The organism is Verrucomicrobiota bacterium (assembly GCA_038744685.1).
In the GTDB taxonomy this organism is placed as follows: Bacteria; Verrucomicrobiota; Verrucomicrobiia; order Opitutales; family Puniceicoccaceae; genus Puniceicoccus.
In genome coordinates this window covers 1-55,828 of record JBCDMB010000023.1, presented here as the reverse complement: position 1 = coordinate 55,828, position 55,828 = coordinate 1, and the positions used below count along the sequence as shown (strand labels likewise).

The following is a 55,828-nucleotide window of genomic DNA, read 5'->3' as shown; positions in this document are numbered from 1 at the left end:
TATATTACTCTCTCCAGCTAGCATCAGCTCTACGGCATTTGCCTTGAACTCTTTGCTGTAGCTGCGACGACTTTCGATTTCCATGGTTTTATCTCCTTATTTAAGATAGACACATGGCAACTTTTTTGGGGGAGGTTCAGCGATACCGATTTCGATTTCGATTTCGATTTCGATTCTTTCGCACGAGGTGCGGTTTAATATGGTGGGGTTAGCTGCCACTCTCGTATCGAAACCAACCCTAGTCCTAAAACAAATTGACCTGTCACTCAACGCATTACAAAAGAACAGGCATGAAGTTCTCTAAGTGCGTTACTAATATTTCCACAATCACTGAGCTCAAACGGATTGCAAGTGCATATGTAATCGATTACCGCGCCCTTTCGGAGGAAGAAATCAAGGAAGCTCTAGTAAAGACTGCACCGCAGTATTACTTTGAGGAAAACGTTCGGAACGCGCTCAATCACTTGACGATGGGAAGCAACCGGGACCTCCGAATAATTGCACCCTTTTTTATCAAACACGTTCTTATGCAACGGGATGACCGTATGTCTCCGAGGAGGAACACTGAAGAAGAGATCATAAAATGGGAACAAGAGATTGTAGATCGATCAAACGAGGATCTACTTAAAAAGAGCAGCGAGAGATCAAAGGACCTAGAATTCATGCAATTTGTGGTCAAGGTCGCGTGGGAACACAACGACGATCTGTCTGTTGATGAAAAGAACCTTGTTGAAAAAATACGTGAGCGCCTTCGAATTACAGAGACTGAATTCCGGATCATAGAGGCTAAACTCGGCAAATTCCCGAAAAGTCTTAACGAACTTCACACTCGGCAGGACATCGAAGACGTTCGCCGTGAACTTCAAGCCCGAGGACTTGTCTTTTCGATCCGAGACCACGATGGCATCGACTACGATCTGATTCCTTCAGAGGTCGCAGATACTATTGCAAAAGTAATGAAGATTGAGATCCGTGACTACGGCTTCTCACAGCTACTCCGTTATAAAGCGGTTCGCTCAAAGTCTTACATCCAAGAGTCATTGGACAAAGTCGGGGTTAAAACTGAGAAAAACTGCACGATGGAGGATCTATTCGAGGTTTCCGTTGAGCAAATGAGCCCTCGAATTCTTCTAGGTGGAACTAGCCCAAGAGATGGACTACCGACTGACGTTTTAAGAAAATGGTGCTCAGACCTCGATCTGAATGTTTCTGGAAGCAAATCAGATCTAATCGAACGAATAATAGAGTTTTATGACAGTCTCCATGAACGTAGTGATCAACTTGTCGATGAAAGGGAACACCTCCACAAATATTTCATAGAATTGGCCACCCGCGACTCCGCGACACTACGAGCTCAGCAGTTGATTGAGAAAGATATCGAAATTGAACGGAAGTTTGAGTCGGTCACAGACTATGTCTTCGAGAAAAAGCTTGGACATAAGCCGCTCAATCTTATCGGAACGAACCACGCCGACGGCGCACTTTCCTATAAAGACAAGGTGATCTACTGGGACAATAAATCAAAGGAAACACCGGTAAACTTAAAGGATCACATCAGACAATTCGACGGTTACATCCAGCAAGCTGAAAAGCCTGTCGCAGGCTTCGTTGTAATCGGACCTGATTTTACACCTGAATCAAGTCTCCTCGCCATGCAGTATCAGGTGGAGAAGGGAACGATTATATCAATGATTACAGCCCAGGAATTTAAAGACCTCGGAGAAGTTTGGAGCATGAAAAAAGAAACCGATGCATTTCCACTTGGCTACCTATTACAGCCGGGGAGATTTAATCCATCCCTAGTCGCAATTTAGTAACCTCTCCCTTGAACCTCAAACAAACCGATGTCCTGAATACCCGGGAACAGGACCCGCTCAACACCCCGTTTAGGTGGTAAAAGTGTCTATTCCTTCCGGCCTATTTTCTTGGACCGTATTGGCCGCGGAAGAAGCTGTTGATCGTTCCTGCGGCATCGTTTTTCTCAGGCACCCCTGGGACAAGGACGTCACTTTCTTCGAAAACATCCAGATTTCCATCCTCCGGCATTGGATTGGGAAACAGCGACTGCCGTTCAACGAAGTCTCGGGTCATTAACTCTCCTGCATCCGGGTTGTTTATGATGGTTGGGGTTACCAACAGAACGATCTCGTCTCTTCTACGAGTCGTTGCCTGATTCCGAAAGAGTCTGCCGATGAGAGGGAGGTCACCAAGAAGAGGTATCTGTGAGATCTGATCTTCAATCGACTCAGTGATCAATCCTCCTATGGCAAATGTCCGGCTATTCGCTGCAACAAAAGTACCACTCACCGTCTGTGCAGCCACAATATCAATCGGTCTTTCGTCAAAACCTCCGTCACCATTCGGCACTAAGACGTTGGCTCCGTTTCTGACGATCTGAGACTCTTCCTGAAGCAAGCGAAGCTCCACAGTATCGTCATCGTTGATGTTTGGAGTGATCAAAAGGGTAGATCCAACGTCCTGGTCCTCGTACTCCGCGTTCGCAAAATTAACGGTGTTTCCGAGATCGGTGACGATCGTCGTGTTGTCTCCGAAACCAACCAGAACCGGCACCTGCTCGCCGATAAAAATCCGACTGACTTCGTTGTTTGTTGTTAGGAGCGAAGGCTGACCGAGGACGGTGAGCTTGTCCTTATCCTGCAGAAAACGAATCTCCGCCGCGAAGGAACTGTCGAGATAACTAAAGAGAAGCGAACCGTTGATTTCAGGATCTGTCGGCAGAAAGATGCCTGCCCCATCACCCTCTGAAAAAGCCCAGTTGAAAGCGGTATCCAAACCGTCGTCGAGCTGCACTCGGAGAATCCGGATTTCGAGAAAGACCAGCTGCGCCGGTTCATCGAGATCTTCTACCAGTTCCTCGATCTCGCTCATCGTTCGCTCATCTCTCGTCCGGACGAGCAACTTATTCAGTCGGTCGATGATCGAAACAAAGATATCCGCCCGTGAATCCCGGATAGCGTCGATGCGGGCGTCATCAACCAACCCAAGCCTTCTGATTTCCTCGTCCGTAAATTCAAATTCTCCCTGGGTAGAGGACTGATCTGTTCTTTGGTTAAAGTTCCGAAGACTGTTGTTTTGGTTATTGCGGAGTGAGGACAAACGATTCGATCCAACAATGGTGCCTCCTTGTCCGCCTTGGTCTCCAACCCCCAGACCTTGGCTCCGACCGGCGATGATATCGAAACGTTCAAGTCGTTGTTCTAAATCATCGGTCAGGAACTCACCAGACTCCTCACTCTCGTCGACCCGCTCGGAAAGTCGGACTCGATCCCCATACAGATCACGAATAGTCAGGGCAATATCCCGCGCATTGGGGAAGCGAAGCGTGAAGACCTGATTGTGTTGATCCTGCAGGGCAGCCGATCCCCTTGCGAACTCTTCAACCGTCTGAAATCGGATGATACCGGAGTCGCGTATCGTGCTCGAATAGAGGTGATGGGTCGCGGCGATACTGGAGAGGACTTCATCAACGGTGACATCCCGTAGAAAAAGGGTGATCGGGCGGATTTGCGCCTCAACCGTTGCAGTAATTTGGGTGTTCGTCACGTAGGAAAGCGCTTGTGCGGCAAGAAACAAGGGGACGGAGGAAAGCTCGATTAGAGCTACTTGACCTTCCTCTGTCGCCACCCCGCGATTCGATCCGAAAAACACCTGCTGTATTGATCCTCGCTTCGGATCCACAAGCTCAACCATGTTCAGATTGAGCTTTCCTATGGTCACGTTTTGTTCCCCCGTTCGGACTGTCTGGCCTTCAATTGCAGGAAAAATTGAGTCGTCAATTTTGAGAATAACCATGCCACGGGCAGACTCTTCCCCACCTGCAATCACCACACCGATGACAGAAATCTCATCTTCTTCATCCTGATCATCCTGATTGTTTCCGGACGCTCGGCGGAGTGCTTCGAGTGCTGCGCCAGTTGAGGAGTTTGGCCGAGTCGGATCACCGTTTGACCCACTCGTACCTTGAGCGAGCGCTGAGCCTGCGGGCACAAAGATCGTTGCGAAACACAGAAAAGCACAAACCATAAAAGAACGGCTAAGCATATTTTCTTTAGAACAGCCTAGAAGACTGGGCAGAAGGAGTTTTATTGGATGTATCATCAAATTTAGACGGCTCCGTAGAGCGCTACAAAGAAAGCGAGGTAAACATAGCCCACGAGGAGGCCAACAATGAGGACGATCGCCGGCTCGAGGACCGCACTGAGTTGTTTGATCAGAGTTTGGAGGCGTTCTTCATGAAACTCGGCTACGTTCAGAAGAGTCTCTTCGAGGTTTCCTGTAGTTTCGCCGACTCCCACCATCCGCACCATCATCGGAGTGTAGGCCTTTCCCTTGCCAATGCCCGCAGCAAGACTTCCCCCTTGCAGGATCAGGTTGCGTGTATCGTCGACCACCTGAACGAAGTAACGATTGCGATGAATTGTAGTGAGGATACGCAGACTATCGACTAGCGGAATTCCACTGTTCAAAAGGGTCGAAAGCAGGCGTGAGAAGAGAGCGGTTCCTGAACAACGGACAATAGTGCCTACAAGTGGCACCCGGAGCTGGAAGCGGTCGAGAGCCAATCGCCCCGGGGGCCAGAGCCAAAAACCAAGTAGCATGAGACCGAGAGTCAAAAGCACTACGAGAATGATCGCGCCGTAGTCCGTGAAGAAGTTGGCAACGTCGATGAGGGACTGCGTCATGGCTGGCAGGCGACGTCCGAGTGCTTCCAGCGCCGTTTTCATTGGCGGGATCACTGCAAGGACCATGTAAACGCTCACTCCAATGGCAAAAAGGAAAGTAAAGCTTGGGTAGAAAAGCGCGGTCAGGACTGCAGTTCGGTTACGGCGTGCGCTCTCCATTGTTTCGGCACAGCGGAGCAAAACCTCCTCAAGATTACCGCTGGCCTCACCAAGGCCAACCATTGCGGTCACCGACTTTGGAAAACAGGTATGTTCGGAGAGTGCCTCGGCGAAGGGGATGCCAGACTCAACCCGCTGCCGGACCTGCTGATAAACAGCTCGCACTCCCCTTGAAGGGGGTTGATCGATAATCGTTTCAATCGATGAAAGGAGGGTTAGACCACTGCGGAGCATGACCTCAAGTTGCCGCAGGGTAAGCTCAACGTGGACCGACTTGATCCTTCTCCAAGTGGTTGGATTGAACAAAAAGGCTCTCGTGCCTCTGCCGGCAATTTGATCGTCGTCCGCATCCGACGCCGGCTGGAGGCGTTCAGGTTTCACCCCTCTACCGAGCAGTGCCCAGCGAGCCGCATCCAGACTCGCCGCTTCAACCACCCCAGTGGAGCGTTCGCCATTTCCGGCGTTTACGGTGTAGGCAAAGCGGGGCATTCTCAGACGGTGTCAAGCGTCGCAGTGATCACTTCGTCAACGGTTGTCATTCCAGTTCGAACAGCCGCAAGTCCGCTTTCAAGAAGGGAGGGAATCCCCACTTCGCTCCGACGCTCGACGAGGCGATATTCGATTGATTCGTCGTTGGAACTGCTGCCGATAAGGCGAGTCTCTTCTGATCGAATGGGCAGAATCTCGAAAAGCCCGGAACGACCGATGAAACCCTTTCCACCACAGCGCAAGCAGCGGTTTGGGCGGAAACAGCGCTCCCCTGCCAAAGCGGATGACCCGAGTAGCTGAGCTTCTGTTTCAGTAAGCGAACTCTCTGTCCGGCAATGGGGACAAAGGACCCGCACCAGTCGCTGGGCTGCGACCAGCCGGAGAACGGTGGCGATAAGGAAACGGTCCACACCGAGATCGAGGAGGCGGGTCACTGCACCGACTGCAGTATTCGTGTGGAGAGTACTCAAAACAAGGTGTCCGGTCAGGGCGGCCCGGACGGCCAGCTCGGCTGTTTCGCGGTCCCGGATTTCCCCAAGCATAACCACATCAGGGTCATGGCGGAGAATACTGCGGAGCGATGAGGCAAAGGAGACTTTCTCTCGTCGGGCGTCGACTTCCGTCTGAGTGACCCCGTCTATCTCGTATTCGATTGGGTCTTCTACCGTCATCACGTTTGCGGTGCGCTTCCCCAGAAGATGCTTGATGGCGGCATAGAGTGTGGTGCTCTTGCCGCTTCCAGTTGGCCCGGTCATCAACACCATGCCGTAAGGAAGAGTCACTGCGCGGGTAAACCGCTCCAAGTCATCGTCGGAAAAGCCCAACTTGTTGAGCGTTAGAATCCCTTCGTCCCGGATCAGTAATCGCAGAGTGATGCGTTCACCGTGGCGGGCCGGAATGGTCGCAACGCGGACCTCGGTAGACGGCAAAACACCGCCGGGCTCAAACGTGAAAGAGCCATCCTGTGAGGCCCGCTTTTCAGAAATATCCAACCCGCCAAGCACCTTGATGCGGTTAAACACAGAAGAGCGCAAATAGGCGGGCAGAGACGGATCTTCCACGAGAGAACCGTCGATCCGCATTCGCACTTGGACAGAATCATCGCGAGCCACATTGAAATGGATATCGGATGCTCCTCGGATCAGACCTGTCTTCAATAGTTGGTCGCAAAGAGCAATCGCTTCGTCGGCGTCGTCTGGATCGCTCTCGGAGCGAGCGGTTACGGTGTCGATGACCGGTCGATCCTGAGACATTGCCTCCCGCAAGTTCCCGAAGAGGCGAGTTTGAAGCGCCCGGATTGATTCGCCAGTGGCAAGTACTGGAACCACGGGAAGCTTGATGAAGCGCTCCAAGAGACGTGCCGAGTTCGGATCAAGAGCCCGCTCGACCGCAACGTGGAGGGAGCCATCCAATTCGAGAAGAGGAAGCAGCCTACGGCGAATCATCAGGCTCGGCGGAGTGAGCAGGGCATAACGCGGATCAAATTTGATCGTCTCCAGATCAAGCGGTTCTGAGTCGGTCTCGGAAGGACTCGCTTTGAGCAAAGAGGTATCGGCCGGGCCTGTCATCGTTCTTTCCTCGCTGCCTGCAATCCAGACGAGCCGAAGCTGCGTTCGGATTGTCGGAGACTCGCTTCGCGAGCCAGTCTTTGTTCCAAGACTCCAGGATTTTTCGTGAATGAAAAGGCGGTTGCCGGAAGGAGGGAACCACTTTGCACCCACTCGATCATATTCTGTTCAAGGGTTTGCATGCCCTGCCGTGAACCGGTCTCCATGACGGAATAAAGGCTCTGATACTGGCCCTTCGCGATGAGGTTGGCAGCCGCTGGAGTATTCTGCAGAATCTCGCAGAGAGGAATTCGGGGACGCTGCGCTTTTCCGGCGGTGGGAGTGCGGGTGATCGGACCGTCGGCAGGGATCAAGTGCTGAGTGAGGACGCCCCGCAGATTCATGCTGAGCTGCCGGAGGATGCCTGGCTGTTCGTCGGCCGGAAAGGCCGAGGCAATCCGCTGGATCGCTCCGGCACAGTCAGGTGCGTGAACAGTCGTGAAGACCAGATGTCCGGTCTCGGCAGCCGTTAAAGCGGTTCGAATCGTCTCCCTCTCGCGCACCTCTCCGACGAGAATGACATCCGGATCCTGCCGCAGACTAGAGATAAGGGCTTCCTGAAAGCTAAAGGCGTGAGCACCAATTTGCCTTTGGTCAATTCTGGCTTGTTGAGAAATGTGCAGGTATTCGATCGGGTCCTCAATCGTGATAATGTGTTTGGCGTGGGTCCGGTTGATCTGGTCGAGAAGGGTCGCGAGGGTCGTCGATTTTCCCGAACCAGTCGGCCCGGCGACCAGCACCAAACCGTCAGGCAGATCGCACCACGAGTCGAGTCCCTGAGGGAGGCCAAGATCTTTCAAGGAACGAAAGCGGTTCTCCAGCCGCCGGATGGCAATCGCAAGTCCCGGAAGTCTTCGATAGATGTTGTAGCGAAAGCGCCCGTCTTCTCCGTGGGTCACTGCTCCATCTACCGAGCCTTTGGCCTCAACCGTGTCCGTCATCGCGGGGCCGGCGAGGTGCTTGGCCAAACTGGAAATCACCTCGGGTGGAAAAGGTTCGCGAAAGGCGTCGAGGAAACGAAGTGTTCCGTCAATCCGGAAAAGAGGCGCATGGTCGGGCGCCAGGTGCAAGTCGGAGGCCTCTTCTTCAATGAGGGCTTCGAGCAAAGTCGAAAGTTCGGGCGCTCCAGCACCATTTCCTTCCCCACTCATCAACGGCAAATCCACAGATTCCAGCGGCGCAGATCGGTCTCACCCTGCATGCCCGCGTCCATCTCAATGGCAACCGGCAAGAGTGCTGGTCCAGTCTGATCGAGGGAGCTGACCAAGGCAGAAATCCCTGCGAACGTTCCAGCCAGCTCGAGACGGCTGATTTCGCTGCCAGGGCGCTTATCGAGCAGACGCTCGTACGCTCGCCGATCCTGGGCCTCGGCGCGGGACTCCGACATCAGAATCACACCATGGACCTCCATCAACTCTTCAAGTTCCGCACTGGCCTCGAGCACTTCGTTCGGAGAAAACACCGAGCGTCCTTTTGAACTTTCGCTATCCGATCCGCGGATCGTGCTTACCTCCCGTTGAAGCTCGAGGAGCTGTCGCCGGACCGTAGAACGCTCGGCTTGGGTAGGTAAACGCAGTTCCAAGACAGTGCGTTGCCGCTCCAGCTCTTCTTTTTCCTTAAAAAGAGGCTGAACCACAAAGAAGCCATAGATGAGTAAGATGATGGCAGAAGGCAGGAGCAGCACCATCACACGTTCGCGGGGGGAAACCGTTTTCATTGGCCTGATCCTCCTGCAATTACTTTCTTCGCAGAACCCGAATCAGGCTGAACCGGAGTGCGAACTGGAGAAGGGGTCAATTCGATCAAAAACGTCCACGGCCCGCCGTCGGGTCTGACGAGAAGGGCTTCGCGCTCCACCAGGGAAGCTCTCCAGCCGGAGGCTCCTCCGAAAAAATCAAGCTCCATCGCGTAGGCAGCCGCGCCTTGTGGGGTCGTAGCAACGCCCGAAACGTGCACATCGAAGCCTTCCGGCTTGATGCTGCGAAGGAGAATATTGCCGCCAGCGGCATCAGCCAAATTCGAAAGGAGGGACTGCAAACGATCCTCGTGGGCTTCAATGTTGAAAACGGCTTTCTCGGGACGACTCCTTAAGGTCCGGAGCTCTTGATTCAGCTTGCGGATTTCCTCTTGCCGCTCCCGGTGTTCGTCAATCGGTGTCCGCAAACTGGCCACCTGCTCTTCCAGACTATCCTTCCGGCCCAGTAAAAACAAGTGATAGGCAATCGTCAGAACGAGAACTGCCGCCGTAACCGCAACGGTTCTTGTGACCAGTGCCCGCGTCGACATCTCCGGCTTAGGAATACTTAACCACGGGATCAGTCCAGGCCGCCGGGCTTGGAAGTCCATAACGGTGGCGAGACCTTCGGCCCAGCGCTGTTGACCATCAGCGGAATCCAGACGGATCCATTCGATACCCTCGAGATCGGACCATTCGGGCATATTCCGGTCGGTCACCGCAAGCAAACCATACTTTGAGAGACTAGTTTGCACCTCGGGGTCGGCCAAAGCCACACGCTCAGCACCAACACCGCTCCATCCACGGATGTTCTTTTTCCCGCGCGCATTCTGCACGTGCATCGCCAAACCTTCCCATAGTTCGATCTGCTGCTCTGCTCCTGTCGGAAGCCCAGCTGGATGCCCAACCCCCATCAACCGGCAGCCGCGCCTCCCGCCAATGACTTCGCGCCAGGCGATCAATTGGGAAAACGGCGCAGCGATACCCCATGCCTTTAAAAAACCATCGGGTGCGGAGAGACGTTTCCACGTCCACTGCGACTCTTCAGTGCTCTGGCCGGTCAGTGCCTCGATTTCCATCGCAATCGTCTCACTTTGGTCTCCACCGCCGAAACTTGGCACCTCAGCGACTGCCGCTCCGACTCGGACGCTAAAGACAAACACATCCTTCGCCGGTGCCGGACGATGATCCAGCAATGCCGTAATCCAACCCCCCTTGTCGACGTCTTCCGAAAGGTCGAAATAATCCGGCTCAGTTTCTTCTTCTTCGTTCGCCTGATTCTCAGGGACTTCTTCAGAGATGATTCGCAAAACTGCATAGGCACTCTGGCGACGCTTTAGATCCACTCGGAAACGGGCGGATCCAGTATCGACCAACACAGTGAGGGAAACTCCAGAAGGAAGTGGCATGAGTTTGTTTTGGTGAAAATTAGAGTTTGTCTGAAAACTTTTGGAATTTCTGAGTTCGAATCCCTGTTGCAATCGGATGAACCCCGGGTCTTTGCTTGTAATTTCTTTAGTTAATAGAGGGTAAGGGTGACCGGCTCGTTGAACTGCCCGAGCCGGATTTGGGTTACCGGTGACCGGCGTTCGGGAAGGGTTGTGGTGATCGCACTGTCTTTGTTAGCAGGGTCTGTTGCATCCTGATAGGCGCGTAATGCGAGTGCACCAACGGGTAGGTCGCTAAGAGTAAAGGATTCGGAGGGAGAGTCGGCTGGGAGAACTCGCTTCTCTTCCAAAACTGTATGTGCTCCGCCGGCACCGTTTGCCCCGTAGACGCGAACAATTAGGTTTGCGCCGTCTGCCAGAGCGATCGAGCCGCCATCCCGAACCACGGTTACCACCAGGTCGCTCCGCCAAAAGTCTCCCTCGGTATCAGCAAGTCCGCCAGAGACAGCCGTTGAGTCGGCTGCGAAGACAATTGCGAGATCTTCGTTGATTCCCGAATCAGAGAGGTCAGTCGTGCCGTTGGCTCCGCCAGACTGGATGATCGAAATCGGATCTCCGTCGTCGGCGGCTGATCCACTGATGTCGAGAGGGATTAAAGAATTTCCGAAACCATCTGTCACCTCAGACCGATTGAGTCCAAGGTTCAAATAAGGTCCGCGCCATCCCGCGCCGACCCGAACCTCGGAATCGCCGGACGGCGCAACGATTGCATAGGCAGGCAGCCCACCCGCTTCCCAAAGCTCGCTTAGTTGGGTGAGAGGGTCAGTCCCTTGAGCGCTTGGCAATCTTCCGATATCACTGACGAATCCAACGAAGGCAGAATCGCCGACAATGCTCGCTTCGATCTCTTCCAATTGATCAATATTGGCATCGTATCGATTTTCCTGGGTCATTTGGGCAACATTTCGCAGGACGACCGATGAAAGCACCGCAATGATGCTCAGGACAACGAGTAGCTCAATGAGGGTTAGACCGTCTCGGGAACGGGTTGGATTTGCCTTTGTCCGTCTCCCGTCGTCAGAGGCAAATAGGTTTCGTTCAGGACAACCGCTACGACGAGTGAAGTCATCGTTCCTCGCAAATAACAAACCAAGGAACGGCGACTTTAGTCGCCGAGAGCAGTATTGAACCGTAGAACGAACACCGGCAGCTAAACCGACTACGCCAAGGCTTCGACGGTCAAGAGCAGCCGCTCGGGATTGACTGCAGCCGCCTATCCATCCGGCATCTGGCAAAGTTCCGCCATCCGAAACCTGTTCCGAGATGACCTGACTATCAGTATTCATCAATCGTTGACTCACAAATCTACAGCAAAGGGTCTACACTGAGGAGAAACAGAACGAGATCATCACCCCGATCAGGATCCAGCGCATCACTCGGGTCCGTTTCCAAAATCCGGTTCGGTCCGGCAGAGACAAGGCGTGCATCGTCTTCGTCACCGGGCTCCTGGAGAACAATCGGTTTACCCCAAGCATCGATGATAGTCGGTTCGTCCTCAATGCCGGCAATGTCCGAGTTGTCGTCAAAGCCGTCGCCCGTTTCGATAAAGTCACCGTAGCGCACGACACTCGTGATAAAGTACGGCCCCTGCCAGCCACGTTTGGTGGTGATGTCGTAGGCGTCCTCGCTGTCGATGTTTTCCATGAGTCCCGCAATGCGCGAGGGCAGCGCGCCGATGTGTTGGAGGTAGCCGCTTTCGCCCAGTCCTCCCCCGGTGAGAGCCGTTTCAACTTCCCGTAGCGTCGCTGTAGTAGCTGCCTCCCGCGAGGTGATCGGCTCGCCACTTGCGTCGAGAACTACTGGGTCGCTTGTGTAGGCGAGAGTCGCGATGACCGCCACTGCACCAAGAATGGTCAGGACGACCAAAAGCTCAACCAGCGTGAAGCCAGTCGCTCGTAGCAGGCGGAAGCAGTGAGGAGTGCGAGGAATCATTCCATCTAAAGTGGGGATCACTGACCGATCAAAGGACGATAGTTCCAGTCTTAATTAAAACTGTTGAAATAATCGTCCAGATAGTCGCCGAGGCGGCGCAGACGATCACCTCCGGCCAGATCTTCGACACCGGTGATGGTGGCGAGACGAAGGGGGGCGCCGTCGACCGGCACCGCAAAGACAGCAATGAACCGTGAATAGTGGTCTGTCGGATTCGTCGCTCCCGACGGATATTGCACGGGGGCATCGACTAGACTCCGACCGACCAGAGTAGATTCCTGCCCAACCCCAAAAGCGACGTAGGCTTCAATGTCCGAAGCAGGTACTCCATTCAATACACTACCCGGAAGGCCAAGGCGGTCTTCGCCAGCGGCGGTGAGGGTGGCGACATCTTCGTCTGACCCCAGTTTATCGACCAAAGCAATCGTGAGCCCGTCAAACGTCTGGTTCACGGTAGGGTCGCTGAAATCATCGTGTTCATAGGCGGTCACGATCCCCGCCTCAACGAGGGCATTGACAATCGCCTCTTCGACCGTGCCCACTCCCGGAGAACTCAAGTCTTCCACCACGAGGTCAGTCGGGGCAACCGTGGCCGGGTTACTATCGATCAGACTGTCCCACTCATTGCCAAAGCTACCGGTCGAGCTTTTCTGCACTTCAACGGCTTTGGCGAGTTCGCGTACGTTACCCGCTCCTGTTGCTCCATGCGAACGCTGCTGCGAATCCGGAATGATCGGGATGACGATGCCTGCAACAGCGGTGATAATTGCAAGGACGACAAGAAGCTCAACTAGAGTTAGACCGCGACGGGAATAAACTGAGAACCTGCCCTTCTCCTTTTTGTTTAGAGTATTCATGGTTTCATCAAGAGGATATTTTAGTCTGGAAATTTTTTTTATGCTCTCACCTAGAGAAAAAAAGAGAGTTTTGAGAGCAGATTTGCGGCACCCCGGGTGCTGCTTGATTTCGACACTTACATACTTGTTTGTAACAACAAAAGAAGCCGCCAACAAAATTGCGGCAGCGATCAGATCCGTAGTAGGCCAACTGTCAAATTAGGTAATCTTGTGACTCGAACCCGTTAAAAAGTTCGTAAGGCTGATGGGAAGGCATGCATGCTCTGAGTGCCCTTCGCCTTTACAAGATGGTGACGAAAAACGTGTCATTTAGATCATCATCTACAGTGGGAAAGAAAGCGTGACGCTCCCAGTGAGCGGGAGCGCCACGCCTCAGGTTAATACCGTTTAGCGTTTAGCTCTCGTTTAACTCGGTCCAGTAGACACCGATGTGGTTGTCCCCTGTTTCAAACTCGGCTCCGGCGACGCCGTCAGTATTCCCGAGCGAGTAGCTGACTCGTTTGAACTCGGCCGACTCAAACGGGACAGCAGTGCCCGCTCCGTCGTCCTCAGCGAGTTGTAGAATAATTCCGAACCGGGAATGAACCTCATCAGGGAGAAATCCCGGAGTGTCACCAAAATGCACTGGTGGTTCGGGAGCAAGGGTGCCCAAAAGGGACCAGTCAGGGCCTATACCGAGCCAGACATAACGATCTCCAGCCCCGTTAGGCAGATAAATGCTCTCAGCCTGTGCAGGCGTCAAAGTAATAAGTGTCTGACCAGTGGCCAACGTACGCTGTGCGGCGCCGATGTTGAACGTAACACTGTAATCAGTAGCACCCTCATCATGATCAACTACTGTTGTAATGCCAACATCCGCAAGAGCCGCTACATCATCCGCAGTTAGGGTCAAAACTGCCTGCTCATTGACCCCTACACTAGTATCTCCAATATCGATTCCCGACTCAAAATCGGTTCCCAAGCTAGTGCTTTCGAAAAGGGCTCTTTGGACCATCTGATGCACTTCCGGGAAATTCGTCGCACAAGTCGCGACGTGGCTCCGAGCGAGGGCGTTGCTGATGGTTGGGACGAGAAGGCCGCCAACGGCGACAAGAATGACCAGAACCACAAGGAGCTCGATCAGGGTCAGACCCCTGCTTGACTTGGTCTGCAGGAGTGAGTGTTTTTTGTTTTTATTCATTTTTTAGGTTTTAGAACGCGATTCTCATTATTGAGACTTAGTCGCGAAAATGAAGAAAAACGCTACTGAGTCTAGTTTGCAACTTTATTTGGAAAAAAACTTTTTTGACGACTTTTTACAAAGCGAAGAACACTCTCACCCTGTATTCCTGCCTGATCGAATCCAACCAGAGTCTGGAAGGCCTACAGAATTGAACTCCTACTCCTTACCCGGAGGGTGGGGCTCCGTTCCCGCTGCGCTCTACTTCAATCAATACGCTTGCTGATCCGCATCATGGAGCGGGTAATCCACACAGCTCGCGGACGGGATGGAACCCGCCCCTCCCCCAAGACGCCTACACTTCTTCCAACAGGACGTTTGGGGGTCTCGGAAGACTCTCTTTCTCAAAATTCTGTCTCCTGGAGTCTATCTTCTGATCTCTCCTCAATCTCTCCCCATCCCCCACCTCCGGGAGTCTCCACTCGCAGGCGGCTGCCTCTAGGAACCGTCACAGTGGAGGCGAAGGGTAAGGTTTCTTCTGTACCATCGGGATGGATGAGGATTTGTTGGCCGGGCGAACCATTCAGGCCGCCATCGCTTCCCTTTGGTCCGAAGTCCCGTTGTTGCGTGAGGAGGGAAAGCTCTACCTCTTCTTCAAAAAGATACTCCCGAACGACTCCGCAACCGCCAGAATTCCTTCCCTGCCCTCCGGATCCGTTCCGTATCGAAAAATTCACTACCTTTACCGGGAACCGGTGTTCCAGAATCTCAGCATCGGTGATCGCGGTGTTGGTCATGTGCACTTGGACGGCGTCGGCTCCCGGTCCGCGTGCGGAGGCTCCCTCTCCTCCCGCCAGGGTTTCGTAATGGGAAAAGTTCCCGCTTCCGAAGATGACATTGTTCATGGTGGCCTGGCTATCGGCCTCAATCCCGAAAAGACGGATCAAGGCCTGCACTAACCGCTGACTGACTTCCACGTTTCCCGCAACAACGGGCGGCATCGCAGAAATGTCTTCACCGGAAAAGGTCGCAGAGAGTAGACATCCTTCTGGAACCGTGAGATCCACTGGAGCCAGAAGCCCCTCATTCAATGGAACCGGACGGTCAACGAGCAGACGGCAAACATACAGCACCGAGCTCAGCGATACAGCGAGCGGACACTGAAACGCTCCATTCCCCGCAGTCGTTCCATCGAAATCGATCTGCAGTCGGCCTTGGTCGTTGACCCGAAAACTACAGTGAATCTCCTCGCCTCCATCCAAATGGACAATTACCTCTTTTTCTTTAACCGGTAAGGCGGTGATTGTCTTTAGCATCCAACTGGAGGACTGCTCGAGAATGCGGGTTAGATACAACTGAATCTCCTCAATCCCAAAGCTCTGAATCATTCTTTCAACGAGGAACAATCCCTCGCGAACTGCTGCCACCTGGCTCGCCACATCGGCGAGGTTGGTTTCGAGAGCCCGTGAGCCAAGGATTCCGTCTCCTCCCTGCAACAGTTGCCGCAGCCGATCCCGATGGTCCTTGCTTTCTCGAAAGAGATGGAACGGAGGGATAACCACACCCTCCTCCCCTAGCGAGCGTGCATCCGCAGGCATCGAACCCGGCCGAATCCCCCCAATCTCGGCATGGTGGGCACGCACTGCCAGAAAAGCAACGAGGCCCCTCTCTTGGAAAAAAACCGGTGCCATTACAGTTACATCCGGCAGGTGCGAACCGCCGAAACCGGGATGGTTCGTAATCGCAATATCCCCCGGCTTCCAGTTGAGCACTTGAGACACGGATCGAACGCAAACTCCCATCGCACCCAGATGGACCGGGATGTGCGGTGCGTTGACGACCAATCGCCCTTCGGCATCCAGCAAAGCACAGGAAAAATCCAAGCGCTCCCGAATGTTCACGCTCAGCGCAGTCCGCCTCAGGACCTCTCCCATCGACTCGACGACTCCGCCGAAGCGGTTGCGGAACAATTCATGGCGAATCTCCGTCGATCCAAATCCTACCGGCTCCACGTGGGAGTCTTCAACCTGATCGAGAAGAATGGAACCTTTCTCCCCAACCATAAACTGCCAGCCTTTCTCAACCACCAGTGTCCCGAACTTCTGAGAGATAACACAGGGCCCTTGACCAAAACAACCCGACGCAAGATCATCCTCCGAGAGAAAGTCGCCCGCCTGTGTCTCTACCAGCTGTTCACGGGAGAACTCTTCCTTGGATTGCTCGACTTCTTCGCCCACGGCCCGAACCCTGATCGTAGCTACCTCAATCATAAGGTCCTCCTGCTGAAAACCGAAGATCCGCTCAAACTCACGCTGAAACGCAGCCTGCAAATCGACGCCCTTGGTCCACTCGCAACGAAGCGTCGCGTCCTGCCCAAGCCTCCGAAGAAACACCTCACGCTGCCAGACAATCGTCTCGACTGATCCCCCCTCCCACTCATCCAAGATCAGCTTCTCAATTTCCGCAAAACGGGCAGAAGCCTGATTCTCAAAATCCTTCACCAGCAATAGAACCGGTCGCCGTTCAATCCTTTCCGGACGAGCATCCGCCAGACCCTCGGCACTAAGAATTCCGGCACTACCCGGCTGCAGGATTTGTTTCATCCCAAGCATTTCAGCAAGGCTGCAGGCATGCAAACCGCCACCTCCGCCGAAAGATATTAGCGAAAACGAGCTAGGATCGAGGCCATCACGGATAGAGATCTTTCGCAGTGCACCTGCCATGGTTTCGTCCGCAATTCGAAGAAAACCTCGAAGAATATCTTCCTTTTCCTTTGTTGAAGCTTGTTTTTTGTTCGCCTGATTTAGGAGATGGACAAAGGCAATCGATGCCGCCTCAGAATGCAGCGGTATTCCAAATCGGGACGGATCCAGACGACCAAGGAGCAGGTGCACATCGGTCAAGGTGAGCGGCCCTCCCTGGCCATAGCAGGCTGGACCTGGATCAGCCCCTGCGCTTTCTGGCCCCACCGTAAAACCATGACCGTCAAACGCACAGATCGACCCACCTCCTGCGGCGACCGTTTCGATGCGTAACGCCTCTGAGTAAACCTTCGCTTGCCCCACAGACAGCTCACTCTGATAGACCAAGTTCCCGTCGTAGCGAGAGACGTCCGTACTGGTGCCTCCCATATCAAAGGCCAGAAACGAAGACACTCCCACCCTGTTTGCTGCCCCCACGGCACCAATCACTCCGCCGGCTGGACCACTCAACAGGGAATCGACCGCACGGTATCGATCACGGGAAAGGACCCCACCCCCACTCGTCATTACCTTGAGCTCGTTCACCCCTTCCACCTCCGCTATCGAATCCAGATAGCTGTCGAGAATCGGACCCAAATATCCCTCTACCACCGCAGTCTCCGTGCGTCGCAGGTAACCAGGTAATTGACTCAAAGAAGATGCAGTGACAACTTTCGCCCAGGGCAAATGGCGAAACTTCGATACCCATTCTTCCTCGATTTCAGACCCAAAGTATCCATTGCACAATGACAAAACGAGAACACGGTCTTCTCCAGCATACTTCTCCAGTTCTTCGAGAATTCCCTCTCCCGTTCCAAAAGCCTCCGAAGAGCCCTCTCGGTTTAGCCTCACCGGCAATCCCACCGTTTCGGCGAACAATCTTCTCCTTGATGGAATCGGGCGTTGAAACAAGTCTGGACGGGTTTGGTCTCCAATGCGGAGAAGGTCGGTAAAGCCCTCACTGGTCAGTAGAATAACCTTGGCCCCTTTTCCTTCGAGGAGGGCATTGGTTCCGCGAGTAGTCGCGATCCTCATTCGGATCGGCGGTAACGGTTGCGCAAGAGGCGTCTGAGTCACCAGATGCGCGCCGAGAAGCGGAGCCGGGAGTCCCGTGTCGATTTCCACGGTATCGGAATCAGGGTTGAGGCTTCCGTCGACTGTCAGCCTGTCCTCGACGAACTCTCGAACGATTCCGCCGCCGACCAACAGACTATTTCCAAGAAATCCATCTGGAAGACCCAACGAATCCACCCGCAACCGACCCTCACCCAGTCTCTGAACAACCCGCAAACGAAGCGTTCCAGAAGAAAGAACCTTCGCCTCCTTTCTCTCTCCCTCCGGACTGGTGGCAACAACATCAGTGAAGGTTCCGCCGGTATCGGCGGATATGTTCCAGTGGTTCTGTCTTTTGTCGTCAGTCACAGATGAAGAACCTTCGGCCATGCGAAGGATGAGGCCTCATTTCGATCTCAAATTTCAAATCTGCAATCTCAAATGATTCGGAGCTTGCGCCGAGTGTGCTTTCTTCGGGACCCGAGCCGGTTGAAACTCCAAAAGCATTTGGACTGATCTTGACCTGAACAACCTCACGTCAAAACTCCTCCCCATGCCAAAACCCAGCGTCCTTTTGACACAAGATCCCACCACCTACACCCAACTCTGCTAACTCAGATGGCGAAAACTGCACTACTTTTTTATGGTGGATGGGATGGTCACCAACCAAAAGCACTCGCGCAAAAGTTTAGAGAAGATCTCTCCCAAGCGAACGTTGAAGTGACACTGGTGGACTCGCTGGATTGTCTTGATGATTTGGACTTGCTGCAACAGTTCGACCTCATCATTCCCGGATGGACCATGGGAACACTTTCCGGGGATCGGGAGAAGAACCTATCTTCAGCCGTTCGCGCAGGCGTCGGACTCTCCGGTATCCACGGTACGATGGGAGATTCGTTCCGGGGTGCGATTGACTACGAATGGATGGTGGGTGGGCACTTCGTCGGCCATCCTCACGTGGGTCCCTACACCGTTCAGATCGAAGACCCGGAAGATCCTTTGACTCAGGGACTCCCTCAAGAGTTTTCCTATGATTCGGAACAGTATTACCTTCTGACCGATCCCGGGATTAAGGTCCTCCTCTCAACAACCTACAAATACGAGGGAAAGGAAATCAAGATGCCTGTTGCCTGGACAAAGAACTGGGGAGAAGGGCGCGTTTTCTATTCATCGCTAGGCCATTCAGTAGAGGAATTTGATGAAAACCCGGCCGTCTGGAAGATGGTCCTGAAAGGTTGTCTCTGGGCCGCGAGAAAGTAGCGAAAAGAGATAAGTAGATGACAAAACCCCATCCCAAGATCCGTGCCGGCCTAATCGGTTGTGGTGATATTGCACGTAATGCCTATCTCCCTTTTTTAAAGGACTACCGTGACCAAGTCGAAGTCACGACCTGCACCGATGTACGCCAACCGTTCGCAGAGGATTTAGCATCCGGTTTTGGGATTTCTACTGTCGCTCCAACGATTGAGGCCCTTCTGGAGGATCAGAGTATCGACCTGATCCTGAACCTTACCCATCCCGCAGCCCACGCCTCAATCAATTACAAAGCTCTCGAAGCCGGAAAGCACGCCTACTGTGAAAAACCGTTTGCCCTTACCCGTGAGGAAGGAAAAGCAGTTCTCGAGAAGGCGAAGGAAAAAGGTCTCAAAGTCGGTTGCGCCCCGGATACGGTTCTGGGCACCGGAACCCAATCGGCAAGACACCTAATCGAACAGGGAGAGATCGGAAAGGCATTGTTTGCCCGCTGCAACCTTCTTAGCGCAGGACATGAGCACTGGCACTCCAATCCCGATTTTTACTACCAAGAAGGGGGCGGTCCCCTTCTTGATATGGGTCCCTATTACCTGAGCACTCTCATCCAGTGTCTTGGGCCCATCCGATCCGTTCAAGGCCGTGCCATGAATGGATTCACAGAGCGGACGATCACAAGCGAACCCCTCAACGGTAAGACGATCCAGGTCAACACCCCAACCTACTATTCAGGAAGCCTCGAAACGGTCGGCGGCGTGTTAGTCGATTTGGAGTTTAGCTTTGACCACAAGTTCCGACCGGGTGATCCATCCTGTGTCGAGTTTCACGGGACGGAAGGCTCCCTAATAAGCCCTGATCCCAACGGTTTCGAAGGCGAAATCCTGATCAACCGCGAATATCCTCCAAAACCCTACACTGCTGCCCAGCAAAGCCATTCGTACTCCGGCGGCCGAGGCCTGGGCTTGCTCGATATGGTCCAAGCGATCACCGAGGACCGAGGACCCCGCGCTAGCGGAGCAATCGCCTACCATGTCTTGGACTGTATCCTTGCTTTCCATGATTCGGAAGAGAGCGGGACTCGGATTACCATTGATTCAAGCTGCGAACAGCCGATGCCGATGGCTGTAAATGGTCTCTAACGGCAAGTGGGAAGATCGTGAGCTCAGAGGATCCGCAACCAAAAGCTGGCTGCTGTACCCCGCCCACTGAGGCCGACAAAGCTAGCGTGACTTCAGGGAAAGACTCCTCCTTCAATCAAGCCCTCCGCACTCGCCCCGTCACCCGAGCGATCGCCGAGGATAACGAAGGTATGATTCGTATAAAAGGTGGTTCGTTTAAGATGGGAAGTGAAGACGAGGATGGGTGGCCGGCAGATGGGGAAGGCCCCATTCGCGAGGTAACGCTTTCGCCGTTTTTTGTCGACGCAACGACAGTCACCAACACTCAGTTTGCGGAGTTTATTCAGGCAACTAACTACCAAACGGAGGCCGAGAGATTCGGCTGGTCCTACGTGTTTTTGGTTCTCCTGCCGAAGTCCAAACAGCGCAAACTACGGGATTCACAAACTGTTCAAGGACTCAAATGGTGGTACGCTGTTGAAGACGCTTATTGGAGAAAACCCGAAGGGCCCGGATCCAATATTTTGAAGCGAATGGATCATCCCGTCGTCCATGTCTCCTGGCACGATACCCAAGCTTACTGTGAATGGGCTAACAAACGGCTCCTCACCGAGGCGGAGTGGGAATTTGCCGCCCGCGGTGGAGTCGAGCAGTCGAGGTATCCCTGGGGCAATGAGTTGACCCCAAAAGGAAAACACCACTGCAACATTTGGCAGGGCACCTTCCCGACCAAGAATACTGCTTTGGACGGCTACGTCGGGACTGCACCCGCACGCTCCTTCCGACCCAACGGGTTCGGTCTCTATAACGTCTGTGGCAACGTCTGGGAATGGTGCCGCGATTGGTTCAGTCCTTCCTGGCATTTGCAGAACACGCGCACGAATCCCGAAGGTCCTGAAACCGGAGACCAACGTTCAATGCGTGGCGGCTCGTTCCTCTGTCACGACTCCTACTGTAACCGATACCGTCTTGGAGCGAGAACAGGAAACACGCCTGACAGCTCAACCTCAAATTGCGGATTCCGATGCGCCCGAGATGTAAGCTAGAGCCAGACGAGCCCGATCACTGCTCACATAGAGTTCTAAATAGCAAAGGACGGGATTGAGATTGCCTTACGGACAAGAAGCTGTCGCACTTCTCGGATAGAGACGGCTTCGTCTCGCTCAATCGCCAAGTAATCCAAATAGGAACGTTATATGAATAAGCCCAAGAAAGGTTTCACACTTGTTGAGATCATGATCGTGGTCGTCATCATCGCCCTACTCGCTACAATGGCTATCCCAGCCTTCCAAAAGATTCAGGAAAACTCGGAGCGGAACACCATCATGAACAACTTGGAAATGATTGCCTCCAATGGTCAGCGATACCTGCTTGAGAATGGTGTCACCAGCGTTGATTACTCAGCTCTTGTGGGCACTTACTTCCCGGAGATCCAACCAGTTGCAGGTGAAGACTACACTAATCTCACTGTTTCGGTAGATGGAACCCTTACGGTTTCGACCGACTCTGGAGAGATCTCCTACACCTACTAGTTGATCCCCCCTTATTTTCAGCCGCTCTTCCTTTGGGAGAGCGGCTTTTTTTTGGCCGATTTACGGTATCTTCTCATAGATACCGTACGGCACAGTTATGCCTGCGCTATCCTACAATAGTTCACCAAAGGGCACTCAATACGAATATCCTCGATAAGAATATCTGAGCAGACAATCCTCGGGCTTGATACTACGTTCTCATGAGTGGCGCCATCGTTCCCTTAGAAACCCGCACTTTCGCTCGAGAAGGACGCCCCTCTACTCAAATCAACGGGTATTTTTACGGAGATCCGAAAGGAGAGCCACTCGTCTACTGCCATGGATGGCCGGGCTCTGGGAAGCAAGCCGCACTCGCAGATGCAGCCGCTAAAAAATTCGGTTATCATATTCTTTCTCTGGATCGGCCGGGAATCGGATTATCTACCTTCGAAAAAAATCGCACCATCACAGACTGGCCTCCGTTGATCAGTGATGTTCTCGATTCTCTTGGTTGGAACGAATTTCACTTGCTCGCTGTTTCCGGTGGATGCCCCTATGCACTGGCGACAGCTGCTGCACATCCAGAGCGGATAAGGAGTGTCACCATCTGCTGTGGTGCTGCCCTACCTGAATTCGTGCTCGATCCAGAGACGGCCTACCCAATCTACAAAGGCCTCGAATTAATTTACCGAAAGACGCCGTGGATTCTTAGGTTTGGTCTTCATCTAGCCAGATTTTATTTTGCAATCATTCCACCGAATTTTCTCTTTCTCCCGCTCTATCCGTTTATCGCGAAGTCAGATCGGCACTCCCTCAAATCAAAGTCGAATCGCATCCCAATGGCGCAAAGCGTAAAAATGGCGTTTCGACAACATCCTCGGGGAGTTCTGCACGATGCTACCCGTTACGTTGAGCCTTGGGGTTTTTCACTGACATCGATCGAGACAAAGGTTTGTTTTTGGCACGGCACCGATGATCACAATATCCCTATCCGTGCAGCCCAAAAAACAGCCTCACAAATTCCAGAATCCTGCTTCAAGGAACTCTCAGGCGAAGGGCATTACAGTCTTCCCCTGAACCATCTGGAGCAGATCGTCGAAGGAATCCGAGAGTCCTCATAGAAAGGAACCGCGACAGCGGTTTTTACGTAAAAGGTGGGGCGCAGGCTCAGTTCGGCAGGCTCACCACGAGGCCGGCAAGCCGGGCATTTCGTAAATAGAACCCCGTTTCAATGTAAACCACCGCGGCTTGTCCCGCGTACGCGGGACTGCGCATTACCTTTCGCCTTGGTTACCTTTCCAACACTTCCGACACCGCCCGGACCAACGGCAAATCGTCTCCATCCTTATCGAGCGACCAAATCATAACTCCCCTTAATTGATCTATCCGGACCAATTCAGCCTTTTCCTGAGCAGAGCGGATCGACTCGAAACTGATCACCGTTTTCGAAGTCGGGCAGACCCAGTAAGAGGCCCTTGCTTGCTCGTCCCATCGAAGGGACCATTCGCCGTCATTCATCGGTGGATACAAAACTGCAGAATGGAGGAAGCGGAAGTCGTTCCAAGAACCTTTCCGAGTGCTCTCATTCATTCGGGTAAAAGGGACCCCAATCCACTGATTACCATTGGGCCTGACGTCCTCAAAACGAACTCCGGCCAAACCAAGACCAAGTACTACTTTCTCTTTCGGCACGCCCAATTCTTGCAACGCTGCAATCGCACCATTTACCCCAATCTGTCTGTAATCAGGTTCACCGGGTGCGTTCAAAGGGGCTACATGGGCCGTACGCGGTGACCATGGGCCAGCAAAGTCGTAGGCCATCACATGGAACCAGTCCACATACCCAGACAGCTCCTCGAGGTCGTAGCGTCTGGATAAAGAGTCGTAGGTCGCCGAAACTGCGATGGTCAGGAGAACGGGTTGCCCTCGCTCAGCTCCCAAAGTCTCCAGATCTTTCCGTAGGATTGCTGCGAGCCGCACGAAATTCTCTACATCCTCGGGTCGAACCACTGTTTCCTCCGGACCTCCTTCAACTGGATATTCCCAATCGATATCCACTCCATCCAGTCCATGCCTATCGATAAACCGCGTCACCACGCTCGAAAACTCCCGTCGGTTCTGATCGGTTGACGCGATCTCAGTAAAGGCCTCTGAGAGACCCCATCCACCCAAGGAAACCATTCGCTTTGCCGAAGAGCCCTCACCTGCTAATTCCAGAAACTGTGCAAACGTGCTCGTCGCCGCGCCTTCTGGAAGACCGTTTCCCTCAAAGTCCAGAAGCAATTCCACCCTCCCTGTCTCCCGGTTCAAAGACGGCTTCACAAAAGCGTAGAGCAGATGAGTAATCCCCGCATCCGCAGGTTTAACGTTTGAAATGGAAGAAATACCCCACGAAGGCAGGTAGGCAGCCAATACCTTCTTCCTCTCTACTGCCGAGGCCGAAACGAGCAACCCAATTGAACCAAGAAGGATGCTCAGAGCCCGAAACATCCAGTGTCTACATCGAGTGAAGTGCGCGACCGTCTACGGCAAGGGCGGCTTCCTTGAAAGCCTCTGAAAGAGTCGGGTGTGCGTGAACCGTTCGAGCGATATCTTCTGCGCTTCCCCCATACTCCATGTGGGTGACAGCGGCTGCAATCAACTCAGAGGCATTTCGTGCCACCATCTGCACACCGACTACACGATCAGTCTTTGCATCCGCATGCACGATCACGACGCCATCTGTTGCATCGGTAGCAAGTGCTCTTCCGTTCGCCGCCAAAGGAAACTTGCCGGTCTTAATCGCGATCCCCTTCTCTGCCGCTTCCTCGGCGGTCAATCCCACCGAAGCGATCTCGGGATCCGTGTAGATCACATTGGGAATCACACCGTAATTCACATGACCAGAATGGCCCGCTAGGTTCTCCGCAAGGGCGACTCCCTCTTCTTCGGCCTTGTGCGCCAACATGGGTCCTTTGATCACGTCGCCTATCGCATAAATTCCGTCAATTCCGGTCGCAAAGTGGTCGTCTACTTTCACCCGTCCGCGCTCGTCCATTTCGATACCCACCGCCTCCAGATTCAAGCCATCTGTCATTGCGGCGCGTCCGACCGAAACGAGGATCTTATCGGCCAGAAACTCCACTTTACCTTTTGGCCCTTCGGCCTCCAAAACCACTTTGCCGTCATCAGACTCATGGAAGCCTGTGACCTTGGTGGATTTATGGAACTTCAGACCCTGTTTCTTGAAAATTCGCTCCGCTAACTTACTGACCTCCTCGTCAAAGGTGGGTGCGATTTTGGGGAGAAACTCGACCACTTCGACTTCCGCTCCCATCCGCTGCCAGACCGAACCCATTTCCAAACCGATCGCACCGCCCCCAACGACAATCAATCTTTCCGGAACTTCCGTAAGCGCAATGGCCTCGTCACTGCTAATAATCCGTTCGCCATCAAAAGGCAGAAACGGGAGCTCAACCGTTTTTGAACCTGTTGCAATGACCACATTGGCGCCCTCGATTACGGCCTCTGTTTCTCCAGAAACCGCAATCTTATTCGGCGAAACAAAAGATCCCGTCCCTTGAAAAATTTCAATCTTCCGGGCGCGGACCAGTTGTTTCACCCCACCAACCAGTTTTCCGACGACGGAGTCCTTGTTCTTCATCAACGCAGCGAGATCCAATTCAATCGATCCCCCAATTCCATGCTTACTTCCATGGTCACGGGCAGCGGTGAGTACCTCGGTAGAATGAAGGAGAGCCTTGCTAGGGATACAACCGACATTCAGGCAGGTGCCGCCCAGCTCCGGACGCTTGTCGACCAGGGCCACCTTCATCCCCAGTTGAGCAGCGCGAAGAGCACAAACATAGCCCCCGGGTCCAGCCCCTAGAACGATCAGGTCAAACGACGATTCAGCCATGCCCTACCGCAAGTGGAAAGCGCCTCTGGGTCAATCCTGCGAGTGAAGGAAAGTCTCACAAGGTAGCGCGAAGCGTGTCGCAAGCCGCGTTGTCTGGACTAGAAACGGAGATTTATACCACTGGAACACCCGTTCAAAGACACCTGTCGAACTTAGCGACTCAAAGTAGCACACAACATCCCGCAAGCCGGGCGTTCCATGAACCTGAACCCGCTACATCCATCACCACCTCCCCGAAACAGAGTTTCGAGGCTACGTGGCCTCGCTTCTCAGAAGCGGGAGGAGGCGAACAAACTCAAATAAGCACGCCTTTTACTCTACGTCCTCTACCACTTGCAGCTGGATAAACGGCTTTGCGTCAGGATCGGAAATCGGTGTCGACTGGACGTAGTGGTGGGTAAAGGTCCCATCTCCATTGTTAGTTGGACCGACGTAGTCGAAACTGATTGCCGCAAAAGCGTCGGTTATCCCGAGGTCATCGCTCCCGATCAGACTGATGACGACGCTTTCGGCTTCCCCGTCACGAGGACTAGTGAATCGAATTCCGAGATAATCGGTCCCTGGGAAGGTGTAGGAGTCAGGCCCATCCAGATCGTATAACCCCGCTTCGAAGGCGAACCGAGTGGGCTCGTTCGGATTGCTGTTCAAAAGGTACTCCAGAAGAACCACCAGACCATCATTATCCCCGGAATCATCGTTAAAGTCCGCTGAGGTCAGGCCATACAAATTCAGAAACGCCTGTAGCGGATCGCTTAAATCAGGTAGCAAACGCACCACGATATTATCGATAAACCAAATCCTCGATCCGCTGACTGTACCATCAGAAGTGTAGAGGAACGACAAATAGACACTCGACTCGCCTTCCAAAATCTCTGGGAGTTCGACCTGAGCCGAGAAGCTCGTGAAAGTATCCGCAGGGTTGCTCAAGTCTTCCTCAAACGTGAAAGGAATCAGGGTCCAGGTATCCCCACCTGCGGTAGGAGCCCCAGTTCCTGAGTAGTCCGTTGAGTAGAACAGACCCAATGTCGGCCCCGTTTGAGACTCCCCGTAGTCAAATTCAATGACCACATTGGAAGCGGAGGTGAAATCAAACTCTGGAGAGACGAGGTAGTGCGCTTGGTTGACAAGAACATCAAAACCGTCCGCGACCATCTCTCCTTCCTCGACCCGCCACTCACCGCCTAAGTCAGCCCCTAAGAGACTCTGATTTACCCAACCCGGAGTCCCCTCAAAGTCCTCACTGTTGATCAACCCATCGAAGGCATCGGTTGCCACTGAAACAAATACCCCGGCCGAATAGTCAGTCCCGCTGTTGGAGTAGAGAGCATAGAAGTAGTTCGTTGATGCGGTAAGACCCGTATGTTGCACCGGCGATGTAGTCCCGACCGACAAAACTGTTCCGCCCGCGAAGGAGTCACCCACGGTAGGAGTCGCACCGGTCGGTGCAGTGAATGACTGAGTGGTGCTAAAGATCAGCACTACATCGTTCCCATCGGAAGGTGTGAAAGAAATATTGATAGCACTGGCTCCTTGTGCCTGCGCTACCGCGTTGGTTGGTGGAGTAAGGATCGTTTCCGGATGAACCCCCGGAGTCGCATTAGCTACATTAGCACCTAAAATCGCCCACTCAGACGCTTCAAAGGTCGTCCTTCCCGTGGTCACCGTATTCAACCGAACCGCTCTGGAGTCTTCAAATTCCCACGATTCACCCGAACCGTCCGTCCCGGGCTGCCCATAAACGTCAACTAAAATCCCTGTCACTGCGTCGCCACCGAAACGAAGTTCGTAGTTGTCATCACCGTTGGCATTGATGTTCCCGGTTGCGTTCGGCGGAGTTCCATAAGCACCCTCGAACGAACCCTGACCAATGACATAAGTCCCATTCGCGGGAATTGTTCCAGTTAATGCGATCGTAGCCCCGGGTGTCGCGTTGGCATTGAAGTAGAGCAACAGATTCCAATTCCCTACGGTTAAATCGATAGGGCTACTTGTCGGGTTGTAGATTTCAACGAAGCGTGCGCTTGGATCGTCACCTGGATCTGCCACCTCTGAGATGAAGAGATTGGGAATCGGCGTATCATTGTCTTGGATAGTAACAGTGGCCTGAGAAGCGCTACCGATGACCGCTGATCCTGTTGTCTGCAGATTCACAAGTGCAAAAACAGCCGTTTCCGTCGGCTCTTCGTCACCATCATCCGTAATGGTTACCGTAACGGTTTGGGTGGCTCCTGACGCGGCACTACTAGGAAAAACGACCGTCTGCGTCGTGTAGGAATCAATGTCTGCGAGAATTCCAGTGCTGGATCCAGAGACAAAGGCAACGTCGACCGAGACTTCGGTTCCATCTGGATCCAGTAATTGCAAAGTAAGGTCAACCGTTCCAACGTCTTCACCTTCGACGAAGGAAGTAGAGGTAAACGAAACCGTTGGTGGTGGATTACCAAGTGCGCTGCTTCCCAGAAATTCATCATCTCCGGGACTGGCAGAATTCACAGTAGCCAAAGTGACCTCTCCCCAAACAGAGGGAAAGCTAGTTACGTTGGATCCAGCGACTAAATCATAACCTGGACTCGTCGTAAGCCGGACAAAGCTCTTATCTTGACCTTCACCGTCACCCTCGTTCGCTTCGTCTGTAAAGCTTATCGCATCGATAATCGTCCCGGGGGCTTGAGAAGCTCCAGCGAACAAGACAACGGAATCATCTCCATTGAAAAACGTAGCTTCGACATCTCCGCCACTACTCCCGGGAATCGCAGCGTCACTTGGAGAGATTGGGCTACTCGCTGCTCCATTAGCAACCACAATAGTCGATCCGGCTGCTAGGGTGATTCCGTCAAGCGGAGTTACGCGGGTGGTGACTGAAGCACCGGTCTTCCAATCCTCTGTCGAGGCATTGGACCATGCAGTCAAAATCAGGCCATCCAAAGCAATTGGTAACGCAGAGACGTTGGTCAGTTCAAGATACTTATTGTTGCCCGTCCCTTCGTAATATTGTGTTATCAAAAGGTCTCCAGTCGGGAGATTGCCGGTCTCCGCACTTGTAGTGGGTGGCGATCCATCCGTCTTGTAATCGGTATCAACACCCAGGTTACTGTATGGGAGAATACGGAAGAAGTATTCCGTAGACTCATCGAGTTCTTCAAAGAATAAAGACTGGACCCCCTGAAGAACGACAGCCTGACCCGCTCCGTCACTCAAATCGAGGTCCTCAACAGGCGAGGTGCCGTCAGTTACTGGTGAGAAGGAATTGGTCTCAGAGATTTGGATCACGTATCCCGCAGCGTCTGCAGAATCGACCCAAACCAATTGAATCGAATTAAACTGGACCGCTGAATCAAAAGAGGTCGGGTGAGCTGATGGCTCAGGATTAACTCCGGTCGTAGTGGCTGTGATCTCCAACAAGGGTGCTCCAGAAACCCCCGCCCCAGCAAATGTCGCGATTGTTGAATCCGAATTCAGTGAACCTATGAGAAGATTGAATGGCTCACCTGCATTAATCGCCGCAATTAGTTCTGCCTCGAAAACACTTAGATCGAGAGAGATGTCAACAGTCGTCCCACCACCGTTATTCCCGCTAAACGCGTAATTTCCAGTCCCAACAACTACTGGCGCGTCGGTAAAATCTGAGGCGTTGATTCCATAGGTAGAATTCGAGTCGAAAAGCAAACTGCTGTAACCACCAAGGTCTGTCGACGAGTCCGTCGTAAACAAAATCGAGAACGGGCCTGTAGCCGAAAAGAACTGATCCGAGACAGTAAGCGTCAATACTGCAGAAGAAATATCGGCCACTTCCAAATCGCCAAAATTAGTTTGAGATAATAAAAACCCAGCCAGGCTGTACTCATCGAAATTCGAATTATTGTTTTGCGCAAAGAACAGGGATGTTCCGTTGATACCATCGTCTTCGATCGTGGCAGACACGACGGCCTCCGAAGTTATTTGAGCGCTACAAACACTGGCAAAGAGAGAGGTCGTAATTAGGAAGGTCAGGTATTTTTTCACGTGTCGTTCATTCGTTTCAGTTAAATCATGCTCCACGGTCACTGTCAGGAGCAACATCACCCATGTACTCTGTCAACCGTTGGGTTCGGATTCGCATGCTGTTGGGTGAAGCGGGTGGTCGAAGAATCATCAGGGTTCGGCGATCTGGAAAGAAGCGGATCCGATTTACAAGGACCCGATGGATCTGATCACCGTCTCGAATCACGAGGGCTATGGGAGCCGGACTGTCAAAAAAGCTTGATACATCGGTAGGCTTCGAAGCTCCTGGCTCCAAAATCACCCTTTCTCCTCCAAGAACTCCATAAAAAGTAGCGCCTGTTGAGTTGAAAAACACAACTGAGTCTTCTGGAAATGTGTAATTCGAATCGACCATGAACTGTATTCGGTATGGCCCCATCCGGGACGCATCGGGGGTCAGACTAAAAAACAGGATCAAGTCGTCGCGTGTGGGTTTTAGCGAAATCTCACCGACCGATCGAAAAAACTCTTCCCCCTCCGGGTCGACCAGCCGGCGAAAAACACGAAATGGAGCAGGTCCGGAGTACGAATATCCAAGTGTCCTTTCGTGAGGATTAAACACCAACTCTTCTACTCCATCCGTTGGGTCACCATTTGGCGCGTAAAGGACACCTTTCCATTCGGCAGATTCGAGAGGGAAAACAGAGAAATCAAAATTCAATGACAGTGGGTCTTCAGCATCCGTCTGCAGACCAGCCTCCTGAGCTTTCGCCGAACCAACAGCAGCTACGAAGCACAGCAAAAGTGCAGCAAGAAATCTTCTAGCCTTCATCGATCCAATCGAATTTCAAAAGACGAAAACTCCGGGAGTCCAAGAGACTATTTGTCGGATCCGCAACATCGCTGCCATCGAGCTTGTCCGGAACCCTCTGCAAGATCGCTTCACACAAAGAAAACGAGACAACGTCACCTGATCGCGGATCAATCGATTGCCCATAGGCCCTTACGCGAAAAGTATCTGATCGCACGGTCGCAAATGGCGCCACCCTCGAAATAACGTCCGACTGGTCAAGGTATACGTTCGACTTCTCCATCATGAGAATCGGATCATTCACAACGTCCGCCGTTGAACCCGACCGACTCCCAACATCAGCGATCGCGTCTGAAATGATGCCGGAATTCACGAAATCAGCGACGCTAAAGAACGGCTCTGCCCTATCCTCAATTGACTCAACGATAGAAGCGGCAAGGTCATCGATTTGATCATCCGCCAACACCCTGATTCCTTGCTGGAAGAGCCGCTCAGGTTTTTGGATCTCATCTTCGGTAAGGTAAAAATCACCCAGTTCTGCCTGATAAGACGGCAATCGGAAAAAAACTCCGTCACGGTAAACATCCTGACGCCCTCTCCGGTTCTCGTCCAAGCCTTGGGGGGTCTCCGCCGGAGCCGCTAATACCGCCCTCCAAGCCTCAAAAGAGGTTGAATTGATATTGAATGCTCCATCGACCATCTCATTTACTGCGTCGTCTTCGTCGGGAGTCACAGAAACGTTAGAGTCGATCGACCGGAGCCATGGGTTTGCGATGACCGCTCCACCAGAAGAGTCCACCAACTTCGGAGATAGAAAGTACCGATCGAAAGCTTCGTTGAGAACGCCACCCCACGAGTTTCCTATGGAGCGTGGAGCCCGGCGGTATATGGGCAACGATGCCAGCTGCCCAATGGAAACAGCATCACCATCAGGAACGTCGTACAGAACCATATTGCGATAGCCAAACTCATGAGACCTCTCGAATGAGTTACCGAGAGTAGCTAGTGTCCCGTCGGTTATTTGATCCAACAGGCTGAAGAGGTTACTGTCGTCCGTGACGATGAAGGAGGGATCAGGGCTAAGAGGCGCAATGAGATCGCTTTTTGTCCGTGTAGATCCTTCGAGATCTTTGTAGGTTTCGATGCCCCGGAAGTCAGGATCCCGCAGATCCACTGCGGACTGAAGATCTCTCATTGAGAGAACGTCTGATTCGTCGCTGTAGATTCGAAAGTGATAGGCAAAAATGTAGTCGGACTGCTCGTAACTTCCACTCGTATCTCGGGAAAAGGGGTTTGTACCAGTCCTAAACTTCTTGACGACTTCAAAGTCATCGAACGGGATATTTTCGAATACAGCCACCTCGCCATTCCCAGTTCCGAAAGGATCGACAGTCACCGTAACACCCCCATCCGGATGCGTTGCCGTTATCCGGATATCCGCATCATCGTTCGGGCGGGACTCCTGTGATTCAGACCACCGAACGTCGTCAAAATCTTTTGCAATCCCGCGTGCCTGCGTTTCAGGATTCGGTTCCATCACCCGGTACACCTCACCAGGCAACAATTCAGGCTGCCCTAAGGACGTCGGGGTCGGGGAAATTTCCATCCAAGACGTCAACGGACCTCTTTCGTTTGTGTTAAATGTTAGTAGGTCGTCAAAATTGTCGTTTAAGTCTGGAACCTGCCATCCTGGATCAACATTCAGGTTCTCCGCAACAATATCGACTTCGGGCAATCCGGTGAACTTAAGGATCACGCCACGGGTCAGATTCCCCGAGTCTGGAGCAAAACGTAAAGGAAATGAATAAGGGTTCCAGAACTCCCCTTCAACGTGGTACCGAACCCTTATTTTTGCATCACTCCACGTGTGAAACAAACCTATATATAGCACTGCTTCACTGAGGATAGGCCTCGGGCTGAAAAACGGCTTACCCGCGTAAGACCTGCGATCCGGGATTCCAGAACCCACACTCAGAAACCCGTTCTTCGGCCCAAGAAAAGACGTTAAGTCGCCATTGGCCAAAAAGTTATCCCGGTATGCTGTATCGTAGAGATTTTTTTTTAATCCGCCGTCCAGCGTATTCTCCAGAATGCCAAATGAAACCCCAGACACATCTCTCCGGACGTTACTCAATGAGCCGTTATCCGCAAACTCATTTCCGCTACTATCGGATATGAAGGAGAGCTCCTCATCCACGTCGATGAGTCGATTCAGCCTACGAGCCAGATCGTCGTCATCGGCATCCACATCGACTCCGTCGAACAGCGAGGTTAAGCTCACGCCAAAGGGAGCTGCAAACTCTATCCTGCTTCGAACGTCCTCGAACTCAGAATTGTCCGTCCCGTAGACAGACGTTCCCCTGCGCCCACCGGAAAGCGATGCACCTGATGCTTCTCCACCAGCCCACCAGGCCCAGCGGCCCAAAATGCTTCCACCACTTCGAATCTCTTCCAACGGAGCCTGCGTGCCCAAACTACCGGGATCGGTCGGTGGAAGAATTTCGACAGACCCGTTGGAGAAAGCACCTTGAGGTTGTGGCGAAGTGCCGGAAACCAACCACTCTGGGTCCGCACCGGGGCTACTCGCATCCCAAACTCCCGTCCAGAGGCCGCGATCAGCAGCGAAGTTCCCAGCCCCAAGGATTTCTGCTCTAGCTGTAGCACGACGATCTTCTCCTGCAACCTCCTGAAGGCCACCAATTGCTGCCGCCAAGCTAAGTTTCGCGTTCTCTCGGGACAAGACTAGCCACTTCTCGTCGCTGTTTGAGGCGATCGCTACTCTCAACTGGCTCGCCAGTAAAACGACAGCCAGCACAATTACAGCCATCAGACTTAGACTGATGATCAGAGCAAACCCCGACGAGTCTTCATCTTTCTGGAGAAGACCCTCCCCGTAAGTCTTCCGGTTTTTCTTGAACACGCTCACCCTTTTTATCCACCAAAAACGAACTGCGTGCAAGTAGCCAATAAACTTTCCATGTCACTTCGTGACAAAGCTGTTACGATGCCAGATTGGGGGAAAAACGAGGGTGATTTGCTCCTCCGCCTCACCGAGCAGAATTTTGCAGCAAAGCAGCGAGAGAAGGCCTTCGCAGTGAATCTGAGACCTGCTGTCCCGGTAACAAGATGTGGCTTCAGTCGATACCTGATCGCCATTGCCGGTTTCGGGATCTCCCTTGGTCTAAGGGACTCGTTTACAACCTCTTAGACGATACTCATTTGGCACTTCGAGCTTCGTTTATCGATCCCGAGCCAGCGACTCCATCGATGGAGAATTCGCAAACCACTTCATCACTGGAAGCCTCTCGTCACTTTTCCCTGTAAGCCCAGAAATAGAGACGGGTTACGCTTCACGACTCCCCAATAAAGTTGCAGAGGACGCGCAAACCGCTCTACCATCCGCGCTTACCAAATTTTCAGAAATCACATTTTTCGCACGAATCCCAATGAAAGGACAAGCTTTGGACATCGAACAAATTGAAAAACTCGTCGAAATCATGAAGGACAGCGACCTTTCCTCGATGGAGATTGAGGAGGAAACGTTTCGCGTCCGTCTGGCCCGCGAGAAGGAGATCGTCACCATCCAAGGAGGTGCGCCCGCGATCGCCGCACCTTCTGCGGCACCCGCTCCTGCCGCACCTCCGGCCACAGGGGCCGCCGCAGCTCCTGCTGACGAGGAGGAAAAAGGAGTCGCCTATGTCAAATCCCCGATGGTCGGCACGTTTTACCGAGCTCCCTCGCCCGACAGCCCGCCATTCGTGGAAGAAGGTGGCAAGATCAAGACGGAAACGGTGGTTTGCATCATCGAAGCGATGAAGGTGATGAACGAAATTCAGTCCGAAATCAGCGGCAAGGTCCTCGAGATCCTCGTGGAAAACGGCGAGCCGGTCGAATTTGGCCAAGCGCTGATGAAGGTCAAAGAGGGTTGAGCACCAGCATATGTTGAAGAAAGTCCTCATCGCCAACCGCGGGGAGATCGCCTTGCGGATCATCCGGGCTTGCCGAGAGCTCGGGATTGAGACGCTTGCTGTCTATTCGGAAGCAGACGAGCAATCGATCCACTGCCAGGTTGCGGATGACGCAATCTGCATCGGGCCGGCTCCGAGCGCGGACAGCTACCTCAAAGGCGATCGAATCCTCAGTGCGGCCGAACTGGCCAATGTCGATGCGATCCACCCCGGCTACGGGTTTTTGGCTGAGAACGCTGACTTCGCCGAGCAATGCGAGAGTTGCAACATCAAGTTTATCGGGCCCAAATCCAAGACGATTCGTCAGATGGGAGACAAGGCCCTGGCAAGAGAGACGGTCAAAGCAGCCAAGGTTCCGATCATTCCCGGCAGTGAAGGGGCCATACAAGACGGAAAAGAGGCCATTAAACTCGCAAAGGAGATCGGCTTTCCGGTGATCATCAAGGCAGTCTCCGGGGGCGGTGGTCGCGGAATGCGGGTCGCCCACAACGCAGTCGCCTTTCAGCGAGAGTTCGACACCGCACGCAATGAGGCCGAGAAGGCATTCGGGGATGGCTCTGTCTATATCGAGAAATTCATCCAGGACCCACGGCATATCGAGTTTCAAATTCTCGCCGACGAGCACGGGAAGATCATCCATCTCGGTGAGCGTGATTGCTCCGTGCAACGAAGGCATCAGAAGGTAATCGAAGAAGCGCCCTCACCCACGATTACAGCAGACCAGCGGAGGAAAATGGGGCGGGCGGCTGTGAAAGCGGCCGAGGCCGCCGACTATTGGAATGCCGGAACAATCGAGTTTCTCGTCGATAAGAATGGGGACTTTTATTTCATCGAGATGAACACGCGGATTCAGGTCGAGCATCCTGTTACTGAAATTGTGACTGGTATCGACTTGATCAAAAAGCAGCTTCAGATTGCGTCCGGTGAAGCCCTCGGTATCGAGCAGAAACAGATTCGAGTCGAAGGGAAGCACGCCATCGAATGCCGGATCTGCGCCGAAGATCCTTCCCGCAATTTTGCCCCCTCTCCTGGGGAGATCGATCTTTACTTTCCACCGGGCGGCCCGGGAGTGCGGGTAGACTCTCATGTCTACTCCGGATACCCGGTCCCACCCCACTACGATTCAATGGTGGGGAAACTAATCACCTACGGCGACACTCGTGAGGCAGCAATCGTCCACATGCAGCGGGCACTCAAGGAATATCTGGTCAGGGGGATCAACACGAATATCCCGTTTCTTCAGGCAATCGTGAGCGACCCTGTCTTCCGTCAGGGCCAGACCACCACACGCTACGTGGAAGAATTTCTTGCCAGAACCCCTCGATATCTTCTCTCTCCCTCACAACCTGAATCCTAGTAATCGCCATGGAAAAACCTAACTCAGAGGAAACCGACAGTGCTGTTCCCTTCGTTTCGGAAGAAAGCTCCACTCTCGGAGAAATCCGCATCAATCACTCCGTCGTCGCCAATATCGTCCGCATCGCTACCTTAAACGTCCCTGGGGTTCACTCGGTCGGTGGCGGTCGTTTTGAGGGGATCACCGAAATGTTCGCCAAGAAAGAAGGCGAGCGTGGAGTTCGTGTCAGCGAAGACGAAGGGGGCACTTACGAAATCGATGTCCGCGTGATTCTCGACTTTGGCGTCGAGCTGGCCCGCGCCGGCGGCCAAATCCAACAAACGATCCGGGAAGAAGTTTCCAAAATGACGAGCAAAGACGTGGGTCGCGTCGACATAACGATAGACGGCGTCCACGTGCCCGATCAGTCCAAGCAAGACGGCGGCAGCTGGAACCGATAGGAGGATCTGATGGGGGAGAAGATCAAAATTTGGTTCGAATCGATCCAAGCCACTGACTTTAGCTACCTGTCTGAAGGCATCTACGCGAAACTTGGGCTGATCGCGCTCGGCCTCTTTATCATCCTTATAGTCCTGCGACTAAGACCCGTTCGGAAAATCCGTGCGTTCAAGGGCGAGACAGGACCGGTAGAGATTTCCCGCCACGCTTTGCTCGAGCTCGTCCTTTCTGCTTGTGAACAGCTTCCGGAGGTCCGCAAACCTTCGATTAAGATTCGTGCCAAGAGACGCCTAAACCTCTTGGTTCGCATCAAGGTGGATGGAGCCTCGCATCTTCGCGACACCGCTGCTTTCCTCCAGAGCCACTTGAAAGATGCACTGGAAAACAACCTCGGTGTCGAGCGCCTCGGGAAGATTCGAGTGCTCGTTACGGGAATCAAGAAAGGAAATGGAAAACGCCGGGAAGTAGACCTGAACAAAGCTCCTTCTGCTGAACCCAAGGTAGAAAAGCCTGGAAAAGAAGAAGTCACTTCTTCGAAACCAGAGATTCCGCCAGCCCCAAAACCAGATCTCAACCCGCCTGCTCAAAAGAAAATCGACCCCGCAGATAAACCTGCCTCCAAAACGGAGACTCCTTCGGTGACGGAAAGAGTCGCTGACGCGAAACCGAGCGAGAAAAAGATCTGACGGGTAAACCCTAGTCATATTCCCGATGGCGACCGTCCAACGTCCAACTTTGAACGCCCAACATCGAAGTCTCTCAACACCGGACGTTGACCGTTGGAAGTTCAATGGTCGCTAGGTTGATCTCCCATTTCTCCAATGAGACCTTGCACGGACAACGAATCCCTAGTCGAGCTCGAGAAGGGAATTCACAATCCGCTTCTGCGGACCGGTTATCACCTCATTGCACCTATCGTCGAAAGACTTCTCGGGATCCGGGGAATCAACCGGCTTTACGACGATAGTAGAGGCAGCCGATCGGACATTTTTTTTCAGAATGTTCTGCAAAGCCTTGGAGTCCGCTACCGATACAGTGACGAAGAGGCCGCAAGAATAGCCCCGGACGGGCCCGTTTTCGTGATCGCAAACCATCCTTTTGGTGGTTTGGACGGCATCATCCTCGGAGACTTCCTCCTCTCGATTCGAAAGGACACCAAGCTTCTGGCAAACTACCTCTTGCTGAGAATGAGCGAGCTTGAGCCACTCGTTCTGGGAATCGATCCCTTCGCCACAAAGAATTCGGCCCGTTTTAACGGTCGTTCAGTAAAAGAAGCCCTCCGCTGGATCAAAGATGGCCACTTGGTAGCTACCTTCCCGGCTGGTGCGGTGTCCCATTTCCGCCTCACGCAGAGAAGAGTCACTGATTCCGATTGGAACCCAGTCACCGCGAAGCTCATCCAACGCTCGGGGGCCTCCGTTGTGCCAATCTTCTTCTACGGAGGTAACAGTCTCTCTTTCAACATCGCCGGAACCATCCACCCCCGCCTCCGCACTCTTCTACTGGCGAGACAGCTCACCAACAAGAAGGGACATGAGGTTTCCCTTCGCGTTGGCACTCCCATCTCTCCCGCAAAGATTGCTGAGTTCGACAACGAAAAGGACCTCCTCGACTTTCTTCGCCTGCGAACGTACATGCTGGGCGGTTCTGGAAGGCGCCCCCGCGGACCGCTCCACATCCGTCCAAATCTCAAGCTCACACTCCCCCTCCCTATAAAAACCCGGAGTGCCGATCCGAGTTTGAAACCACTCATTGATCCCGTTCGCAAGACGAAGCTATTGGCTGAAATTGATCAAATTCCCGAGGAAGGACTCCTCTTTGAGCGGAAAAAGTTTCGCGTCTACGTCGTCAAGGGCGCAGATGCTCCCAACATCCTTCTCGAACTGGGGAGACTCCGCGAACTGACTTTCCGTGAAGTGAGTGAAGGTACCGGAAAACCCTACGACACAGACCATTTCGACCTCGATTACCTTCAGCTGTTTCTCTGGAACACAGAAGAGCAGGAAATCGTCGGTGGCTACCGGATGGGACAGACCGATGCGATTCTTCCCCGGAAGAGAAAAAGAGGATTCTACACCAGCACTCTTTTCCGATTCCGCACCTCTTTTCTCGAGAGCATGGACCCTGCGATGGAACTCGGGCGATCCTTCATCGTGCCCTCTTATCAGCGCAAATTCGCTACCCTTTCTATCATTTGGCAAGGAATCGGGGCCTTCATTTCGCGAAACCCCCGCTATCGCTACCTGTTTGGCCCGGTAAGCATAAACTGCGAATATGAAACGATCTCCAAAGATCTCATCATTCATTTCCTCCGTGGAAACAATTTCGATTCCATCCTTTCCGGCAAAGTCAAAGCCAAGAGCCCTCCTGAAAAGAGTAATCTGCTAAGCAACGAGGAAAAGGAAGCGATTGAACGAGGTGTAAAAAACATCGACGACGTATCTGCTCTCATTGCAGAGATTGAGCCCGACCAAAAGGGAGTGCCCACCCTCCTCCGCCATTACGTAAAGTTGAACGCCCGCTTCCTAAGCTTCAATGTGGACGCGGACTTCAGCGACGTCCTTGATGGTTTGATGGTCGTGGACCTACTCGAAACCGATGAGAAGACTCTTCGCTTCTTCATGGGTGGCCAGGACGTCGTCAACGCGTTCTACGCTAAACACCACCGATTGGCATCATGAAGAGTTCCTCCTCCGCACCGAATGAGCACCCGGACAATCGTAGCCTCTACCTCCAACAAACCGATTTGCGCGAGCGCGCCGAACGAATCGGCCTGCCTCCCGGAGAAGACTTGCCAAAAGTTTCGAGCAACTTTGAGCGCCAGTGTCATACGCGGTTCCGGGTCCGAACCTACACCGATGAGAATCTTGAAGAAGTTGAGACGGACGACCCTGAGGAGGTGAAGGAGATTTCCGAGACACAGGAAAACGTCTGGATCCACGTAGAGGGCGTCCACGCAGCTGACAAACTACGTAGATTCGGTGAGCTCCTCGATCTTCATCCCCTAACCATTGAGGACGTGATGAATGTCTGGGCTAGGCCACGGGTTGAGATCAACAAAAAAGAGCTCTTCTTCACCCTGCGTGCGGTCCAACTCGAGCCCGATTCCCATCAACTCAAAGGGCAGCAAATCTCCATAGTTTTTCGAGAGAACCTCGTAATCTCTTTTGCTGAAAACGAGGAGGATGTTTTCAGTCCAGTCGTTTCCCGCCTTCGGGTGAAGGAGAGCCGACTAAGGAAACAAGGCGCCTACTTTCTCGCCTACTCATTGATCGACACCCTCGTTGACCGCCTTCTGATGCTCACCGAATCGATCGAGGAGCGGATTGTGGAAATGGAGGAAGAAATGCTCGGCGATGACGACAATAACACGGTGCCGATCCACGAGATTTACCGGAGGAAACGGCAGATCCTTCGCCTGAACCGGGTGGCTTTCCCCCTCCGCGATGCGGTCCACGACTTTCACGATCTTTCCCCTGAAGTGATGGACAGCTCGATGGACGTATACATTCGCGATCTTCTCGATCACTCAAGGAGGGCTGCTGATCGAGTCGAACATGCGCGAAGGATGCTCTACAACCTACAGGATTTTCATTCGTCCCGACAGGACAACCGGATCAACCGAAACATGCGCCTTCTCACCGTGATTGGGACCATTTTCATTCCGCTCACCTTTGTCGCAGGGATCTATGGGATGAATTTTGATCCGAAGGCCAGCCCATGGAATATGCCTCTACTCGATTCCTACTGGGGCTATCCGATCTGTCTGGGCGGGATGCTGACCTTTGCCATCGTTATGGTGATCTATTTTCACCGCAAAGGGTGGTTGTGATACCAAAGAGTCGCTAGAGGATCCGCGTCTCGCGGACCGTTTGATTATCTGAATCGCCAAGCGTTGCGGACGCCGACCCGTCACGAGCTCAGCCGAGTCGAGACGGCGTCCATCCATGGTTCGGGATAATTCCCAACGCTGCGCTAATTCCAAGCCTTCTCGAACCGCTCGAACTCACCCTGATATAGATCTCTTCCGTCTTTCTTTCGAATCAAGTTTCCGTTTCCCGTCGAGTCTAGATCAAAAGCGATGATTTTTCCGTCTCCGGAATCCAAAGCGATGACGTCACCCTCAACCCAAGTGATCCTTTCAGGCGAGTCCTCCGCATCGAGAACAATGTTCCTGACGTCACCAGTGACCAGATTCACCAAAACCACCGCCGGACGAACCGGAGAATGGAAAGTGGACTCCTTCATCGGGTAGACCCACCACTCTCCATTAGGAGAAACCAAATCGATCGGAATACTTCGATTCAATTGTACCACTCCCACCTCACGAGGAACTGCAAGCCACACTTCGCTTTCCGCAAACCATTCTCGGTCAGGTTTACGACCAGCGGACTGTTGTTTCGTCGATCCCACCTCCCACTCGACATCATACTGTCGGATCGATCGAACCAACGTGTTCGTGCCTCTCGAACGGCGAATTCTACCTTCGGTCCACTCCCTCTCTTCAGGTCTCACCAATAGAATCGCCGACTCGTCCGCCTGTCCAACTGCGAGATCCAAAAGACTCGCCGACACTTCGCTATCGCTCACAGACCAGTCGCGGATATAAGTCTTCCCCGCGACCACCTCTGCCGATCCCTTCTTCCCAAACGGGATACGACCAGAAACCTCAAACTGAACGATTTCGAACCACACCTTTGCTTCGATCACGTTGCCCGGCTGAATCAAGGTCTGAAGTTTCTCCACTGGAATACGGAGGAGAGGCACCCTCTGAGTTCTGGCGTAATCTGCCACTGATTGTAGATTCAAAGCCTCCGCAGCGGCTCCTTCCAGGTTCGTGAATCCGCTCCCTCCTTGCTTCCATCTAATATCTGCCCCCTTGATTTCAGTCACCGACCCAAGCGGTCGAATAGAAGTTTCGGAAGGCAAATTCGTCGCTTCCCATTTGTAGGACAAAGAAAGAACTTGTACTTGGTTATAACCCCCTCTCGACGGTGAAGAAAGCCGCACCTCAATATCCTCTCCGGAAACTCCTGCGACTTCCGATTCCGTGTGCAGATCTTCTTTAATCAATACCAAAAGGAAGAAGGCCGCCACAAAACCCAACACCAAGACTGAAAGACCCATCCAGAATTTTCTGTATTTGAATTGAAGATACAAAACAAGTAGTGAAGGAATCAGGAATACCAACGCCTCCCCCTTCAAATCTGAATTGGGTGACCATCCCATTCCAAAATTCTCCCGCTCGAAAAATGGCACGTTTCCAATAAACTGGATGCAGAGAGAAACGAGGAAAAATAGGGAAAAGAGCTTCAAGAGAGCCACCCAGTTGGGAGTTAGGCTGGCGGAGGCCAGAATCACTGAGCCAACGACCAGCAAAACGCTTACTTTGTGGACGGAAATCCCCCAATTACCGCCCGATGAGGCAAGCACGACAACGAAGACGACGATAACACTAAAAAGGAGAGGAGCTATCTTTGAAACTGCAAAGACAAAGGGAGAAACCGGTCTGGCATGCAGAAACGATTCTATCCGCATCGGAGGATCGTTGTAAAAAGGTCCGAGGAACGTAAACAAAAACAGAAAAAGGATCCCCAGTGAGGTAAGATTGATGGTTGCTACCCAGACCGACACCTCACCCTTGCTCCATCCTAATCCCACAAATTCGAAAAACCAATTGGAACCAATCACACCGGTAAGAAGGACCAAAAGAGTCCAAAGAATGAGAATGGTTTTGGATGCTTGAAGATCCTTCCTGAGCTGACCAACCAGTGCTTTGTTACTCATGACTTTTTTCCTTTCGTTTTCCTGGCGAGTGCCACGTAGATTTCCTTTAAGGTCAGACCTTTGCTCTCCATCGACTGCACCTTCCCGAAGAGCCGCTCCAACTCCTTCGAACACGACGCTTCATCAAACTGAGAATCAACCAATGAAATCCGACGACCTGCCCTTCGAAGTTGGTGCCATTGGACCGGAATCTGATAGGGATCAATATAGACCTCTGAATCAACGAGCACTTCGACTCGTTTGAAACGCGCCAACAACGAATCCAGATCCTCTTCAACGACCTGTTTTTTTCGACCCATCATCACCACTCGATCCACAAGAGTTTCGATGTCGTCTACGTCATGGGAGGAAATCATCATGCTCCACTCTCCGACCTTACCAATGTCGGTAAGAGCCTCCCCAAATTCCTCGCGGTGAACCGGGTCCAGCCCTCCCAGAGGTTCGTCCAGAATCAAGAGTTCAGGACGGAAGCCGATTGAAGACACCAAAAGTGCTTTCATCCTCTGCCCACGCGAACATCGTTCGAGCCGGGTATGGAGAGGAATTTCAAAATCTCTGACCAAGCGGGAAACGAAGTCTGTATCCCAGTTTTCGTAGACACTTCGGCACCAGTCAAAAAGACGTTCCGCGGTAATCGACTTCGGATAGTCCTGCCCCTCTGCTACATAACCGATTCGCTGGAAGTCGGAGTGGTGAATGCGATTGGACGGCTTTCCCAAAACCTTTGAAACGCCAGAATCCGGCTGGATGAGTCCAAGCACGATCCTCAGCGCTGTCGTCTTTCCACAACCGTTTGGTCCAAGGAGCGCGCAGAGGGACCCTTTTGGCAGTTGAAACGACAGGTCCTCGAGAACAGAAAGAGCCCGAAACTCCTTGCAGAGATCACGAAATTCTAAGGCATGTTCAGCATTCATGGTAGGTTTCTCCAGATAGATTCACAGTAGCGAGCGAAGTCCTTTTTACTCATTCCCAGACGTTTAGCTTCCTCAGCTAGGGCACTTCCATGCCTCTCCAATAGGCTGTCCCGAATCTCCTGTTTCTCAGGAAGATCGCGGCTGACAAAGGTCCCTCGACCTGGCACCACTTCTAAGAGTCCATCCTCAATCAGTTTAGAGACCACCTTATGGATCGTGTTTGGATTGACCCTTAGATCCTTGCTGATCGCCCGCACCGAAGGAAAGGGATCCCCCGCTCGCAAAAGACCTGATGCCATCGCCCGGCGTGCAGCTTTCCCTATCTGTTCGTAAACAGGTTGGCTAGAATCAATCTCGACTGGGAACGGAATCATTGGAAGTGTTCTATGTGTAATAGAACACCTAAGTCAAATTCTATTTTAGGGCACTTCGATTGAGGATTCTTGGGCCAAAATGGGAGCATCACCTGCAGAAAGCCCCGAAGTCCACAGGGGCCAAACAGCTTCTGCCGAGGCTTGATAATACCAAATTTAAGAAGGATTGATAGTTATGGCGGGATGGGGGATGAGGCTGAGCAAGGCGGCCCGATTGGAGGCGGGTCTGCGACCCGTGCCAATCGGGCAAACGCTGCTCAGGCTCATCCCCCGCCCGTCCTGTAAGGATGCGCCCTTAATCGAAGGTCGCAGCGTTGCAGGGATCGACGCGTATCTCGATACGCATCCGATCCCTGCGCCTTGCGCTGCTTCGATTCCGAACTGCACCATAACTGTCAATCCTTCTTAAATTTGGTATAAGTGCGGAAATTTCTCTCAGGTCCGGGCTACTGAGACACCGAGTTTCTCACCCACTCATGGTAGAGCGGATTTCCACCGTCAGATCTCATCCAGATCCACTGCGGAGTGTCATAGGGGTGATTCCCCTCGAACGTATCATTAATTTTGAAGGCGTTTTTCTCGGTTGTTTTCACCCACAAACGGACCTCCTCTTCCGAAGCCAACTTCCCTTCCCATTTATAGTAAGAGCGAACTCCAGAGTCGATCTGCACACAGGTCGCTAAGCCCTCTTCAACCAGGCTCTTCGCCAATTGACTGGCCACCTGTTCCGTCGAGACGGTGGTCCATCCGACAATACACTCAGTTAGCTCCCCCATCTGCACTTTCTACACTTTCCAGGTCATTTTTTTCGATCGGCTTGGCGCCACTCTTTGCATTCCTACCGGCAACCAGTCCGTAGACTAGGTAAGCCGTAAAAAGAACTGCCGGCATCCACTGCCAGTTGAGAAGGGTAAACGCGATCAAGACGATTACCGCAATAAACCGGGTCACCGAATGCTCCATCCGCCAATGGATCGATTTAAAGCTGGGATAGGTTACCCGGCTAAACATCATAAACGAAAGGAAGAGCATCAGAACGGGTAGAGCGAATCTCCACATGCCGATCTCTACATCCCCCTCCTGAAACCATAGCATCATCAAGGTCAACGACGCAGTCAGACCCGCTGCAGCCGGGATCGGAAATCCAGAAAAGTCCTTACTCGCTTCCTTGTCTTCTGTGGCAGCGACGCAATTGAACCGCGCTAGCCGGAGCGCTCCACAGACCAGGTAGATAAACGCGACTACCCAACCAGCCCGGTCAAATTCCGCGAGAACGATTTGGAAGACGAGGAGAGCCGGTGCCACTCCAAAAGAAATCAGGTCAGCCAGAGAGTCGAACTCCCGACCAAACGGACTTTCGAATCCACCCAAGCGAGCTACCCTGCCGTCCAACAAATCGAAAACACACGCTCCAAGGATAAAGAGGATAGCGCGGTAGTAGAAACCAGCAGACGGATTCCCCGTTTCCTGCTGTAGAGCTCCCTCCAAAATACTCAAAACCGCCGCAAATCCGCAAAAAAGATTCCCTGCCGTCATTAGGTTGGGAAGGACGTAGATTTTTGGATCACTCCGCGCCATTTTCAAAATCCCCCTCCCCGCACTCAGCTATGATCGTTTTGCCACCGAAGACCCGTTCGCCTTTTTGGACCAGCACCTTGGCACCCACCGGCAGAAAGACCTCTGTCCGCGATCCGAAACGGATCATGCCAAAGTGGTCTCCCTTCTCCAACTGATCGCCCGGTTTCGACCAGGCAACGATTCTTCGAGCAATTGCACCTGTAATCTGCCTGACTGCGACAGTCTGCTTCTCACCACGGATCACCCAGGACCGGAAGGCGTTCAACCGGGAGGCGTCTGGATGACGCGCGTCGAGGTACTTGCCATTTTTCTCCTCCGTAGAGACCACTTCGCCCGCTATCGGCGAACGGTTTACATGAACGTTGAAGACCGAGAGAAAAACGCCCACTCGAATCGGAAGGTCCGGGTAAGGTCCGTTCGGATCTTCAACGATATCGGCGACGACTCCATCGGCAGAAGAAACAATTGCATGAGGACTTTGTGGAATGACGCGTTCTGGATCCCGAAAGAAAGAAACCGTAAAAAGTAGAAGCGGAATCAAGAGAATCAGCACCCATGGAAACCAAACTGCCGACACAATTGTAAGGATACCCAAGACCCCAAAGATCCAACGCGCCTCATATAAAGTCTGCCACCTCACAGCGACATCCTCAGATCCATTTGTTGCCATTGCAAACCAAGACAAGTGCGCTTCAGAGCCCTTTATCTGATCCATTAGTGTTGAACGGCTCCCCATTTTACCATTTTATCTACCCTTTCATGGCTACAAAAAAGACAGCACGTGCGTCGGCGGGCCCCGTTGCGAAAGCAGCGAAGGCGAAGATCAATTCATCCCTCTCCGACGACGCAAAAATAGGACTCCTTGAGGAGATGATTCGAATCCGCCGATTCGAGGAACGCTCCTTACGCGCCTACCAGCAGGGGAAAATTGGCGGGTTTCTGCACCTCTACATTGGGCAGGAATCAGTGGCCGTGGGTAGTCTTTCCGTCCTCGGAGAAAACGATCACTTTATTACCGCCTATCGCGACCACGGTCACGCGCTCGCCTGCGGTATGACGATGAATGAGTGCATGGCCGAGCTCTACGGGAAAGTCACGGGATGCTCCCGAGGAAAAGGTGGATCCATGCACTTCTTCGCACCCGACAAAAACTACTGGGGCGGACACGGTATCGTAGCCGGGCAGACCCCTCTTGGCCTCGGGCTCGCCTACGCGCTGAAATACAACAACATAGAAGGCGTTGCGCTTTGTTATCTGGGCGACGGCGCCGTCAATCAGGGAGTCTTTCACGAGTCGCTCAATCTCGCTGCCCTCTGGGATATTCCCGTGATCTACATCATTGAAAACAATGGTTACTCGATGGGAACGAGCGAGGCGCGTTCAAGTAAATTTACTGGTAGCCTAGCGAAGAGAGCAGAAGGCTACGACATGGCATGGGAAAGCGTAGTCGCAAATCACATTTACGTAGTGAGGGAAGCGACTGACCGGCACGTGCGCTATGCAAAGGAGACTTCCAAACCCGTCCTTCTCGAGCTCAAAACTTACCGGTATCGCGGGCACTCGGTTGCCGATGCGAATTCGGAGAAGTACCGAACCAAGGAGGAGATTCAGAACTATCAAGATACCATGGATCCCATCAACGTCTTCCGGAAGACCCTGATCGATGAGGGCGTGATCGATGAAGACCGCGTGAAGCAGATTGAGAAAAGTGCCAAGGACGAAGCAAATGCTGCGGCCAAATTCGCTGATGAAAGCGACTTCCCGTCAGTCGATTCAATTACTGAAGACGTCTATTGGGAAACCGACAACCCTGACCAGCGGCAAAGCGGCGGCCGCATGTTCTTTCACAGCTAATCGTCGACCGTCATGCGGGAAATTACCTATCGCGAGGCCATTAAGGAGGCCCTCATTGAAGAATTGGAACGCGACGACCAGGTGGTCATCATGGGTGAAGAAGTTGCCCACTACAACGGAGCCTACAAGGTCACGGAGGGCTTGCTTGATCGATTTGGCGATAAGCGAATCGTCGATACGCCAATCAGCGAAGCCGGATTCATAGGACTCGGGATCGGAGCTTCGATGCTCGGCATGCGGCCGGTCATGGAACTCATGTTCTGGAGTTTTTCCTACGTTGCCTTCGATCAGATCGTCAACAATGCAGCTATGGTTCGCTACATGTCCGGAGGACTGATCAACGTTCCGATCGTTATCCGTGGTCCAGCAAATGGAGGCACGAATGTCGGCGCAACCCACTCCCATACACCAGAGAACTTCATCGCTTACACTCCGGGTCTTAAGGTCGTATGCCCTTCCAACGCCTACGATGCGAAAGGTTTGATGAAGATGGCTATCCGAGACAACGATCCTGTCTACGTCATGGAGAATACGCTTCTCTACGGCCAAACGTGGGAGGTCCCTGAGGAGGAATACATCATTCCACTTGGGAAAGCCGATGTTAAGCGCGAAGGTTCCGACCTGAGCATCGTTGCCCACGGGAGATCCACTATCACCGCCTTGGAAGCGGCCACAAAGCTGGCCGAAGATGGTATCGAAGCCGAGGTAGTGGATCTGCGCTCGATTCGACCATTGGACATTGATACCGTCTTGGAATCTGTCGGGAAGACCAACCGCGTTTTGCTGGTAGACGAAAACAAACCGTTCTGCGGAGTCAGTTCTCAGATTTCCCATATGATCCAACTGGAAGCATTTGACTATCTCGACGCGCCGATCCGCCGCGTAACTTCCATTGACTCGCCAGCGATTTACTCGGATCCGCTGGAGAAGGAGCAACTGCCGAATCCAGCCCGAGTGGACAAGGCAGCCCGCGCTCTTCTCGAGGAAGTATCTGTCTAAACCTTAACCGGACTCAGTGCCCAAAACGACCCGAAAGAGACACTCTCATGGCTGAAATTATCGAAATGCCCAAACTCAGTGATACCATGACCGTTGGTACGCTGGTCAAATGGTTGAAGAAAGAAGGCGAAACTGTAGAAAACGGCGACAAATTGGCGGAGGTCGAGACCGACAAAGCTACGATGGAGCTGGAGAATTTCGACGATGGCGTTCTCCTCAAACACTACGTTTCCGAAGGGGATCAGGTAGAAATCGGTAGCCCAGTCTGCGCAATTGGTGACGAGGGAGAGGAAGCTCCAGCCGTAGATGGTGTGAGCAGCGCAGGGGCTCCTGAGAAAAATCAGAATGCACCTGAACCTGGAGAAAAGCCGCAGGTTGAAGAGCCGGTCACTGAGGATTCAGTCACCGAAGAGTCTGAATCCGGAGAACGCATCCTTGCTTCTCCACTTGCAAGGAAAATTGCCAAGGAGAAAGGGATTGATCTTCAGACCATCAAGGGGAGTGGTCCTCGGGGCCGCATCGTCAAAGCAGATGTTCTTGGCGCCATCGAAAGCGGAACGACCACCGCCGCCGCCGCGGGCACAGTCAAGGAGATTCAGCCTAGTGCCACGACGTCTAGCTCTCCAGTGAGTGCGGGTCTGTTTCCGGAAGGTGCTGAAACCAAAGTTTCGAACATGCGGGCCACCATCGCAAGGCGGTTGCTCGAGTCAAAAACGACAGTGCCTCACTTCTATCTTGAGATTGAAGTCGATGCCGCCCCGCTGATTGCGCTTAGAAAAAGTGTCAACGACGGGCTAGCGGACCTGCCTCCGGAGTCGGGGGGCGCCAAATTTTCCGTCAACGACCTTACCCTCAAAGCCTCTGCAGAGGCACTCCGTCGAGTTCCTGAAGTCAATGCCTCCTGGGCCGAGACGAAGATTGTCCGACATGGAGCGGTGCACCTTGCCTTTGCGGTCGCGATCGACGATGGGCTGGTCACCCCGGTGATTCGGGATGCCCACGCCAAAAGCCTCCGGCAGATTTCCGCGGAAGCCAAAGAGTACGCGGTAAAAGCGAAGAACAAAAAGCTTACCCCAGACGAAATGTCTGGGAGCACCTTTACCGTAACCAACCTCGGTATGTTCGGGGTGACCTCATTCTTCGGAATCATCAACCCGCCCAACGCGGCGATCCTTTCAGTAGGTGCAACCGTAGCGAAGCCTGTTGTGAACCAAGCGGGTGAGATCGTGGTCGGTCATCGGATGAATATCGGTATCAGCGCCGATCACCGAGTGGTTGATGGAGCGATAGGGGCACGCTACCTAGCGGCCCTTAAGGAGATTATCGAAGCACCCGCACTAATGCTGGTGTAGGGAATTCATGCCCTTCGGTAAGGAATATATCGAGGAATCACTTGCGAAGTATCAGGCCTTCGCCATCCAGCAAAACGCCACCCTCGAGGCTAGACTCAAAGCCCGGCCCGAGACGGTTCACCTCGGGCAACACATCGCTGACGAACTAGCTCACCCGGGAAAGCTTCTCCGTCCCGCTCTCACCCTGGCATCCTTTGGTGTATTTTCGAACGGGAATCCCCCTAATCGGGAGTGTCTTGCGGCCGCACATGCGCTCGAGGTGTTTCACACCTTCGTTTTGGTTCATGATGATGTGATCGACGGATCCACCCGAAGACGTGGACGTCCTACAATACAAAAACGAATTGAAGAGTCTCTCGGAATTCCCTCGGAGAACGCAGGGCACCTTGCCATAGTCTTAGGCGATATCCTCTTTGGCTACGCTATCGATCTTCTGAGCAGTCCCGGTGTCGAAATGAGCCTTGTTGGCCCTCTGCAGCAGCACCTTGCTGCGGTCACCGAGGAAACTGGATTGGGAGAGGCTTTGGAGCTGACTTTTCTGCATCGAGACCTCCCCTCGGTGGAAGAAGAAGAAATCCGCGAAGTCTATTACCTAAAGACCACCCGATATACGATCGAGGCACCTCTATGGTTAGGCGGTTTAGCCGCTGGAGTGTCCGCGGAAAATCTGGCTCCCCTCAAGGAGTTTGCACGCCCTATCGGACTTGGATTTCAACTGGAAAACGATCTTCATGAAGCGTCTCTCCCCCGCTCCCGTTTTGGTCGGTTGGCCTACGACTTCCAAACTGGGGTCAAAACCCTTTTTCTCCGAAGACTGTATGAGGATCTGGAAATCAGTAAACGCTCTGAGCTGCTGGAGACCCTCTCCCAATGCCAAGGCAATCCTCAAGCATTGGATCACCTCTACGATTTAATCCATTCGACGAAAACCCTCGATCAAATGAGGTCGGAAGTGGACCAGTGCTTTGACCAAGCTCGGAAATGGATCCCGCAATCCCCCTACTTGGAGCGAGAGAAACAAGGCTTCGCTCTTCTTGCTGAGTTTATTTCCAGCAAGCGGAAACACTCGGAAGCGGCTGCATAGCGGCAAGTTGATTGCGACCTTCTCACAAGCTCGTTCTCCTAGGGAACACCTTATACCAAATTTAAGAAGGATTGATAGTTATGGCGGGATGGGGGATGAGTCTGAGCAAGGCGGCCCGATTGGAGGCGGGTCTGCGACCCGTGCCAATCGGGTCCCGCATCCGCGGGACTGCTCAGGCTCATCCCCCGCCCGTCCTGTAAGGATGCGCCCGGAATCGAAGGTCGCGGCGTTGCAGGGATCGACGCGTATCTCGATACGCATCAGATCCCTGCGCCTTGCGCTGCTTCGATTCCGAACTGCACCATAACTGTCAATCCTTCTTAAATTTGGTATAAGTAGGCAGGAGCAGCACGGCATCGGCCTTTTCCCTCTCGGGTCTTCCGGTGCTTTGGGTTCAGTAACGGTTCTTTCAGAGTGAGACGTTAGTATTTTTCGGCGATCTTCATACTGACGATCACATTCGAATCCGATTCCGGGGAGCCAAGGATGGTGTTGTCAATGATCAGGTAGAAGTTGCCTGCTGCCATGGTGATTCCGTCCTGATTGACCGAGGTAACGTTTTCCCACTTACCGAGCGTATTGAAGACTGGTTGATCCATATCATCGGACTCCATCCACGCCTCAATTACCTTCAGCTGTGACTCGTCGACAAGGTAAGCATCGAAGATGCCCTGAGTGGAGTCGAGAGTGACCCGAACCTCGGATGTCCCGGAACTCTCAATCTCGTAGATGTAGTAAGTATTCCCTTCGATATCAAAATCCTCCCCGGCGAAGGTGTGATACCTCGGAATCTTCGCGAACACGAAAATTCCAATAGCGACGATGCCGATAACGGTGCTAAGTGCTGATTTTTGTTTCATAGGAAAGATCGAGAGTACCGCCCAGAGAGCCTACCCGCAAGGCTCAGCTGTCCCCTTGATTGGTAGGATTTTCTAGCGCGTTCATCGGGTTGCTTGCGCCGATTGGATCGCACCTTCCGGTAGGAGCTAGTCTGTGGGGTTTCGAAATACACTAAAGACCCAACCAGAGTCTTCAGTCATCTATCCCTAGCGGGAAAGAAACTGCCTTCATGAAATATGTATCGTTTTCCGCCAGATCGACATAAAACCAATCATCTCCAGATCCAATTAGTTTCCCATCAGAAGCTTTGTTCACAAATTGATCTAGAGACCTGAGGTTTAAATCAGACAGCTCAGATCCCTCATAAACTGAATACTTGTATCCAACCTTTGTATCGAGCCTAAACCAGAACCTATCTTCGTCTCTTTCGAAGCTCCAACTCTCCTTAGCTCCTTCCTCCCTCTGATTTAGGAGTATAGACGTGATTTCACCGACACCAGAAACTGCCTGTCCAAGAAGGGGGGTCTCATTATGGCTAAAATACCCATCTGCATTTGTAATCACTTCTACACTGTATCGAGTGCCTGGCCAAATTTCAGTTTCTGCGAAATGCCTCCATCTTGTAATAGAGAAGTCAGTTAGTTCGGAAATTGTCATGATTGGATCATCGCCACTGTATCTCGAAACTTCATACTCGTGAAAATCATGGTCAAAAAAATCTTGGCTTATATAGTGCTCGACGAAATTAAAGAGCTTTAGTGATTGGGTCTGAGTGTCGAAGACGAAAAATGCCGTGCTCTCTCTCGCAGTTGAAGGAAGTCCACTCGTAAAATCGTTATTGTAAGTGAATTGAAAGGTTCCATACAAAATGTCCGCATGGCTCGTGACCGATAGGGCGGCAAATAGAAAGTAATATATCTTCATTTTTCTTTGCGAATGCTAAGATGTTCTGGATGGTGTAGTTGCGGAGCCTCGCTTGCAAGACTACGTCTTGCGGAAGAGAAGAAAACCGCCCAGTACGGCTCAGCTATCCGGTTAATTCTTAGAACTTTCGGGCGCGCTCACTGGGTTGCCTGCGCCTCCTCATTATGCCCCTTTCGTCCCCACAAGGATTGGTTGGAAAAACCGGTCGTCCATTCTTCGAACGTGATGGAATCCAACTTCAGTCATGAGAGCAATCAACCTGCTGATGGGGATTGGATAGTAGCTGGCTCGGAACACATGCGTTCTGCAATCGGTTCCACCTTTGTCTTCTGTTAGATACATCGACACGTTGTAGGTTTCTCCGTTCGGCTCCCACACCTGAGTCAACAACCAACGCGTCCCGTCTTGCTCTCGTATTCCGTAAGGCTTTACTTTTAGTTGGGAAAGATCCTCCTTCTCATAATCCCGGACTGTGATGAGGCAGCCGCCACCGGGCCGAGTGCATCGCGAGAACTGCTGGAAAGCCTTGCGAATTTCATCGTCCGTCAGGAGGTGTGGCACCGAATTATCGCACGACATCACCAAATCGAATTGCCTCTCAAGACAGTTGCGGACCTGACGCATGTCGCAAACGGTATAATCGATAGCAAGATTCCTTTCTTTAGCTTCCTTTTTCGCTCGTTCGACTTCTTCGGGAGAAAGATCAGCTCCGGTAACCTCGTAACCGCGAGAGGCAAGGCCAAGAGCCTGTGTCCCGATACCACAAGACGCGTCCAACAATGACCGACATGCGGGACCCCAAACCTCCCGAATCACGGAATCAAGGTGGTCGGCTTGTCGGCTCATGCTTCCTTCCCAGTCCGGATAAATCAAATGATAGAATGGACTGAGTCCGCCGTAGAAAGACTGAGAATCACTCATTTCTCCTATGCACGTCGAGACCAGACAACCAGCCTTTAAGGCTCAGTCGTCTGGTTGATTTTCAGGATTTTCGGGCGCGTTCACTGGATTGTCTGCGTCGTCTGGTTCGATGTAAATCTCCTGCTCGTCTGACCAAAGCAGAAGTTCGCCAGCAGGAGTCCTCTTAAGGCGTGTTTCGCTCTGTTCTCGCTCAAGCCATATAAAATTCGGAAGGCCATCTCGGTCTGTATCTTCGCAACGGATATGAACGTCGCCTTTTGAACTAAATCCATAACTGATCTTTCCATCCTCGTGAATGCCGATCGACAGTGAACAACGATCTGATCCGCAGCCATAAAACTCGGCCCTAAAGATCAATTCGTCATCTTTGGTTCTCATCTCTGAGACATTCGCGACGTATTCGCCATTGTAGGTATACTTCACGAAGGTGCTGGTTCGCCCTTCAGAGTCCTCGTTTTTCAAGTAAGTTTCCTTTTGAAATGAACCGTGACAGGTTAACGCTACAAAAAACAAACAGACTATATTTTGCTTCATTCTATTGAACGTAGAGGACAGGCAACCCGCCGATGGGGTCCCTAGTCCGAGTAATTTTTAGGATTTTTCCGGATGGTTATCGGGTTGCCCTGATCCGTCTTGTTGGACCAAGTCGGGGGTTCTAAACAACAGTGTAGTCCCTTTTACTCTAGAATACTCCGGTAAGCCGTTCACCTTCTCTATCCAGTCAGAGTTAGCCTGGACAGAAATTCCATCGACCCCGATTTCAATCGTTCCTGAGGGAAATTCTTTTCGAAGGTGAGCAAGAACTAAATATTTCTCGATGTCTCGATTGTGTTGGATTAGGTTCAACACAGAAACGAAGGATACGCCTACTAAAAAGTATCCCGCTTCAATCAATGGGCTATTTATTAGGACGATTCCGACGCAAAGTGCGATAACCGCATAAGTCAGAAACCTTTTCGTCTTCTTCGACACTAACCGAATTATCGTCTCTCGATTCATATTCTTGTCCAACGACGAGGACAGGCAACCCGCCAGTGGGGTTCCTAGTCCGGTTGATTTTTAGGATTTTTCGGGATGGTTATCGGATTGACCTGCTCCGCCTTGTGTGTGCCCGGCATGGGCACGATGTAAACCGGGTTAAAGTCCCGCATAGTAAGAATCAGAATGAACGAACTATTACCAGAAGCCAAGGGCGTAACCGCGAGGTTGGGTCTGAAGGAAGGCTATGGGAAACCTGCGAGCCGATGGACAAGAATCGCATAGAAGGCCGACGTACAGCGGTGAGCTGGCACAACACAGCGAAACCGAATGGTTCGCGTGCGGAGGTAAATGCGGCGGTTGTGCAGGGGAGCATCGTGCCATTACCCGGGGAGGTCTCGTTCTGCGGCACCGGTGGGTTTCAACCTGCCCATAAAGCCGGAGCACCTGTGGCAGCAATGCCGTTGGCAGTGCAGAAGGAGAAGTCAGCCGAGGGCATAGTAGTCTTCACGGAACCCGTGAGTAGCCGCCATCGGGAAACCGAGCGGTGAAGGATGCGGCAAGTCGTGGTGGTCGAAGGCCCGAACCGAAGAAGTGGAACCAACCGGAGTTGTCCGATGGATAAAGACGAGATACCTACCGAGGAGAACGCAGTTCCACAGCAGTCCTTGCTGGAAGCGATTCTGGACAGGGATAACCTGAGGCAGGCGTGGAAGCGCGTCCGAGCGAACAAGGGAGCACCCGGAATGGACGGAATGTCCACCTTGGAGTTCCCGTCGTTTGCCCGCTCGCAGATGCCTCGCGTCATGGAATGGATCCGGCAAGGGCGCTACAAGCCCTCGCCGGTCAAGCGAGTCTGGATACCCAAGCCGGATGGAACGCAACGCCCTTTGGGGGTGCCGACCGTTCTGGATCGGGTGATCCAGCAAGCCATAGCTCAAGTGCTGGGTCCACTTTTCGAGGTGGACTTCAGTGAAAGCAGCTTTGGCTTTCGTCCCGGTCGCCAAGCAAAAGCCGCTGTCGAGCGGATCAGTGAGGCGGCGGGAGAAGGATACCTGTGGGGCGTGGACTGTGATCTGAAGAGTTACTTCGATATGGTCAACCACGATCTGTTGATGCATCGGCTGAGCCAGAGGGTGAAGGACAAGATGGTCCTGCGCCTGATCGGTAAATACCTTCGTGCGGGAATCCGCCATGAAGATGGCCGGGCGGAGAAGACAACACAGGGCGTTCCTCAGGGAGGCCCGTTGTCGCCGCTGCTCGCCAATATCATGCTCGATCCTCTCGATAAGAGAATCGAGGCGATGGGACTGCCGTTCGCCCGCTACGCGGACGACTTCCTTATCGTTACGAAAACCAAAGCGGAGGCCCTTGTGGCCATGGCAGCGGTCAAAGACTATGTGGAAGGGAAGCTCAAGCTGATCGTCAACGAGGACAAAAGCAAAGTCGCTCCCATTGAGGAGTGCGACTTCCTCGGATTCAACGTCCGGGGAAGGCGAATCCGCCGAACGGATAAGGCCGCCAAGCGGTTCACATTCCGTATCCATGAGATCACCTCCCGCAGTCGGGGCATCTCGATGCGAAAGCGCATAGGAGAGCTACAACGCTACTGTCGGGGTTGGTTCCATTACTTCAAAACCGGACTCTCGTTCGCTGAGGTCCGGCAATGGGATAAATGGATACGAAGACGGATTCGGCTGTGCTACTGGAAAGACTGGAAAGGGCCGCGAAACCGCAGGAAGATGCTCATCCGCCTCGGCGCGTCACCGAAAGAAGTGAAGAAAGCAACCCGTTCCCGCAAAGGCTACTGGCGCATGAGTCAAAACAGTATCGTCCGCATAGCCCTGAACAACGCTTACCTCCATCAACAGGGGGTTCCATCCATGCGCGACCTCTGGATCACCTTCAAATACCGAGATCAAGCAAAGCTCTGATTCTCGGTCACTGATTCTTCGGAACCGCCGTGCTACGGACCCGTATGGCCGGTGGTGTGGGGGCGGGGGGGTCATTCCCCCTCGCTACCCGATT

46 protein-coding genes are annotated in these 55,828 nt (G+C 52.8%); 19 read left to right on the top strand and 27 right to left on the bottom strand.

Annotated features, from left to right (window positions below):
* The first annotated feature begins 290 nt into the window (after positions 1-290).
* Positions 291-1,814, top strand: coding sequence for an SAP domain-containing protein (locus tag AAGJ81_12380; GenBank protein ID MEM0966940.1), 1,524 nt, complete (start codon positions 291-293; stop codon positions 1,812-1,814).
* Positions 1,815-1,917: 103 nt separating this feature from the next.
* Here AAGJ81_12380 and AAGJ81_12375 read toward each other — a convergent pair whose 3' ends face one another.
* The 11 genes from AAGJ81_12375 to AAGJ81_12325 form a co-directional block, all read right to left on the bottom strand.
* On the bottom strand, positions 1,918-4,062 hold the full coding sequence (locus AAGJ81_12375) for a hypothetical protein (GenBank protein ID MEM0966939.1): 2,145 nt from the start codon (positions 4,060-4,062) through the stop codon (positions 1,918-1,920).
* A 62-nt stretch (positions 4,063-4,124) separates the two neighbouring features.
* Entirely contained in the window at positions 4,125-5,351 is a 1,227-nt protein-coding gene (locus tag AAGJ81_12370) for a type II secretion system F family protein (protein ID MEM0966938.1), read from the bottom strand.
* Positions 5,352-5,353: 2 nt separating this feature from the next.
* Positions 5,354-6,919: a GspE/PulE family protein gene (locus tag AAGJ81_12365; protein MEM0966937.1), complete on the bottom strand. Its 1,566-nt coding sequence runs from the start codon at positions 6,917-6,919 to the stop codon at positions 5,354-5,356.
* A complete protein-coding gene (locus AAGJ81_12360; protein ID MEM0966936.1) occupies positions 6,916-8,109 on the bottom strand; it encodes a PilT/PilU family type 4a pilus ATPase in 1,194 nt (397 codons plus the stop codon). The genes AAGJ81_12365 and AAGJ81_12360 overlap by 4 nt, the downstream gene beginning before the upstream one ends.
* Positions 8,109-8,675, bottom strand: coding sequence for a hypothetical protein (locus AAGJ81_12355; GenBank protein ID MEM0966935.1), 567 nt, complete (start codon positions 8,673-8,675; stop codon positions 8,109-8,111). Before AAGJ81_12355 ends, AAGJ81_12360 begins: the two co-directional genes overlap by 1 nt.
* Complete coding sequence (locus tag AAGJ81_12350; protein ID MEM0966934.1) at positions 8,672-10,102, bottom strand: hypothetical protein; 1,431 nt, start codon at positions 10,100-10,102, stop codon at positions 8,672-8,674. The genes AAGJ81_12355 and AAGJ81_12350 overlap by 4 nt, the downstream gene beginning before the upstream one ends.
* Before the next feature lie 110 nt (positions 10,103-10,212).
* On the bottom strand, positions 10,213-11,427 hold the full coding sequence (locus tag AAGJ81_12345) for a prepilin-type N-terminal cleavage/methylation domain-containing protein (protein ID MEM0966933.1): 1,215 nt from the start codon (positions 11,425-11,427) through the stop codon (positions 10,213-10,215).
* A gap of 19 nt (positions 11,428-11,446) precedes the next feature.
* Entirely contained in the window at positions 11,447-12,073 is a 627-nt protein-coding gene (locus AAGJ81_12340) for a prepilin-type N-terminal cleavage/methylation domain-containing protein (protein MEM0966932.1), read from the bottom strand.
* A gap of 50 nt (positions 12,074-12,123) precedes the next feature.
* Complete coding sequence (locus AAGJ81_12335; GenBank protein MEM0966931.1) at positions 12,124-12,930, bottom strand: prepilin-type N-terminal cleavage/methylation domain-containing protein; 807 nt, start codon at positions 12,928-12,930, stop codon at positions 12,124-12,126.
* Between the two features lie 394 nt (positions 12,931-13,324).
* Positions 13,325-14,110: a prepilin-type N-terminal cleavage/methylation domain-containing protein gene (locus tag AAGJ81_12330; protein MEM0966930.1), complete on the bottom strand. Its 786-nt coding sequence runs from the start codon at positions 14,108-14,110 to the stop codon at positions 13,325-13,327.
* A gap of 383 nt (positions 14,111-14,493) precedes the next feature.
* A complete protein-coding gene (locus tag AAGJ81_12325; GenBank protein MEM0966929.1) occupies positions 14,494-18,252 on the bottom strand; it encodes a hydantoinase B/oxoprolinase family protein in 3,759 nt (1,252 codons plus the stop codon).
* 249 nt (positions 18,253-18,501) lie between these two features.
* Between AAGJ81_12325 and AAGJ81_12320 the strand changes: the two genes are divergently transcribed.
* From AAGJ81_12320 to AAGJ81_12300, 5 genes are all read left to right on the top strand, one after another.
* On the top strand, positions 18,502-19,143 hold the full coding sequence (locus AAGJ81_12320; GenBank protein MEM0966928.1) for a ThuA domain-containing protein: 642 nt from the start codon (positions 18,502-18,504) through the stop codon (positions 19,141-19,143).
* 17 nt (positions 19,144-19,160) lie between these two features.
* The gene (locus AAGJ81_12315; GenBank protein ID MEM0966927.1) at positions 19,161-20,273 is read left to right on the top strand and encodes a Gfo/Idh/MocA family oxidoreductase; all 1,113 of its coding nucleotides are present in this window, start codon (positions 19,161-19,163) and stop codon (positions 20,271-20,273) included.
* A gap of 86 nt (positions 20,274-20,359) precedes the next feature.
* A complete protein-coding gene (locus AAGJ81_12310; GenBank protein ID MEM0966926.1) occupies positions 20,360-21,298 on the top strand; it encodes a formylglycine-generating enzyme family protein in 939 nt (312 codons plus the stop codon).
* Positions 21,299-21,448: 150 nt separating this feature from the next.
* Complete coding sequence (locus AAGJ81_12305; GenBank protein MEM0966925.1) at positions 21,449-21,784, top strand: prepilin-type N-terminal cleavage/methylation domain-containing protein; 336 nt, start codon at positions 21,449-21,451, stop codon at positions 21,782-21,784.
* Between the two features lie 200 nt (positions 21,785-21,984).
* The gene (locus AAGJ81_12300; GenBank protein MEM0966924.1) at positions 21,985-22,884 is read left to right on the top strand and encodes an alpha/beta hydrolase; all 900 of its coding nucleotides are present in this window, start codon (positions 21,985-21,987) and stop codon (positions 22,882-22,884) included.
* 169 nt (positions 22,885-23,053) lie between these two features.
* On the opposite strand, the gene AAGJ81_12295 is transcribed toward AAGJ81_12300, so the two are convergent.
* From AAGJ81_12295 to AAGJ81_12275, 5 genes are all read right to left on the bottom strand, one after another.
* Positions 23,054-24,253, bottom strand: coding sequence for a glycoside hydrolase family 18 protein (locus AAGJ81_12295; protein ID MEM0966923.1), 1,200 nt, complete (start codon positions 24,251-24,253; stop codon positions 23,054-23,056).
* 7 nt (positions 24,254-24,260) lie between these two features.
* Complete coding sequence (gene lpdA, locus AAGJ81_12290; GenBank protein MEM0966922.1) at positions 24,261-25,661, bottom strand: dihydrolipoyl dehydrogenase; 1,401 nt, start codon at positions 25,659-25,661, stop codon at positions 24,261-24,263.
* Between the two features lie 312 nt (positions 25,662-25,973).
* Entirely contained in the window at positions 25,974-29,720 is a 3,747-nt protein-coding gene (locus tag AAGJ81_12285; protein MEM0966921.1) for a lamin tail domain-containing protein, read from the bottom strand.
* Entirely contained in the window at positions 29,689-30,453 is a 765-nt protein-coding gene (locus AAGJ81_12280; GenBank protein MEM0966920.1) for a hypothetical protein, read from the bottom strand. Before AAGJ81_12280 ends, AAGJ81_12285 begins: the two co-directional genes overlap by 32 nt.
* The gene (locus tag AAGJ81_12275) at positions 30,443-33,358 is read right to left on the bottom strand and encodes a hypothetical protein (protein ID MEM0966919.1); all 2,916 of its coding nucleotides are present in this window, start codon (positions 33,356-33,358) and stop codon (positions 30,443-30,445) included. Before AAGJ81_12275 ends, AAGJ81_12280 begins: the two co-directional genes overlap by 11 nt.
* A 51-nt stretch (positions 33,359-33,409) precedes the next feature.
* Here AAGJ81_12275 and AAGJ81_12270 point away from each other — a divergent pair, with 51 nt between their 5' ends.
* The 7 genes from AAGJ81_12270 to corA all read left to right on the top strand — a co-directional run bounded on the left by AAGJ81_12270 (position 33,410) and on the right by corA (position 40,027).
* Positions 33,410-33,640 carry a hypothetical protein gene (locus AAGJ81_12270; GenBank protein ID MEM0966918.1) on the top strand — a complete coding sequence of 77 codons (231 nt, stop codon included), beginning with the start codon at positions 33,410-33,412 and terminating at the stop codon, positions 33,638-33,640.
* A 238-nt stretch (positions 33,641-33,878) separates the two neighbouring features.
* Positions 33,879-34,361 carry an acetyl-CoA carboxylase biotin carboxyl carrier protein gene (gene accB, locus AAGJ81_12265; GenBank protein MEM0966917.1) on the top strand — a complete coding sequence of 161 codons (483 nt, stop codon included), beginning with the start codon at positions 33,879-33,881 and terminating at the stop codon, positions 34,359-34,361.
* A 10-nt stretch (positions 34,362-34,371) separates the two neighbouring features.
* Complete coding sequence (accC, locus tag AAGJ81_12260) at positions 34,372-35,757, top strand: acetyl-CoA carboxylase biotin carboxylase subunit (GenBank protein MEM0966916.1); 1,386 nt, start codon at positions 34,372-34,374, stop codon at positions 35,755-35,757.
* Between the two features lie 8 nt (positions 35,758-35,765).
* Positions 35,766-36,197, top strand: coding sequence for an Asp23/Gls24 family envelope stress response protein (locus AAGJ81_12255; protein MEM0966915.1), 432 nt, complete (start codon positions 35,766-35,768; stop codon positions 36,195-36,197).
* 9 nt (positions 36,198-36,206) lie between these two features.
* Positions 36,207-36,881, top strand: coding sequence for a hypothetical protein (locus AAGJ81_12250; protein MEM0966914.1), 675 nt, complete (start codon positions 36,207-36,209; stop codon positions 36,879-36,881).
* Positions 36,882-37,016: 135 nt separating this feature from the next.
* Positions 37,017-38,876: a GNAT family N-acyltransferase gene (locus AAGJ81_12245; protein MEM0966913.1), complete on the top strand. Its 1,860-nt coding sequence runs from the start codon at positions 37,017-37,019 to the stop codon at positions 38,874-38,876.
* Positions 38,873-40,027 carry a magnesium/cobalt transporter CorA gene (gene corA, locus AAGJ81_12240; GenBank protein MEM0966912.1) on the top strand — a complete coding sequence of 385 codons (1,155 nt, stop codon included), beginning with the start codon at positions 38,873-38,875 and terminating at the stop codon, positions 40,025-40,027. Before AAGJ81_12245 ends, corA begins: the two co-directional genes overlap by 4 nt.
* Before the next feature lie 143 nt (positions 40,028-40,170).
* Here the strand turns inward: corA and AAGJ81_12235 are convergent, their stop codons facing one another.
* From AAGJ81_12235 to AAGJ81_12210, 6 genes are all read right to left on the bottom strand, one after another.
* The gene (locus tag AAGJ81_12235; GenBank protein ID MEM0966911.1) at positions 40,171-41,982 is read right to left on the bottom strand and encodes a hypothetical protein; all 1,812 of its coding nucleotides are present in this window, start codon (positions 41,980-41,982) and stop codon (positions 40,171-40,173) included.
* On the bottom strand, positions 41,979-42,896 hold the full coding sequence (locus AAGJ81_12230; GenBank protein ID MEM0966910.1) for an ABC transporter ATP-binding protein: 918 nt from the start codon (positions 42,894-42,896) through the stop codon (positions 41,979-41,981). The genes AAGJ81_12235 and AAGJ81_12230 overlap by 4 nt, the downstream gene beginning before the upstream one ends.
* On the bottom strand, positions 42,893-43,270 hold the full coding sequence (locus tag AAGJ81_12225) for a GntR family transcriptional regulator (GenBank protein ID MEM0966909.1): 378 nt from the start codon (positions 43,268-43,270) through the stop codon (positions 42,893-42,895). Before AAGJ81_12225 ends, AAGJ81_12230 begins: the two co-directional genes overlap by 4 nt.
* 446 nt (positions 43,271-43,716) lie before the next feature.
* Positions 43,717-44,046, bottom strand: a complete 330-nt coding sequence (cutA, locus tag AAGJ81_12220) for a divalent-cation tolerance protein CutA (protein ID MEM0966908.1) — start codon at positions 44,044-44,046, stop codon at positions 43,717-43,719.
* Positions 44,030-44,848 (bottom strand): CDP-diacylglycerol--serine O-phosphatidyltransferase, encoded by an 819-nt coding sequence (gene pssA, locus AAGJ81_12215; protein ID MEM0966907.1) that lies wholly within the window; start codon positions 44,846-44,848, stop codon positions 44,030-44,032. Before pssA ends, cutA begins: the two co-directional genes overlap by 17 nt.
* On the bottom strand, positions 44,835-45,563 hold the full coding sequence (locus AAGJ81_12210) for a phosphatidylserine decarboxylase (GenBank protein MEM0966906.1): 729 nt from the start codon (positions 45,561-45,563) through the stop codon (positions 44,835-44,837). Before AAGJ81_12210 ends, pssA begins: the two co-directional genes overlap by 14 nt.
* A 44-nt stretch (positions 45,564-45,607) precedes the next feature.
* Here AAGJ81_12210 and pdhA point away from each other — a divergent pair, with 44 nt between their 5' ends.
* From pdhA to AAGJ81_12190, 4 genes are read left to right on the top strand one after another with little or no spacing between them, the layout of a single operon-like run.
* The gene (gene pdhA / locus AAGJ81_12205; protein MEM0966905.1) at positions 45,608-46,702 is read left to right on the top strand and encodes a pyruvate dehydrogenase (acetyl-transferring) E1 component subunit alpha; all 1,095 of its coding nucleotides are present in this window, start codon (positions 45,608-45,610) and stop codon (positions 46,700-46,702) included.
* A 12-nt stretch (positions 46,703-46,714) separates the two neighbouring features.
* Positions 46,715-47,701, top strand: a complete 987-nt coding sequence (locus AAGJ81_12200) for an alpha-ketoacid dehydrogenase subunit beta (protein MEM0966904.1) — start codon at positions 46,715-46,717, stop codon at positions 47,699-47,701.
* 47 nt (positions 47,702-47,748) lie between these two features.
* Positions 47,749-49,053 carry a pyruvate dehydrogenase complex dihydrolipoamide acetyltransferase gene (locus AAGJ81_12195; protein ID MEM0966903.1) on the top strand — a complete coding sequence of 435 codons (1,305 nt, stop codon included), beginning with the start codon at positions 47,749-47,751 and terminating at the stop codon, positions 49,051-49,053.
* Positions 49,054-49,060: 7 nt separating this feature from the next.
* A complete protein-coding gene (locus tag AAGJ81_12190) occupies positions 49,061-50,137 on the top strand; it encodes a polyprenyl synthetase family protein (GenBank protein ID MEM0966902.1) in 1,077 nt (358 codons plus the stop codon).
* Between the two features lie 422 nt (positions 50,138-50,559).
* Here AAGJ81_12190 and AAGJ81_12185 read toward each other — a convergent pair whose 3' ends face one another.
* The 5 genes from AAGJ81_12185 to AAGJ81_12165 form a co-directional block, all read right to left on the bottom strand.
* Entirely contained in the window at positions 50,560-50,997 is a 438-nt protein-coding gene (locus AAGJ81_12185; protein MEM0966901.1) for a hypothetical protein, read from the bottom strand.
* 172 nt (positions 50,998-51,169) lie between these two features.
* The gene (locus AAGJ81_12180) at positions 51,170-51,901 is read right to left on the bottom strand and encodes a hypothetical protein (GenBank protein ID MEM0966900.1); all 732 of its coding nucleotides are present in this window, start codon (positions 51,899-51,901) and stop codon (positions 51,170-51,172) included.
* A 162-nt stretch (positions 51,902-52,063) separates the two neighbouring features.
* Entirely contained in the window at positions 52,064-52,822 is a 759-nt protein-coding gene (locus tag AAGJ81_12175; GenBank protein ID MEM0966899.1) for a class I SAM-dependent methyltransferase, read from the bottom strand.
* A gap of 42 nt (positions 52,823-52,864) precedes the next feature.
* Positions 52,865-53,356 carry a hypothetical protein gene (locus AAGJ81_12170; GenBank protein MEM0966898.1) on the bottom strand — a complete coding sequence of 164 codons (492 nt, stop codon included), beginning with the start codon at positions 53,354-53,356 and terminating at the stop codon, positions 52,865-52,867.
* A gap of 57 nt (positions 53,357-53,413) precedes the next feature.
* Positions 53,414-53,821, bottom strand: coding sequence for a hypothetical protein (locus tag AAGJ81_12165; GenBank protein ID MEM0966897.1), 408 nt, complete (start codon positions 53,819-53,821; stop codon positions 53,414-53,416).
* A gap of 245 nt (positions 53,822-54,066) precedes the next feature.
* On the opposite strand from AAGJ81_12165, the gene AAGJ81_12160 reads away from it, so the two are divergent.
* Both AAGJ81_12160 and ltrA read left to right on the top strand, forming a co-directional pair.
* On the top strand, positions 54,067-54,351 hold the full coding sequence (locus AAGJ81_12160) for a hypothetical protein (protein ID MEM0966896.1): 285 nt from the start codon (positions 54,067-54,069) through the stop codon (positions 54,349-54,351).
* A 66-nt stretch (positions 54,352-54,417) separates the two neighbouring features.
* Entirely contained in the window at positions 54,418-55,734 is a 1,317-nt protein-coding gene (gene ltrA, locus AAGJ81_12155; GenBank protein ID MEM0966895.1) for a group II intron reverse transcriptase/maturase, read from the top strand.
* Positions 55,735-55,828: the final 94 nt, after the last annotated feature.

What these genes read in the sequence shown, in the direction of transcription:
- AAGJ81_12210 (MEM0966906.1), bottom strand. Translation starts at nt 45,563, where the DNA reads ATGGATCAGATAAAGGGCTCTGAAGCGCACTTGTCTTGGTTTGCAATG.
- AAGJ81_12165 (MEM0966897.1), bottom strand. Translation starts at nt 53,821, where the DNA reads ATGAATCGAGAGACGATAATTCGGTTAGTGTCGAAGAAGACGAAAAGG.
- AAGJ81_12320 (MEM0966928.1), top strand. Translation starts at nt 18,502, where the DNA reads ATGGCGAAAACTGCACTACTTTTTTATGGTGGATGGGATGGTCACCAA.
- AAGJ81_12170 (MEM0966898.1), bottom strand. Translation starts at nt 53,356, where the DNA reads ATGAAGCAAAATATAGTCTGTTTGTTTTTTGTAGCGTTAACCTGTCAC.
- AAGJ81_12315 (MEM0966927.1), top strand. Translation starts at nt 19,161, where the DNA reads ATGACAAAACCCCATCCCAAGATCCGTGCCGGCCTAATCGGTTGTGGT.
- cutA (MEM0966908.1), bottom strand. Translation starts at nt 44,046, where the DNA reads ATGGGGGAGCTAACTGAGTGTATTGTCGGATGGACCACCGTCTCGACG.
- AAGJ81_12350 (MEM0966934.1), bottom strand. Translation starts at nt 10,102, where the DNA reads ATGCCACTTCCTTCTGGAGTTTCCCTCACTGTGTTGGTCGATACTGGA.
- AAGJ81_12190 (MEM0966902.1), top strand. Translation starts at nt 49,061, where the DNA reads ATGCCCTTCGGTAAGGAATATATCGAGGAATCACTTGCGAAGTATCAG.
- AAGJ81_12160 (MEM0966896.1), top strand. Translation starts at nt 54,067, where the DNA reads ATGGACAAGAATCGCATAGAAGGCCGACGTACAGCGGTGAGCTGGCAC.
- AAGJ81_12255 (MEM0966915.1), top strand. Translation starts at nt 35,766, where the DNA reads ATGGAAAAACCTAACTCAGAGGAAACCGACAGTGCTGTTCCCTTCGTT.
- lpdA (MEM0966922.1), bottom strand. Translation starts at nt 25,661, where the DNA reads ATGGCTGAATCGTCGTTTGACCTGATCGTTCTAGGGGCTGGACCCGGG.
- AAGJ81_12330 (MEM0966930.1), bottom strand. Translation starts at nt 14,110, where the DNA reads ATGAATAAAAACAAAAAACACTCACTCCTGCAGACCAAGTCAAGCAGG.
- AAGJ81_12340 (MEM0966932.1), bottom strand. Translation starts at nt 12,073, where the DNA reads ATGATTCCTCGCACTCCTCACTGCTTCCGCCTGCTACGAGCGACTGGC.
- AAGJ81_12300 (MEM0966924.1), top strand. Translation starts at nt 21,985, where the DNA reads ATGAGTGGCGCCATCGTTCCCTTAGAAACCCGCACTTTCGCTCGAGAA.
- AAGJ81_12380 (MEM0966940.1), top strand. Translation starts at nt 291, where the DNA reads ATGAAGTTCTCTAAGTGCGTTACTAATATTTCCACAATCACTGAGCTC.
- AAGJ81_12195 (MEM0966903.1), top strand. Translation starts at nt 47,749, where the DNA reads ATGGCTGAAATTATCGAAATGCCCAAACTCAGTGATACCATGACCGTT.
- accC (MEM0966916.1), top strand. Translation starts at nt 34,372, where the DNA reads ATGTTGAAGAAAGTCCTCATCGCCAACCGCGGGGAGATCGCCTTGCGG.
- AAGJ81_12375 (MEM0966939.1), bottom strand. Translation starts at nt 4,062, where the DNA reads ATGCTTAGCCGTTCTTTTATGGTTTGTGCTTTTCTGTGTTTCGCAACG.
- pssA (MEM0966907.1), bottom strand. Translation starts at nt 44,848, where the DNA reads ATGGCGCGGAGTGATCCAAAAATCTACGTCCTTCCCAACCTAATGACG.
- AAGJ81_12225 (MEM0966909.1), bottom strand. Translation starts at nt 43,270, where the DNA reads ATGATTCCGTTCCCAGTCGAGATTGATTCTAGCCAACCTGTTTACGAA.
- ltrA (MEM0966895.1), top strand. Translation starts at nt 54,418, where the DNA reads ATGGATAAAGACGAGATACCTACCGAGGAGAACGCAGTTCCACAGCAG.
- AAGJ81_12230 (MEM0966910.1), bottom strand. Translation starts at nt 42,896, where the DNA reads ATGAATGCTGAACATGCCTTAGAATTTCGTGATCTCTGCAAGGAGTTT.
- AAGJ81_12245 (MEM0966913.1), top strand. Translation starts at nt 37,017, where the DNA reads ATGAGACCTTGCACGGACAACGAATCCCTAGTCGAGCTCGAGAAGGGA.
- AAGJ81_12285 (MEM0966921.1), bottom strand. Translation starts at nt 29,720, where the DNA reads ATGTTGCTCCTGACAGTGACCGTGGAGCATGATTTAACTGAAACGAAT.
- AAGJ81_12250 (MEM0966914.1), top strand. Translation starts at nt 36,207, where the DNA reads ATGGGGGAGAAGATCAAAATTTGGTTCGAATCGATCCAAGCCACTGAC.
- AAGJ81_12280 (MEM0966920.1), bottom strand. Translation starts at nt 30,453, where the DNA reads ATGAAGGCTAGAAGATTTCTTGCTGCACTTTTGCTGTGCTTCGTAGCT.
- AAGJ81_12295 (MEM0966923.1), bottom strand. Translation starts at nt 24,253, where the DNA reads ATGTTTCGGGCTCTGAGCATCCTTCTTGGTTCAATTGGGTTGCTCGTT.
- AAGJ81_12345 (MEM0966933.1), bottom strand. Translation starts at nt 11,427, where the DNA reads ATGAATACTGATAGTCAGGTCATCTCGGAACAGGTTTCGGATGGCGGA.
- AAGJ81_12360 (MEM0966936.1), bottom strand. Translation starts at nt 8,109, where the DNA reads ATGAGTGGGGAAGGAAATGGTGCTGGAGCGCCCGAACTTTCGACTTTG.
- AAGJ81_12200 (MEM0966904.1), top strand. Translation starts at nt 46,715, where the DNA reads ATGCGGGAAATTACCTATCGCGAGGCCATTAAGGAGGCCCTCATTGAA.
- AAGJ81_12185 (MEM0966901.1), bottom strand. Translation starts at nt 50,997, where the DNA reads ATGAAACAAAAATCAGCACTTAGCACCGTTATCGGCATCGTCGCTATT.
- pdhA (MEM0966905.1), top strand. Translation starts at nt 45,608, where the DNA reads ATGGCTACAAAAAAGACAGCACGTGCGTCGGCGGGCCCCGTTGCGAAA.
- AAGJ81_12270 (MEM0966918.1), top strand. Translation starts at nt 33,410, where the DNA reads ATGTCACTTCGTGACAAAGCTGTTACGATGCCAGATTGGGGGAAAAAC.
- AAGJ81_12355 (MEM0966935.1), bottom strand. Translation starts at nt 8,675, where the DNA reads ATGAAAACGGTTTCCCCCCGCGAACGTGTGATGGTGCTGCTCCTGCCT.
- AAGJ81_12370 (MEM0966938.1), bottom strand. Translation starts at nt 5,351, where the DNA reads ATGCCCCGCTTTGCCTACACCGTAAACGCCGGAAATGGCGAACGCTCC.
- AAGJ81_12235 (MEM0966911.1), bottom strand. Translation starts at nt 41,982, where the DNA reads ATGAGTAACAAAGCACTGGTTGGTCAGCTCAGGAAGGATCTTCAAGCA.
- AAGJ81_12180 (MEM0966900.1), bottom strand. Translation starts at nt 51,901, where the DNA reads ATGAAGATATATTACTTTCTATTTGCCGCCCTATCGGTCACGAGCCAT.
- AAGJ81_12365 (MEM0966937.1), bottom strand. Translation starts at nt 6,919, where the DNA reads ATGACAGGCCCGGCCGATACCTCTTTGCTCAAAGCGAGTCCTTCCGAG.
- AAGJ81_12305 (MEM0966925.1), top strand. Translation starts at nt 21,449, where the DNA reads ATGAATAAGCCCAAGAAAGGTTTCACACTTGTTGAGATCATGATCGTG.
- AAGJ81_12335 (MEM0966931.1), bottom strand. Translation starts at nt 12,930, where the DNA reads ATGAATACTCTAAACAAAAAGGAGAAGGGCAGGTTCTCAGTTTATTCC.
- accB (MEM0966917.1), top strand. Translation starts at nt 33,879, where the DNA reads ATGAAAGGACAAGCTTTGGACATCGAACAAATTGAAAAACTCGTCGAA.
- AAGJ81_12175 (MEM0966899.1), bottom strand. Translation starts at nt 52,822, where the DNA reads ATGAGTGATTCTCAGTCTTTCTACGGCGGACTCAGTCCATTCTATCAT.
- corA (MEM0966912.1), top strand. Translation starts at nt 38,873, where the DNA reads ATGAAGAGTTCCTCCTCCGCACCGAATGAGCACCCGGACAATCGTAGC.